At 72.5% G+C, this 55,770-nt stretch carries 53 protein-coding genes (1 of these 53 only partly in view); 25 read left to right on the forward strand and 28 right to left on the reverse strand.

Features of this window, described 5'->3' with window-relative positions; translation table 11 throughout:
* Positions 1 to 347: 347 nt before the first annotated feature.
* The 3 genes from BLT82_RS31065 to BLT82_RS31075 are packed head-to-tail and all read right to left on the reverse strand — an operon-like array spanning position 348 to position 2,726.
* Entirely contained in the window at positions 348 to 1,337 is a 990-nt protein-coding gene (locus BLT82_RS31065) for an ABC transporter substrate-binding protein (protein ID WP_093661013.1), read from the reverse strand.
* 28 nt (positions 1,338 to 1,365) lie between these two features.
* Positions 1,366 to 2,034 (reverse strand): ABC transporter permease, encoded by a 669-nt coding sequence (locus tag BLT82_RS31070; protein ID WP_093660879.1) that lies wholly within the window; start codon positions 2,032 to 2,034, stop codon positions 1,366 to 1,368.
* Positions 2,034 to 2,726, reverse strand: a complete 693-nt coding sequence (locus BLT82_RS31075) for an ABC transporter permease (protein WP_093660881.1) — start codon at positions 2,724 to 2,726, stop codon at positions 2,034 to 2,036. The genes BLT82_RS31070 and BLT82_RS31075 overlap by 1 nt, the downstream gene beginning before the upstream one ends.
* A 153-nt stretch (positions 2,727 to 2,879) precedes the next feature.
* Between BLT82_RS31075 and BLT82_RS31080 the strand changes: the two genes are divergently transcribed.
* The gene (locus tag BLT82_RS31080; protein WP_093660883.1) at positions 2,880 to 4,025 is read left to right on the forward strand and encodes an ABC transporter ATP-binding protein; all 1,146 of its coding nucleotides are present in this window, start codon (positions 2,880 to 2,882) and stop codon (positions 4,023 to 4,025) included.
* A gap of 112 nt (positions 4,026 to 4,137) precedes the next feature.
* Here the strand turns inward: BLT82_RS31080 and BLT82_RS31085 are convergent, their stop codons facing one another.
* The gene (locus BLT82_RS31085; RefSeq protein ID WP_093660885.1) at positions 4,138 to 5,250 is read right to left on the reverse strand and encodes an alpha/beta hydrolase; all 1,113 of its coding nucleotides are present in this window, start codon (positions 5,248 to 5,250) and stop codon (positions 4,138 to 4,140) included.
* 146 nt (positions 5,251 to 5,396) lie between these two features.
* Between BLT82_RS31085 and BLT82_RS31090 the strand changes: the two genes are divergently transcribed.
* From BLT82_RS31090 to BLT82_RS31115, 6 genes are all read left to right on the forward strand, one after another.
* A complete protein-coding gene (locus tag BLT82_RS31090) occupies positions 5,397 to 7,235 on the forward strand; it encodes a phosphatidylglycerol lysyltransferase domain-containing protein (protein WP_208868095.1) in 1,839 nt (612 codons plus the stop codon).
* 60 nt (positions 7,236 to 7,295) lie between these two features.
* Positions 7,296 to 8,156, forward strand: a complete 861-nt coding sequence (gene folP / locus BLT82_RS31095) for a dihydropteroate synthase (RefSeq protein WP_093660889.1) — start codon at positions 7,296 to 7,298, stop codon at positions 8,154 to 8,156.
* Positions 8,153 to 8,614 carry a nuclear transport factor 2 family protein gene (locus BLT82_RS31100; protein WP_093660891.1) on the forward strand — a complete coding sequence of 154 codons (462 nt, stop codon included), beginning with the start codon at positions 8,153 to 8,155 and terminating at the stop codon, positions 8,612 to 8,614. Before folP ends, BLT82_RS31100 begins: the two co-directional genes overlap by 4 nt.
* 192 nt (positions 8,615 to 8,806) lie before the next feature.
* Positions 8,807 to 9,166 carry a dihydroneopterin aldolase gene (gene folB, locus BLT82_RS31105; RefSeq protein WP_093660893.1) on the forward strand — a complete coding sequence of 120 codons (360 nt, stop codon included), beginning with the start codon at positions 8,807 to 8,809 and terminating at the stop codon, positions 9,164 to 9,166.
* Positions 9,163 to 9,750 carry a 2-amino-4-hydroxy-6-hydroxymethyldihydropteridine diphosphokinase gene (gene folK / locus BLT82_RS31110; protein WP_093660895.1) on the forward strand — a complete coding sequence of 196 codons (588 nt, stop codon included), beginning with the start codon at positions 9,163 to 9,165 and terminating at the stop codon, positions 9,748 to 9,750. Before folB ends, folK begins: the two co-directional genes overlap by 4 nt.
* Positions 9,751 to 9,804: 54 nt before the next feature.
* Positions 9,805 to 10,290: a DUF3180 domain-containing protein gene (locus BLT82_RS31115; RefSeq protein ID WP_093660897.1), complete on the forward strand. Its 486-nt coding sequence runs from the start codon at positions 9,805 to 9,807 to the stop codon at positions 10,288 to 10,290.
* Between the two features lie 126 nt (positions 10,291 to 10,416).
* Here the strand turns inward: BLT82_RS31115 and folE are convergent, their stop codons facing one another.
* From folE to dacB, 6 genes are all read right to left on the reverse strand, one after another.
* Positions 10,417 to 11,022, reverse strand: coding sequence for a GTP cyclohydrolase I FolE (gene folE, locus BLT82_RS31120; protein ID WP_093660899.1), 606 nt, complete (start codon positions 11,020 to 11,022; stop codon positions 10,417 to 10,419).
* Between the two features lie 120 nt (positions 11,023 to 11,142).
* Complete coding sequence (gene ftsH, locus BLT82_RS31125; protein WP_093660901.1) at positions 11,143 to 13,167, reverse strand: ATP-dependent zinc metalloprotease FtsH; 2,025 nt, start codon at positions 13,165 to 13,167, stop codon at positions 11,143 to 11,145.
* 181 nt (positions 13,168 to 13,348) lie between these two features.
* The gene (gene hpt / locus BLT82_RS31130) at positions 13,349 to 13,888 is read right to left on the reverse strand and encodes a hypoxanthine phosphoribosyltransferase (protein ID WP_093660903.1); all 540 of its coding nucleotides are present in this window, start codon (positions 13,886 to 13,888) and stop codon (positions 13,349 to 13,351) included.
* A 63-nt stretch (positions 13,889 to 13,951) separates the two neighbouring features.
* On the reverse strand, positions 13,952 to 15,004 hold the full coding sequence (tilS, locus tag BLT82_RS31135; RefSeq protein WP_093660905.1) for a tRNA lysidine(34) synthetase TilS: 1,053 nt from the start codon (positions 15,002 to 15,004) through the stop codon (positions 13,952 to 13,954).
* A gap of 190 nt (positions 15,005 to 15,194) precedes the next feature.
* Positions 15,195 to 16,322, reverse strand: coding sequence for a zinc-dependent metalloprotease (locus BLT82_RS31140; RefSeq protein ID WP_093660907.1), 1,128 nt, complete (start codon positions 16,320 to 16,322; stop codon positions 15,195 to 15,197).
* A 121-nt stretch (positions 16,323 to 16,443) separates the two neighbouring features.
* Positions 16,444 to 17,853, reverse strand: coding sequence for a D-alanyl-D-alanine carboxypeptidase/D-alanyl-D-alanine endopeptidase (gene dacB, locus BLT82_RS31145; RefSeq protein ID WP_093660909.1), 1,410 nt, complete (start codon positions 17,851 to 17,853; stop codon positions 16,444 to 16,446).
* 102 nt (positions 17,854 to 17,955) lie between these two features.
* Here dacB and BLT82_RS31150 point away from each other — a divergent pair, with 102 nt between their 5' ends.
* On the forward strand, positions 17,956 to 18,450 hold the full coding sequence (locus tag BLT82_RS31150) for an inorganic diphosphatase (RefSeq protein ID WP_017949744.1): 495 nt from the start codon (positions 17,956 to 17,958) through the stop codon (positions 18,448 to 18,450).
* Positions 18,451 to 18,557: 107 nt separating this feature from the next.
* Complete coding sequence (locus tag BLT82_RS31155) at positions 18,558 to 20,207, forward strand: threonine/serine exporter family protein (RefSeq protein ID WP_093660911.1); 1,650 nt, start codon at positions 18,558 to 18,560, stop codon at positions 20,205 to 20,207.
* A 123-nt stretch (positions 20,208 to 20,330) separates the two neighbouring features.
* Here BLT82_RS31155 and BLT82_RS31160 read toward each other — a convergent pair whose 3' ends face one another.
* Complete coding sequence (locus BLT82_RS31160) at positions 20,331 to 21,023, reverse strand: DedA family protein (RefSeq protein WP_093660913.1); 693 nt, start codon at positions 21,021 to 21,023, stop codon at positions 20,331 to 20,333.
* Positions 21,024 to 21,150: 127 nt separating this feature from the next.
* On the opposite strand from BLT82_RS31160, the gene BLT82_RS31165 reads away from it, so the two are divergent.
* The 3 genes from BLT82_RS31165 to BLT82_RS31175 all read left to right on the forward strand — a co-directional run bounded on the left by BLT82_RS31165 (position 21,151) and on the right by BLT82_RS31175 (position 24,293).
* Complete coding sequence (locus BLT82_RS31165; protein WP_093660915.1) at positions 21,151 to 21,516, forward strand: YbjQ family protein; 366 nt, start codon at positions 21,151 to 21,153, stop codon at positions 21,514 to 21,516.
* 109 nt (positions 21,517 to 21,625) lie between these two features.
* Positions 21,626 to 22,855, forward strand: coding sequence for an ion channel protein (locus BLT82_RS31170; protein ID WP_093661015.1), 1,230 nt, complete (start codon positions 21,626 to 21,628; stop codon positions 22,853 to 22,855).
* 13 nt (positions 22,856 to 22,868) lie between these two features.
* Positions 22,869 to 24,293, forward strand: coding sequence for a glutamate decarboxylase (locus BLT82_RS31175; protein ID WP_093660917.1), 1,425 nt, complete (start codon positions 22,869 to 22,871; stop codon positions 24,291 to 24,293).
* 125 nt (positions 24,294 to 24,418) lie between these two features.
* On the opposite strand, the gene BLT82_RS31180 is transcribed toward BLT82_RS31175, so the two are convergent.
* From BLT82_RS31180 to BLT82_RS31200, 5 genes are all read right to left on the reverse strand, one after another.
* Positions 24,419 to 25,060: a PadR family transcriptional regulator gene (locus BLT82_RS31180; RefSeq protein ID WP_093660919.1), complete on the reverse strand. Its 642-nt coding sequence runs from the start codon at positions 25,058 to 25,060 to the stop codon at positions 24,419 to 24,421.
* A gap of 70 nt (positions 25,061 to 25,130) precedes the next feature.
* Positions 25,131 to 25,352: a hypothetical protein gene (locus tag BLT82_RS31185; protein ID WP_208868097.1), complete on the reverse strand. Its 222-nt coding sequence runs from the start codon at positions 25,350 to 25,352 to the stop codon at positions 25,131 to 25,133.
* A 72-nt stretch (positions 25,353 to 25,424) separates the two neighbouring features.
* Positions 25,425 to 25,976, reverse strand: a complete 552-nt coding sequence (locus BLT82_RS31190) for a DinB family protein (protein ID WP_093661017.1) — start codon at positions 25,974 to 25,976, stop codon at positions 25,425 to 25,427.
* A 162-nt stretch (positions 25,977 to 26,138) separates the two neighbouring features.
* The gene (locus BLT82_RS31195) at positions 26,139 to 27,599 is read right to left on the reverse strand and encodes an aldehyde dehydrogenase family protein (protein ID WP_093660923.1); all 1,461 of its coding nucleotides are present in this window, start codon (positions 27,597 to 27,599) and stop codon (positions 26,139 to 26,141) included.
* Positions 27,600 to 27,677: 78 nt separating this feature from the next.
* Positions 27,678 to 28,511 (reverse strand): helix-turn-helix domain-containing protein, encoded by an 834-nt coding sequence (locus BLT82_RS31200; protein WP_208868100.1) that lies wholly within the window; start codon positions 28,509 to 28,511, stop codon positions 27,678 to 27,680.
* A 374-nt stretch (positions 28,512 to 28,885) separates the two neighbouring features.
* Between BLT82_RS31200 and BLT82_RS31205 the strand changes: the two genes are divergently transcribed.
* Positions 28,886 to 29,371, forward strand: a complete 486-nt coding sequence (locus BLT82_RS31205) for an ATP-binding protein (RefSeq protein ID WP_208868098.1) — start codon at positions 28,886 to 28,888, stop codon at positions 29,369 to 29,371.
* A gap of 256 nt (positions 29,372 to 29,627) precedes the next feature.
* Here the strand turns inward: BLT82_RS31205 and BLT82_RS31210 are convergent, their stop codons facing one another.
* From BLT82_RS31210 to rpmG, 5 genes are all read right to left on the reverse strand, one after another.
* A complete protein-coding gene (locus tag BLT82_RS31210; RefSeq protein WP_093660929.1) occupies positions 29,628 to 29,867 on the reverse strand; it encodes a DUF397 domain-containing protein in 240 nt (79 codons plus the stop codon).
* A 964-nt stretch (positions 29,868 to 30,831) separates the two neighbouring features.
* The gene (rpsR, locus tag BLT82_RS31215; RefSeq protein WP_093660931.1) at positions 30,832 to 31,074 is read right to left on the reverse strand and encodes a 30S ribosomal protein S18; all 243 of its coding nucleotides are present in this window, start codon (positions 31,072 to 31,074) and stop codon (positions 30,832 to 30,834) included.
* Position 31,075: 1 nt separating this feature from the next.
* Positions 31,076 to 32,215, reverse strand: coding sequence for a CobW family GTP-binding protein (locus BLT82_RS31220; RefSeq protein WP_093660933.1), 1,140 nt, complete (start codon positions 32,213 to 32,215; stop codon positions 31,076 to 31,078).
* Complete coding sequence (locus BLT82_RS31225) at positions 32,215 to 32,469, reverse strand: type B 50S ribosomal protein L31 (protein WP_093660935.1); 255 nt, start codon at positions 32,467 to 32,469, stop codon at positions 32,215 to 32,217. Before BLT82_RS31225 ends, BLT82_RS31220 begins: the two co-directional genes overlap by 1 nt.
* A gap of 24 nt (positions 32,470 to 32,493) precedes the next feature.
* The gene (gene rpmG / locus BLT82_RS31230) at positions 32,494 to 32,658 is read right to left on the reverse strand and encodes a 50S ribosomal protein L33 (RefSeq protein WP_017949758.1); all 165 of its coding nucleotides are present in this window, start codon (positions 32,656 to 32,658) and stop codon (positions 32,494 to 32,496) included.
* A gap of 53 nt (positions 32,659 to 32,711) precedes the next feature.
* Here rpmG and rpmB point away from each other — a divergent pair, with 53 nt between their 5' ends.
* Both rpmB and rpsN read left to right on the forward strand, forming a co-directional pair.
* Positions 32,712 to 32,948, forward strand: coding sequence for a 50S ribosomal protein L28 (gene rpmB / locus BLT82_RS31235; protein ID WP_093661019.1), 237 nt, complete (start codon positions 32,712 to 32,714; stop codon positions 32,946 to 32,948).
* The gene (gene rpsN / locus BLT82_RS31240; protein ID WP_093660937.1) at positions 32,948 to 33,253 is read left to right on the forward strand and encodes a 30S ribosomal protein S14; all 306 of its coding nucleotides are present in this window, start codon (positions 32,948 to 32,950) and stop codon (positions 33,251 to 33,253) included. Before rpmB ends, rpsN begins: the two co-directional genes overlap by 1 nt.
* 240 nt (positions 33,254 to 33,493) lie before the next feature.
* Here rpsN and BLT82_RS31245 read toward each other — a convergent pair whose 3' ends face one another.
* Positions 33,494 to 34,636: a DUF2786 domain-containing protein gene (locus BLT82_RS31245; RefSeq protein ID WP_093661021.1), complete on the reverse strand. Its 1,143-nt coding sequence runs from the start codon at positions 34,634 to 34,636 to the stop codon at positions 33,494 to 33,496.
* 146 nt (positions 34,637 to 34,782) lie between these two features.
* On the opposite strand from BLT82_RS31245, the gene BLT82_RS31250 reads away from it, so the two are divergent.
* The 4 genes from BLT82_RS31250 (at position 34,783) to BLT82_RS31265 (ending at position 40,265) form a co-directional block, all read left to right on the forward strand.
* Positions 34,783 to 35,685, forward strand: a complete 903-nt coding sequence (locus BLT82_RS31250; protein WP_093660939.1) for an ABC transporter ATP-binding protein — start codon at positions 34,783 to 34,785, stop codon at positions 35,683 to 35,685.
* Positions 35,679 to 37,808 (forward strand): ABC transporter permease, encoded by a 2,130-nt coding sequence (locus tag BLT82_RS31255; protein WP_244529784.1) that lies wholly within the window; start codon positions 35,679 to 35,681, stop codon positions 37,806 to 37,808. Before BLT82_RS31250 ends, BLT82_RS31255 begins: the two co-directional genes overlap by 7 nt.
* Positions 37,809 to 37,812: 4 nt before the next feature.
* Complete coding sequence (locus tag BLT82_RS31260) at positions 37,813 to 38,370, forward strand: sugar O-acetyltransferase (protein WP_093660941.1); 558 nt, start codon at positions 37,813 to 37,815, stop codon at positions 38,368 to 38,370.
* A gap of 209 nt (positions 38,371 to 38,579) precedes the next feature.
* On the forward strand, positions 38,580 to 40,265 hold the full coding sequence (locus BLT82_RS31265) for a bifunctional 3'-5' exonuclease/DNA polymerase (protein ID WP_093660943.1): 1,686 nt from the start codon (positions 38,580 to 38,582) through the stop codon (positions 40,263 to 40,265).
* 158 nt (positions 40,266 to 40,423) lie between these two features.
* Here the strand turns inward: BLT82_RS31265 and BLT82_RS31270 are convergent, their stop codons facing one another.
* Together BLT82_RS31270 and BLT82_RS31275 are read right to left on the reverse strand one after the other, a co-directional pair.
* Positions 40,424 to 43,597 carry an AfsR/SARP family transcriptional regulator gene (locus BLT82_RS31270; protein WP_093660945.1) on the reverse strand — a complete coding sequence of 1,058 codons (3,174 nt, stop codon included), beginning with the start codon at positions 43,595 to 43,597 and terminating at the stop codon, positions 40,424 to 40,426.
* A gap of 186 nt (positions 43,598 to 43,783) precedes the next feature.
* Positions 43,784 to 44,536, reverse strand: a complete 753-nt coding sequence (locus BLT82_RS31275) for a sensor histidine kinase (RefSeq protein ID WP_093660947.1) — start codon at positions 44,534 to 44,536, stop codon at positions 43,784 to 43,786.
* A gap of 188 nt (positions 44,537 to 44,724) precedes the next feature.
* Here BLT82_RS31275 and BLT82_RS31280 point away from each other — a divergent pair, with 188 nt between their 5' ends.
* The 6 genes from BLT82_RS31280 to BLT82_RS31305 all read left to right on the forward strand — a co-directional run bounded on the left by BLT82_RS31280 (position 44,725) and on the right by BLT82_RS31305 (position 50,563).
* Positions 44,725 to 45,333, forward strand: a complete 609-nt coding sequence (locus BLT82_RS31280; RefSeq protein WP_093660949.1) for a response regulator transcription factor — start codon at positions 44,725 to 44,727, stop codon at positions 45,331 to 45,333.
* Between the two features lie 85 nt (positions 45,334 to 45,418).
* Complete coding sequence (locus tag BLT82_RS31285; protein WP_093660951.1) at positions 45,419 to 47,056, forward strand: nucleotidyl transferase family protein; 1,638 nt, start codon at positions 45,419 to 45,421, stop codon at positions 47,054 to 47,056.
* Positions 47,046 to 48,038 carry a hypothetical protein gene (locus BLT82_RS31290; RefSeq protein ID WP_093660953.1) on the forward strand — a complete coding sequence of 331 codons (993 nt, stop codon included), beginning with the start codon at positions 47,046 to 47,048 and terminating at the stop codon, positions 48,036 to 48,038. Before BLT82_RS31285 ends, BLT82_RS31290 begins: the two co-directional genes overlap by 11 nt.
* Positions 48,039 to 48,163: 125 nt before the next feature.
* Positions 48,164 to 48,526, forward strand: a complete 363-nt coding sequence (locus tag BLT82_RS31295; protein WP_093660955.1) for a YybH family protein — start codon at positions 48,164 to 48,166, stop codon at positions 48,524 to 48,526.
* Position 48,527: 1 nt separating this feature from the next.
* Positions 48,528 to 49,265, forward strand: a complete 738-nt coding sequence (locus BLT82_RS31300; protein WP_244529785.1) for a hypothetical protein — start codon at positions 48,528 to 48,530, stop codon at positions 49,263 to 49,265.
* A complete protein-coding gene (locus BLT82_RS31305) occupies positions 49,262 to 50,563 on the forward strand; it encodes a phenylacetate--CoA ligase family protein (RefSeq protein WP_244529792.1) in 1,302 nt (433 codons plus the stop codon). The genes BLT82_RS31300 and BLT82_RS31305 overlap by 4 nt, the downstream gene beginning before the upstream one ends.
* Positions 50,564 to 50,650: 87 nt before the next feature.
* Here BLT82_RS31305 and BLT82_RS31310 read toward each other — a convergent pair whose 3' ends face one another.
* The 4 genes in view from BLT82_RS31310 to BLT82_RS31325 are tightly spaced (each overlapping or abutting the next) and all read right to left on the reverse strand, a layout consistent with a single transcriptional unit that may run on beyond the window.
* Positions 50,651 to 51,691, reverse strand: a complete 1,041-nt coding sequence (locus BLT82_RS31310; protein WP_093660957.1) for an NAD-dependent epimerase/dehydratase family protein — start codon at positions 51,689 to 51,691, stop codon at positions 50,651 to 50,653.
* The gene (locus BLT82_RS31315) at positions 51,688 to 53,193 is read right to left on the reverse strand and encodes a cation:proton antiporter (protein WP_093660959.1); all 1,506 of its coding nucleotides are present in this window, start codon (positions 53,191 to 53,193) and stop codon (positions 51,688 to 51,690) included. The genes BLT82_RS31310 and BLT82_RS31315 overlap by 4 nt, the downstream gene beginning before the upstream one ends.
* Positions 53,190 to 54,524 carry a hypothetical protein gene (locus tag BLT82_RS31320; protein WP_093660961.1) on the reverse strand — a complete coding sequence of 445 codons (1,335 nt, stop codon included), beginning with the start codon at positions 54,522 to 54,524 and terminating at the stop codon, positions 53,190 to 53,192. The genes BLT82_RS31315 and BLT82_RS31320 overlap by 4 nt, the downstream gene beginning before the upstream one ends.
* Positions 54,521 to 55,770: the 3' portion of a phenylacetate--CoA ligase family protein gene (locus tag BLT82_RS31325; protein ID WP_093660963.1), read on the reverse strand. The gene runs 58 nt beyond the window's last position; the window shows 1,250 of its 1,308 coding nt (coding positions 59-1,308); its start codon lies off the right edge, out of view; it ends in the stop codon at positions 54,521 to 54,523. The genes BLT82_RS31320 and BLT82_RS31325 overlap by 4 nt, the downstream gene beginning before the upstream one ends.

Here is a 55,770-nt window from a genome sequence, read left to right on the forward strand (position 1 = left end):
CGCTTTCGATGTGCCGGGCCATCCCTCGTAATCCACGTGCCGTTCCGGCTCGTTCCGGGCCTTCGGCCCCTCGCCTGCGGCTGGTGCCGCGTCAGGCGACGTTCACCCCGTCGCGACGCCCGGCACGGCGAATCGCGGCGTTGCCGAATCAACCGAGGGGGCCCACTACGAGGTCGATCCGGCGTCTTGCGATCCTTCCCCTCGGCCCGGAGGAGCCGGGGGAGACGCCACGCACCGGACGCCGCTCCTCGACGGGCGAACCCTGGCTGACGCGGCACTCAGGGCGGTCCCGTCAATCCCCAGCGGAAACCGGTGATGCTGATCCACCGGTGATGACGGGACGGCCCTTAGTTCCCGAGCAGGCCCTTTGCCGCCAGGTACTCCTTCGCCACGTCCTGCGGCTTGGCCCGCTCGGCGTCCACCTTCCGGTTCAGCTCGACCAGGTCCTCGGTCGTCAGCGCACCGGTGAGCTTGCCGAGGGCGTCGGCTATCTCCTGCGATCCGGCGTCCTTCGCGTTGACCACGGGCAGCACGTTGTCGGCGTTCTGGAGCTTCTTGTCGTCCTCCAGCAGCACCAGCCCGAAGCTCTCCAGCGTGGCGTCGGTCGTGGTGGTCAGGACCAACTGGTCCTCGCCGTCCTTGACCGCCTGCTTGGCCTGCGGGGTACCGACGCCCTTGGGGTCCACCCCCGCCACGTCGATGCCGTACGTCTTCTTCAGACCCGGCGCGCAGAACGGCCGCACCTCGCATTCGTCCCCCGCGGCGATCTTGACCTTGATCTTCGACCTGCCAAGATCGGAAAGGGACTTGAGCTTGTTCTTCTCGGCGAATTCCTTGCTGACCGCGAACGCATTCTGGTCGACCGCCTCTCCGGCGGGGAGCACCTTCAGTCCGCGAGGGGTCGCGAGCTTCTCCAGAGCGGCCACCGTGGCGGCGACATCGCTCGACGCGACGGGCTTCTCCTCGGGGGCCTTCGGACCGTTCGCCTTGGCGTTGAGGAATTCCGCGATCGTGGCCGCGTATTCCGGTACGACGTCGATCTCGCCCTTCTCCAGGGACGGTTCGTACAGCTCGCGGTTCTTGACCGTGGTGACGGAGGCGTCGTAGCCGGCGTCCCGGAGCACCTGGGCGTAGAGCTCGGCGAGCACCTTGGACTCGGTGAAGGCGGCCGCCCCCACGACGAGGGTGCCCTTGCCGCCGCCGCTCGCGGCGCCGTCCGAGGCTCCGGAGCCTCCGCTCTTCCCCTGCTCGAGGCTGTCACCGCCGCAGGCGGCGAGCGAGCCAACCAGGGCCATGACGCCCAGTACCGCTCCCGCGAGGCGCGAGGTCTTGCTCATGAGGTTCACCATCCAAGGGAGTGAGTCGTCACACGGTCTTCCGGAGGGGACTGCACAAGCGGTCCACCGCCACCAGCACGGCCTCCACGAGGAGGGCGAGCACGGCCACGAGCAGGGCGCCGGCGACCACTTGCGGAGTGTCGTACGTGTTGAACCCGGCCGTGATGATGCGGCCGAGGCCGCCCTGGCCGACCATCGCCGCGATCGTCGCGGTGGCGACCACCTGGACCGAGGCGGACCGCAGCCCGGTCATGACCATCGGGTACGCGAGGGGCAGTTCGACCCGGACGAAGAGCTGCCGGCCAGACATTCCCATGCCCCGTGCGGCCTCGACGACCGCCCGGTCCACCTCCCGCATGCCCACGTAGGCGTTGGTGAGCAGCGGCGGCACGGCGAACAGCACCAGGGCGATGATCGTGGGGACGTATCCGGCGCTGCGGAGCGGTGTGACCATGAACAGCGCGAGCACCGCGAAGACGGGGACTGCACGCCCCACGTTCGACAGGTTCACGGCCAGGGCGCCACCGCGTCCGGCATGTCCCAGATACAGCGCCGTGGGCAGGGCGATGGCGCAGGCCAGAGCCATGGCGACCCCGCTGACGTACAGGTGCTCCCCCAGCCGGTGCCAGGCGCCGCCCTCCCCGGACCAGTTGGCGCCCGTGGAGAGCCATGTCCAGGTCCTGGCCAGTACGTCCATCAGTGGGCCCCCCTGCTCCCGGCCGCGCGTATTCGGGTCCAGGGCGTGAGCAGCCTCTGCACGCCGAGCAGCAGCAGGTCGGCTGCGACCGCGAGGAGCACGCAGAGCACGGAAGCGGTCAGCACCTGCGCCTTGAAGAAGCTGGGCAGCGCGTCCTCGATGAGATTGCCGAGCCCGCCGCGGCCGACGATCGAACCGACGGTGGTGAGCGCCACCGTCGAGACCGTCGCGATCCTCAGGCCCGCCATCAGCGCGGGCAGGGCGAGCGGCAGCTCGACCTCCCACAGCAGCCGGGCCGGGCCGTAGCCCATTCCGCGGGCGGCCTCACGGGCCTCCGCCGGAACGGCCTCCAGCCCCGCCACCATGTTCCGCACGAGGATCGTCAGCGAGTAGAGCACCAGGCCCGTGACGACCAGGGCGGCCGAGAGGCCGAAGAAGGGCAGCAGCAGCGAGAACATGGCCAGCGACGGGATCGTGTAGAGCACGGTCGTCAGCCCGAGGACCGGGCCGGCGAACCGTGGCCGGCTCCGGGCGAGCAGCGCGAGCGGAAAAGCCACGACGAGTCCGATCGCGACCGCTGCCGCCGTGATCCCGACGTGCTGCACCGTGGCGTCGATCAGCTCCTGGCTGCGGGAGCGCAGGTACTCGCCGCAGATCCAGTCGTTCGTGACCAGGCAGTCCCGGCCCGCCATCGCCCCACCCCCGTCCTCGCGTCCGGCCTGTTCGACCGGTTGCCGAACGGAAACCGACCCTAACCCCCGCCGCCGACAATCGCCGAGGAGCTTCGCGTTCCGGCAACACTGCCTTCACACAAGGCCCGCCGTCACCCGTCACAATGGGGAACCATGATCCGATTCGAGCACGTGACCAAGCGCTACCCGGATGGCACGACCGCGGTGGACGACCTCTCCTTCGAGGTCGCCGCGGGTGAACTGGTCACGCTCGTGGGCCCGTCCGGCTGCGGCAAGACAACCACCATGAAGATGGTCAACCGCCTCATCGAGCCGTCCGAGGGGCGGATATTCCTGGACGGGGAAGACATATCCACCGTCGACCCCGTCCAACTGCGGCGGCGCATCGGCTACGTCATCCAGCAGGTGGGCCTCTTCCCGCACAAGACGGTCCTGGAGAACACCGCGACCGTGCCCCGTCTCCTCGGCTGGAAGCGCGCCAGCGGGCGTGAGCGCGCCGCCGAGCTCCTCGATCTCGTCGGCCTCGATCCCCGCGTGTACGGGGACCGCTACCCCGAGCAGCTCTCGGGCGGCCAGCGCCAGCGCGTGGGCGTGGCCCGGGCGCTGGCGGCCGATCCGCCGGTGCTGCTGATGGACGAGCCGTTCGGGGCCGTCGACCCGGTCGTGCGGGAGCGCCTGCAGAGCGAGTTCCTGAGGCTTCAGGCCGCGGTCCGCAAGACGGTGCTGTTCGTCACCCACGACATCGAGGAAGCCGTCCGGCTCGGCGACCGCATCGCCGTCTACGGGCAGGGCAGGATCGAGCAGTTCGGGCCCCCCGCCGCCGTGCTGGGGGCGCCGGCCACCCCCTACGTGGCGGACTTCGTCGGTGCCGACCGGGGGCTGAAGCGGCTGTCCGTCACCCCCGTCGAGGAGGGCGATCTCGAGCAGCCGCCCGTGGTCCGTCTCGACGACCCGCTCCCGCGCGAGCTGGACTCGCCCTGGGCCGTCGTCCTGGACTCCGGCGGCGATCTGCACGGCTGGATCTCCGCCGAGCACGCGGGCCGCACCGGGACCGTGCGCGAGCACGCCCGCCGTATGGACGCCTGGCTGCCGGTCGGCGCCTCCCTGAAGCAGGCGTTCTCCACGATGCTGCAGCACGACGCGGGGTGGATCGCGGTCGTCGACAAGGAGGAGAAGGGACGTTTCCTCGGGGTGCTGACCCCGGGGCGCCTGCACGAGGCCCTGCGTCGCTCCATCGACGCGGACGCCCAGGACGTACCGCGTACCACGGTGGACATCGACAAGGTGCCGTCGGGCTGAACCCGCCTCGAAGCGCCGGGATCCGCCCGGCGAGCCGGAGGCCCGGGCAGGGCCCGGAAGAACCCGCACCCGGCCGGGCAGGAGGCCCGGGCTCAGGCGCGGGAGCCGGACGTCATGCCGCGCCGAGCCGGCCGCTCATCCACACCAGCGCCGGGGGGATCTCGCGGCGCCAGGTGTTGAAGTTGTGCCCGCCGCTGTCCAGCGTGATCGACGAGACGCGCGCGGGCGCCTTCACCTTCTTGATGAACTCCCGCGTCCCCTTGAGGTTTCCCTCGCCCTCCTCCGACGTGGTCACCAGGAACGAGGAGGCGCCCTGGGGCCGGTGGTCCAGGGTCCACAGCAGGTTCGCGCGCTTGCGCTCCGCCTGGTTCCCGTGGAAGAGATCGCCGGTCGTCGGGTCCTCGGCGGCCTTGTAGTACGCGGACAGGCCCGCTCCGGCCGAGAACCGCTCGGGGTGGTGGAGGGCTATCTTCAGCGCGCAGTAGCCCCCCGTCGAGTTGCCCATGATGCCCCAGTTGCGCGGTGCGTCACCGACCCGGTAGGTCGCCGACACGGCAGCCGGCAGGTCCTTCGCGAAGAACGTCTCCGTCTGCGGTCCGTCCGGGATGTCGACGCACTCGGTGTCCCTCGGCGGCGCCACCGTCGGCCGGAGCATCACCAGGATCATCGGCTGCATGCGTCCCTCCCGGGCCTGCATGAACGCCGTTCGCGGGTACTTGAGGCCCTTGATCAGGTTCTCCGCGGTACCCGGGTAGCCGGTCAGCACGACGGTCACGGGGAAGCGCTTCGACGCGTGGGCGGGCTGGAAGTACTCGGGCGGCAGATACACGTACGCCGGGCTGTCGATCCCCGACTTCTCGCCCACGATCACCACCTTCTGGATCTGGCCGCCCGTCTCCGGCCGCGCGCTTCCCGGGACGTCCGGCTTCTGCTTGCCGACCACCTTGACGGTCCTGCTGCTCGCCGAGTGGTCCACGACCTCTCCCATCTCCTGCTGCCGGCCGAAGAGGTCGGCCCAGGAGCCGTAGAAGAGGAAGGAGTTGTTCGCGGCCAGGCCCACCGCGGCGAACAGCGCGAGCTGCGTCGCCAGCAGCAGCCCCACCCGGCCGAGGACCGCCCGCCAGCCCCGGCGTGAGAGCCGCGGCCACAGCCAGATCGTCGCGGCGAAGAGAGCCACGGCGGCCAGAACGGCCAGCGCCAGAACCTTGTTACTGGTGAGACCCATGAGGCGATCGAGCTTCTTCCGTGAGAATTTCCTGAGAGTCGATGAACCCGCCGCCCGGAAGTGCCGTCCTAGAGAGCGCAAATTGTCCGAGCCGAACGTTCTGCGGCCATGGACTCCACGATCTCTCTCGAGAGCCTCAGGAAGCGATGTCTGTCACCATAGATGGGGATAAGTCGGGCTTGGTTCCGGATCGAGTACGCCGGATCCTCCGCGGCCCTCGCGCCGAATCCGTTCCTGCGCTGGTCGGCACGGCCTGCACCTTCATCGGCCTGGTCGACATCGCCGCAGGGGTGTTCCCGCGCTTCCGGCACAGCCGGATGCACGCCCTCGCCGAGGTGCTCCCCGGCGCCCTCGGCCCGTTCGCCGCCGCGCTGTCGCTCAGCGCCGGCGTCCTGCTGCTGCTCCTCGCACACGGGCTGAAGCGGCACAAGCGGCGCGCCTGGCGGGCCGCGGTGGTCCTGCTCCCGGCCGGCGCCGTCGCACAGTTCGTCTACCGCCACTCGGTCATCGGCGTCCTGCTGTCGCTGGTACTGCTGGCCCTGCTGCTGCGCCACCGCAACGAGTTCGCCGCCCTTCCCGACCCGCGCAGCCGTTGGAAGGCACTCGCCAACTTCGTCCTGATGGGCGCCGGTTCGATCGGCCTCGGCCTGGTCGTCGTGAGCGCACACCCGGGCAAGGTCATCGGCAGTCCCAGCCTCACCGACCGTCTCGAGCACGTCCTGTTCGGGCTCTTCGGCCTCGAAGGACCGGTCGGATACGAGGGCGGCGTCGACTGGACCGTCGGCTACTCGCTCGGCGCGCTCGGCCTGATCACCGCCGTCACCACGATCTACCTGGCGTTCCGCCCAGAGCACCCGGCCGCGACGCTCACGACCGAAGACGAGTCCAGGCTCCGCGAGCTGCTCGAGAGGCACGGCGGCCGCGACTCCCTCGGCCACTTCGCGCTCCGGCGCGACAAGGGCGTCGTCTTCTCCCCCAGCGGCAAGGCAGCCGTCACCTACCGCGTCGTCTCCGGCGTCATGCTCGCCAGCGGCGACCCGATCGGCGACGTCGAGGCGTGGCCGGGCGCCATCGAGCGCTTCATGGACGAGGCCAAGGCCCACTCCTGGACCCCGGCCGTCATGGGGTGTTCCGAGACGGGCGGCCAGGTATGGACCCGCGAGACCGGCCTCGACGCCCTGGAGCTGGGCGACGAGGCGGTGGTGGACGTCCCGGATTTCTCGCTCACCGGGCGCGCCATGCGAAACGTGCGCCAGATGGTGAAGCGCATCGAGCGCAACGGCTACGAGACCCGCGTCCGCCGCGTCCGTGACCTCTCCGACGGCGAGCTGGAGCGGATACGCCGGGCCGCGGACGACTGGCGCGGCACCGACACGGAGCGCGGCTTCTCCATGGCCCTCGGCCGCATCGGCGACCCCTCGGACGGCGACAGCGTGATCGCCACCGCGCACAAGGCCGACGACGGCGAGCCGGGGCCGTACGGCGACCTGAAGGCCGTACTCCACTTCGTGCCCTGGGGCACGGACGGCATGTCGCTGGATCTGATGCGCCGCGACCGCTCCGCCGACCCCGGCATGAACGAACTGCTGATCGTCGCCGCGCTGCAGGCCTCCCCGAAGCTCGGCATAGCCCGGGTCTCGCTGAACTTCGCGATGTTCCGCTCCGCGCTCGCCCGCGGTGAGCAGCTGGGCGCCGGACCGGTCCTGCGGGTCTGGCGCGGGCTGCTGGTCTTCCTCTCCCGCTGGTTCCAGATCGAGTCGCTGTACAAGTTCAACGCCAAGTTCCGGCCGCGCTGGGAGCCCCGCTTCGTGGTCTTCCGCAAGACCCGCGACCTGCCCCGCATCGGATTCGCCGCCATGCAGGCGGAGGGCTTCGTGACGCTGGCCGTGCCGCGTCCGTTCCGCCGCCGCGCGGCCCGCGCCCCCCGCCCCTGCGCCCACATCCGCCCGGCCGCGGCCGGTGAGCACGAGGTGCGCGCGGCGTAGCGGGACCGTGCCGGAGCGGCAGCGGCATGGAGGGGTCTCTTCCGGGCCTAGGCTGGTCGTATGAGTACGTTGCGCGGACGGGGCACGGCCACGGGCCTGCCGGAGTGGGACCGCTGTGCGGTCATGGGGGTCGTCAACGTGACGCCCGACTCCTTCTCCGACGGAGGCCGCTGGTTCGACACCACGGCCGCCGTCAAGCACGGCCTCGACCTCGTCGCCGAGGGCGCCGACCTGGTGGACGTCGGCGGCGAGTCCACCCGGCCCGGCGCCTCCCGCGTCGACGAGGAGGAGGAGCTGCGGCGCGTCCTCCCCGTCGTTCGGGGGCTGGCCGGCGAGGGCGTCACCGTCTCCGTCGACACCATGCGCGCATCCGTCGCCTCCCAGGCGGTGGCGGCCGGCGCCACCCTCGTCAACGACGTCTCCGGCGGCCTCGCCGACCCGGAGATGATCCGCGCCGTCGCCGCCGCGGAGGTGCCGTTCGTCGTCATGCACTGGCGCGGCTTCAGCGAGGACATGAACAGCAGGGCGGTGTACGGGGACGTCGTCGCCGAGGTCGTCGCGGAACTGCGGGAGCGAATGGACGCCGTGGTCGCGGGAGGTGTCGCCGCCGAACGGATCATCGTCGACCCGGGCCTCGGCTTCGCCAAGCAGGCCGGACACGACCTCGCGCTGGTCGCGCACCTCGCCGAGCTGCGCTCCCTGGGCCGGCCGCTCCTCGTCGCCGCCTCCCGCAAGCGGTTCCTCGGCCACGTCCTGGCCGGCGACGCCGCGACCCCGCCGCCCGCTCGCGAGCGGGACGCCGCCACCGCCGCGGTCTCCGCGATCGCCGCCCACGAGGGCGCCTGGGCGGTGCGGGTCCACGAGGTGCGGGCCACGGCGGACGCCGTGCGGGTCGCGCGGGCGGTCGAGGGAGCCCGGTGACCTCGCGTACCGACGTCGAGAACGTGGAAGCGGCCAACACCGCCTTCTACGAGGCCGTGGAACGGGGCGACTTCGAGGAGATCTCCGGCCTCTGGCTGGACGGCGCCGAGGCCGACGACATCTCCTGTGTGCACCCGGGCTGGCCGGTGCTCTCGGGGCGCGGCGAGGTGCTGCGCTCATACGCCCTGATCATGGCGAACACCGAGTACATCCAGTTCTTCCTCACCGACGTGCGGGTGAGCGTGTCCGGCGACACCGCCGTCGTGACCTGCACCGAGAACATCCTCAGCGGCGGCCCCGCGGAGGAGGCCGGCGAGCTGGGGCCCCTCGTCGGGCAGCTGGTCGTGGCCACCAACGTGTTCCGCCGCACACCGGACGGGTGGAGAATCTGGTCACATCACGGTTCGCCCGTTCTGGCGGAATCGGAGGACGAAGAGGACGGCGATTCCACCCCCTGAGCGGGTAAACCGGCTCGTGGGAGGTTCGTTTCCGCGTCCGCGGGGTAGGCGCCGCCACCAGCCGGTGACGGTTCCGTCCACGGCCCCGTGGGCAGGCCGTGTCCGAGCCCGCAGGTAGATTCGAATCCGTGCACTGCTGCCGCCCGCACGCGGCCGCGTGCGCGCCGGACTACGACAGCAGGAGTGATTCGCGTGGATCGTGTCGCGCTGCGCGGCCTCAAGGCCCGCGGGCACCACGGCGTCTTCCCCCGGGAGCGCGAGGAGGGCCAGACCTTCATCGTGGACCTGGTGCTCGGCCTCGACACCCGTCCCGCGGCGGCCGACGACGACCTGGCGAAGACCGTCCACTACGGAGTGGTGGCGGAGGAGGTCGTCGGCGTCGTCCAGGGCGAGCCGGTGGACCTGATCGAGACGCTGGCCGAGCGCATCGCCCAGCAGTGCCTCAAGCACGCCGGCGTCCAGGAGGTCGAGGTCGTCGTGCACAAGCCCGACGCCCCGATCACCGTCCCGTTCGACGACGTCACCATCACCATCACCCGGAGCCGTGCATGAGCGACCCCACCGTGCAGCCCGTGCCGACCGCCGTCGTCGAGCAGGTCGACGCGGCCGACATCACCCTCTCCAACCCCAAACGAGCCGTGATCGCGCTCGGCTCCAACCTCGGCAACCGGCTGGAGACGATCCAGGGCGCCATCGACCTGCTCGAGGACACGCCCGGCGTCCGGGTCAAGGCCGTCTCCCCCGTGTACGAGACGGAGCCGTGGGGCGTGGAGCCGGGCACGCAGCCGTCGTACTTCAACGCGGTGGTGCTCGTGAAGACGACGCTGCCCCCGAGCTCCCTGCTGGAGCGCGGCCAGGCGATCGAGGAGGCGTTCGACCGGGTGCGCGAGGAGCGCTGGGGTCCGCGCACGATCGACGTCGACATCGTGGCGTACGCGGACGTGGTCTCGAGCGACCCGCTCCTCACCCTTCCGCATCCGCGGGCGCACGAGCGGGCCTTCGTCCTCGCCCCGTGGCACGACGTGGAGCCCGAGGCCCAGCTGCCGGGCCTGGGCGGGATCGCCGAGCTGCTGGCCGGCGTGGGCCGGACGGGAGTCGCTCCGCGCGTGGACCTGGAACTCCGCCTGCCCGAGTAGTCGTTACGCTCTTCAGGGTCTCCGGCACCAAGACGAAGGACACAGGGGCGCGCGGTGAAGCAACTACGGCTTGGGGTACTGGCCGGGCTGTTCGTGGTGGCCGGAGTGCTGTCCTGGGGCGGCGCCCGGCTGTGGGACTCGGTGGGCACGCTGCCGAGCGTGCCACTGGCCGCGCCCATCGTCCTGGCGTCGATCGCCGTCGTCCTCCTGGCGACCGCGCTGTCGCTGCGCGCCCGGTTGCGGGCCCAGCGTGAGCGCAGGCCGGGGGCGAAGGGGGTCGAGCCGCTGATGGCCGCCCGCGCGGTCGTCTTCGGCCAGGCGAGCGCTCTGGTGGCGGCCCTCGTCAGCGGCGTGTACGGCGGCGTGGGCGCCTTCCTGCTGGGGTCGCTCGACGTCCCGGCCCGCCGTGACCAGGCGATCTACGCGGGCTTCGCGGTACTGGCGGGCATCGCGGTGATCGCCGCGGGCCTGTTCCTGGAGCGGGTCTGCAGACTCCCGGACGACGAGGACGACGGTACCGGCCAGGTCCCGGCGCGCTGACGCCTGCCTGACGCGAGGAAGCACCCCCGGCGAGGCCGGGGGTGCTTCGGTCGAAGGGGGGCGTGCGTGCGCGCGCCGGCCGGGGAAGGAGGGCGGTCCGCCCGCGGTCCTGCGCCGGTGGACGGCTCAGCGCGCCATGATCAGGCTCATCGCCTCGTTGCGCGTGGCGACGTCGCGCAACTGCCCGCGCACCGCCGAGGTGATGGTCTTGGCGCCCGGCTTGCGGATGCCGCGCATCGACATGCACATGTGCTCGCACTCGATGACCACGATCACCCCGCGCGGCTCCAGGATCTCCATCAGGGAGTCGGCGATCTGCGTGGTCAGGCGCTCCTGCACCTGAGGGCGGCGGGCGAAGACGTCGACGAGGCGGGCGAGCTTGGAAAGGCCGGTGATCTTGCCCGTGGTCGACGGGATGTAGCCGACGTGGGCGACACCCCGGAAGGGGACCAGATGGTGCTCACAGCAGCTCACCAGTTCGATGTCCTTCACCAGGACCATCTCGTCATGGCCGAGGTCGAACGTCGTGGTGAGCACGTCCTCGGGCTGCTGCCAGAGTCCCGCGAATATCTCCTTGTACGCCCGGGCCACCCGCGCCGGGGTCTCCTTCAGGCCCTCACGGTCCGGGTCCTCGCCGACGGCGATGAGGAGTTCGCGCACGGCGTTCTCGGCACGCTTCTCGTCGAACTCGCCGATCGTGCCCTCGCCGTCCAGCGTCACCGGGTCGGTCATCTGTGCTGCCTCGTTCCTGTGCTCTGCCTTGGCGCGAAAACGCCGCACTTCCCAGGCTAAAACCTGGGAAGTGCGGCGTTCATTCCGGTCCGGCGGTCGTCACCGCCGCATCATGCCTGGTCAGGCGTCTGGACGCTCGTCCTTGACGGCTTCCGTGGGCGCCTTGGTGACATCGGTCACCGTGGGGGCCGAGGCCCCGTTGGCGCCGTTGGTGAGCGCGAGTTCCTTCGGCGACAGCACCGGCGGGCGGGTGGACGGCGTACGGCGGGAGGAGCCGGTCCACGCCGGGCGGGCCGGGCGCTTCACGATCGGGGCGAAGATCTCCGCGATCTCCTCCTTGCCGAGGGTCTCCTTCTCCAGCAGCGCGAGGACGAGGTTGTCGAGGACGTCGCGGTTCTCGACCAGGATCTCCCAGGCCTCGTTGTGCGCGGTCTCGATGAGCTTCTTGACCTCTTCGTCGACCAGCGCCGCGACCTCTTCCGAGTAGTCGCGCTGGTGCGCCATCTCACGGCCCAGGAACGGCTCCGTGTTGTCGCCGCCGAACTTGATCGCGCCGAGCCTCTCGGTCATGCCGTACTGCGTGACCATCGCACGGGCCGTGGCCGTGGCCTTCTCGATGTCGTTGGCCGCGCCCGTCGTGGGGTCGTGGAAGACGAGCTCCTCGGCCGCGCGGCCGCCCAGCATGTACGCCAGCTGGTCGAGCATCTCGTTGCGCGTGGTCGAGTACTTGTCCTCGTCCGGGAGCACCATCGTGTAGCCCAGGGCCCGGCCGCGGGACAGGATCGTGATCTTGTGGACGGGGTCGGAGTTCGGGGAGGCCGCCGCGACCAGGGCGTGTCCACCCTCGTGGTACGCGGTGATCTTCTTCTCCTTGTCCGACATGATCCGGGTCCGCTTCTGCGGGCCCGCCACGACGCGGTCGATGGCCTCGTCCAGGAAGTGGTTGTCGATCAGCTTCTTGTCGCTGCGGGCCGTCAGCAGGGCGGCCTCGTTCAGCACGTTCGACAGATCGGCACCGGTGAAGCCGGGGGTGCGGCGGGCGACGGCCGAGAGGTCGACGTCCGGGGCGACCGGCTTGCCCTTCTGGTGGACCTTGAGGATCTCCAGACGACCCTGCATGTCCGGGCGGTCGACGGCGATCTGCCGGTCGAAACGGCCCGGGCGGAGCAGCGCCGGGTCGAGGATGTCCGGCCGGTTCGTGGCGGCGATCAGGATCACGCCGCCCTTCACGTCGAAGCCGTCCATCTCGACGAGGAGCTGGTTCAGGGTCTGCTCGCGCTCGTCGTGACCGCCGCCGAGGCCGGCGCCGCGGTGGCGGCCCACCGCGTCGATCTCGTCGACGAAGACGATCGCCGGGGCGTTGGCCTTGGCCTGCTCGAAGAGGTCACGGACCCGGGAGGCACCGACACCGACGAACATCTCGACGAAGTCGGAGCCCGAGATCGAGTAGAACGGCACGCCCGCCTCGCCCGCGACGGCGCGGGCGAGCAGCGTCTTGCCCGTACCGGGCGGGCCGTACAGCAGCACACCCTTCGGGATCTTGGCACCGACGGCCTGGAACTTCGCCGGCTCCTGCAGGAACTCCTTGATCTCCTGGAGCTCCTCGACGGCTTCGTCCGACCCGGCGACGTCGGAGAAGGTGGTCTTCGGCGTGTCCTTGGTGATGAGCTTGGCCTTGGACTTCCCGAAGTTCATGACCCGGGAGCCGCCGCCCTGCATCTGGTTCATCAGGAACAGGAAGACGACCACGATGAGGACGAACGGCAGCAGCGAGAGGAGCACCGAGAGGAACGGGCTCTGCCGCTCGGGCGAGACCGTGTAGCCCTTCTCGATCTCACCCGCGTCGTACTTCTGCTGCAGGGTCGTGGCCAGCTCGACGCCCTGGTCGCCGATGTAGCTCGCCTGGACCTTGTCGCTGCCGTCGACCTTCTGGCCGTCCTTCAGCTCGATCTTGATGATCTGCTCGTCGCCGGTGGTCAGCTTGGCCTGCTCGACCTGGTTCTTGTTGATCGCCTGGACAACCTCTGCGGTGTCCACCGTCTTGTAGCCGCCCGACGAGCCGACGACCTGCATCAGCACGACCACGGCGAGGACGGCCAGCACGATCCACATGACCGGCCCACGGAAGTATCGCTTCACGTCCATCCATACGGAGCGGTGCCGCCCCGTCCCTCCTGCCCGTAGGTAAATGCTGCTATGAGAGTGCTGCTGTGAGACTCAGTAAAAGACTGTTCTTCGGACGGTACCCCAGCATTGTCACCCGGGACCGCCTTCCCATGCTCCAACGGCGGGAAGGCGGCCGGGGTTCCCGGGGCGCGTCCGCGCCTCAGCCCCCGTACACGTGCGGCGCGAGGGTCCCCACGAACGGGAGGTTGCGGTACTTCTCGGCGTAGTCGAGGCCGTATCCGACGACGAACTCGTTCGGGATGTCGAACCCGATCCACTTCACGTCGATCGCGACCTTCGCGGCGTCCGGCTTGCGGAGCAGCGTGCAGACCTCGAGCGAGGCCGGCTCCCGGGAGCCGAGGTTCGACAGCAGCCAGGACAGGGTCAGCCCGGAGTCGATGATGTCCTCGACGATCAGGACGTGCTTGCCCTTGATGTCGGTGTCCAGGTCCTTGAGGATGCGGACCACTCCGGAGGACTGGGTGCCCGCGCCGTACGAGGACACCGCCATCCAGTCCATGGTGACGGGGGTGGACAGCGCACGCGCCAGGTCCGCCATCACCATCACGGCGCCCTTGAGGACTCCGACGATGAGCAGGTCCTTGCCCGCGTACTCCGCGTCGATCTTCGCGGCCAGCTCGGCCAGCTTCGCGTCGATCTCTTCCTTGGTGATGAGTACCGATTTGAGATCGGCGCCCATGTCCTTCTCGTTCACCCGCGTCGCTTTCTGTCTCGGCGTCCCGGCGCTCGGCCTGCTGCCGGCTCAGCCTTGCCGAATGACCAGTCTGCCACCCTGGCGGCGCGCTTCGACCCGGCCGGGCAGGTTCAGGGGCTTCTGCCCCCGCCATCCGACGATGAGCCGCTCGACCTCCTCGACATGCCGGGCGAACAGCGAACCCGCAGGTGAACCGGCTGCCACGAGGGCCCGGCGGAGCACCCGCCGGCGGACGGCCGGCGGCAGTGCGTAGAGCTTCGCGCATTCGAGCAGTCCGGCGTCGTCACGGACGGTCTCGTCGGCCTGCGCGGCCCAGGCGTCGAGGGCGTCGGCGTCGTCGCGGGAGAGCTGGGCGGTGCGCGCCAGCGCCTCCACCACGCCCTTGCCGAGCGCCTTCTCCAGCGCGGGCAGGCCCTCGTGGCGCAGCCGGGAGCGGGTGTACGCCGGGTCCGCGTTCATCGGGTCGTCCCATACCGGCAGGTGCTGGACGAGGCACGCCTTGCGCGCGGTCTGGCGGTCGAGCCGGAGGAAGGGGCGCCGGTACCGGCGGCCGGCGCCGGAGACGGCCGCCATTCCGGAGAGGGAGCGGATGCCGGAGCCCCGGGCAAGGCCGAGGAGCACGGTTTCCGCCTGGTCGTCGCGGGTGTGCCCGAGGAGCACTGCGGCGGCTCCGTGGCGCTGCGCGGCCTCGTCGAGGGCGGCGTAGCGGGCGTCCCGGGCGGCGGCCTCGGGCCCGCCGGCGCGTCCGACGGTCACGGCGACGGACTCGACGGGGTCGAGGCCCATGGCGGTGAGTCGGCCGGCGACTTCGGCGGCGCGGAGATCGGAGCCGGCCTGCAGGCCGTGGTCGACGGTGACGGCGCCGGCGCGGACGGCCAGCTTCGGTGCCTCGAAGGCGAGGGCGGAGGCGAGCGCCATGGAGTCGGCGCCGCCGGAGCAGGCGACCAGCACGAGGGGGCGGTCGTCCGGGCCCGGTGCGGCCGTGGAGCACCCGCAGGAGGGGGCTGCGCCAGGGATGTCTTCGTTCAGTTCGTTGAGTACGTCGTGGAGTACGCGGCGGACCGCCAGGCGTATCGCCGCGACCGCAGGATGCGGACCCATGTCCGGTGCCCTTCGTGGAGTCGGGGGTGCCTCCGCAGGAGGAGGTGGGAGACGGGGGTACGGTCACTCAGAGTGTCTCGATGGTGACAGAACCGTGCCGTTCCCCGAGCATTGCACGCCTACCCATTGCCTACGGTCCCTCGGACGGGTGATTACGAGGGCGCCCGTCTGCCGTCGGCCGCACGGGCGTTCACGGCTCGGCCCTTCGGTGCACCCGCGCGATCCAGTCTCCCGGCTTGGCGATCTCGGCCTTGGTGGGCAGCGTGTTCGGCGAGGTCCAGACCCGGTTGAAGCCGTCCATGCCTGCCTCCTCGACGACGGCCCGCACGAACCGCTCGCCGTCCCGGTACTGGCGCAGCTTGGCGTCCAGACCGAGGAGCTTACGCAGTGCCAGGTCCAGACGGGAGGCGCCGCGGGCGCGACGCTGCTGGAACTTCTCGCGGATCTCGCCGACGGACGGCACCACCTGCGGGCCGACGCCGTCCATCACGAAGTCCGCGTGCCCCTCGAGCAGGGACATCACCGCGGTGAGCCGGCCGAGGATCTCGCGCTGCTCGGGACTCTGGACGATCTCGACCAGCGAGCGGCCCTCGTCCTCCTCGCCCTCGGGCCGGCCTCCGGCGAGCGTCTGCGCGGCCTCGCGCAGCCGCTCCAGCACGGTCATGGGGTCCACGTCGGTTTCGGCGAGGAAGGCCTGGATCTCGCCCTCGAGGTGGTCGCGCAGCCAGGGCACGGCGGTGAACTGGGTGCGGTGGGTCTCCTCGTGGAGGCTCACCCACAGCCGGAAGTCGTGGGGATCGACGTCGAGTTCGCGCTCGACGTGGACGATGTTGGGTGCTACCAGGAGCAGCCGCCCGCCGCTGCGGGGCGCCCCGGGCAGTTCGCGCGTGGGCGGGGCGAAGGTCTCGTACTGGCCGAGGACCCGGGAGGCCAGGAACGACAGCAGCATGCCCAGCTCGACACCGGTCACCTTGCCGCCCACGGCGCCGAGCACGGCTCCGCCGGCGGTGCCGGCCCGGCGCTCCTGCATCTTGTCGAGCAGGGGCTTCAGCAGTTCGCGGAAGCCCGCGACATTGGCCCTGACCCAGCCCGGACGGTCGACGACGAGGACGGGGGTGTCCTCGGGCTCGTGCCCGTCGGGGATCATCCGGGTGAAGTCGCGGACGTGCTCCTCGGAGGCCTTGGCGTGCCGGCGCAGCTCGGCGACGACGGCACGGGCCTCCTCCCGGGTGACGTCCGGCCCCGGCCGGACGAGGCGGATCGCGGTCGCGACCGCGAGGTTCCAGTCGACCATCTCGGCACCACCGATGCTCGTCATGCGTCAACCGTACGTTGTCACCCCGGCACACGGTGAGGTGTCGGTGTCCCCCGGGCCCCCGCGGCCGCGACCGGGGCGGGCCCCAGGCGCGGCCGCCGCCGGCCCGGAGGCGGCGGTTCCGTCAGGGCAGGAGGGCGGCCGCGAGCCGGTCGAGGGCGGGGCGGGCGACGGCCGCGGACGGCGTGTCACCGGCGAGGAACGCGAAGGCGAGCAGCCGGCCGTCGGCGGAGAGCACCGTGCCGGCGAGGGTGTCCACGCCCCTCAGGGTGCCGGTCTTGGCGCGTACGAGACCGCCGGACCCGGCGGCGGTACGGCCGCTGAGCGTGCCCGTGAAGCCGGCGACCGGAAGGCCGGTGAGGGCGGGGCGGAGCTCCGGGTGGGCCGGGTCGGCGGCCCGGACCAGCAGCGTGGTGAGGAGCGCGGCCGAGACCTTGTCGGCGCGGTTCAGCCCGCTGCCGTCGGCGAAGCGCGCGCCGGCCAGGGGCAGCTTCAGCCGCTTGAGCCGGTCGGTCACCGCGGCCTCCGCGCCGGCGAAGCTCGCCGGGCGGCCCGTGGCCAGCGCGGTCTGCCGGGCCAGTGCCTCGGCGATGTCGTTGTCGCTGTTGGTCAGCATCCGCTCGACGAGGGCCGGGACCGGGGCGGAATGCGTGGCGGCGAGGGCGGGCCCCTTGGCGGGCGCCCTGCCCCGGATGGGCCCCGCTGCGGTGTTCACACCTCGTTCGCTGAGCAGCCCGACGAAGGCCCGGGCGGCGTCGCCGGCCGGGTCGGGGCTGCGGCGTGCGCCGCCCTCCGTCGAGTCGTCGAGGCGTCCTTCGTTGATCATCAGGGCGGTGACGGGGGCGATGTTGTCGTTGCCGGCGCCGATGGGGTGGATCTCCGGACCCTTGTAGAGCGAGGTGTCGTAGGAGAGCCGGACCGTGGTGACGCCCCGGTCGCGCAGGCCCTTCGCGGTCCGGTCTGCGAGGGCCCGCAGCCGGGGCATGTCGAGGGTGGGGTCCCCGCCGCCGACCAGGGTGATCGCCCGGAAGTCGGGGGCGGCTACGACCTTCGTCGGGATGCGGTGCGCGGGACCGGTGGCCGACAGCACGGCCACGGCGGTGGCGATCTTGACGGTGGATGCGGGGGTCATGGCCGTGCCGGCGCCCCGCCCGTACAGCTGTCTGCCGGTGGCGGCGTCCACGACGGAGGCGGTACGCAGCGGACCGAGTCCCGGGTCGTCGAGCAGCGGGCCGAGGACCCCGGCCAGGTCGGCGGGCGCGACGGACGGCGTCTTCGGGGCGCTCGCGGCGGCGAGTACGCCGGGGGCGCTCGGCGCCGGCGCGGGACCGGGCGCGTCCGCCGCGCCGCTGCCCCGCCCCGCGACCTGGTGATCTGCGCCACCTGTGCGGCCGAGAGCGGCGGCGTGCTCGCGCTCGGCCTTACGCTGACCGTTGTCCCAGGGGCCGGCCGCGGTCACCGCCGCGGCCGCCAAGGCCAGGCCGACCACGGCCGCACCCGCCGTGAGCTGCCACGTTCCTCGGTCGGCCACCATTGACCAGCCCCTTTCGCGATCACACACCTGCGTAGGGGACACTTAATCACTGCGGACAGCCGCGTCACCTACATATGTGTTGATCATGGAGGAGTACCACCCGTGGAGTTCGACGTCACCATCGAGATCCCGAAGGGGTCGCGGAACAAGTACGAGGTGGACCACGAGACCGGCCGGATCCGTCTGGACCGTCGCCTCTTCACCTCGACCAGCTACCCGGCCGACTACGGCTTCGTGGAGAACACCCTGGGAGAGGACGGCGACCCGCTCGACGCCCTGGTCATCCTGGACGAGCCGACCTTCCCGGGCTGCCTGATCAAGTGCCGCGCCATCGGCATGTTCCGGATGACGGACGAGGCCGGCGGCGACGACAAGCTGCTGTGCGTCCCGGCGTCCGACCCGCGTGTGGAGCACCTGCGGGACATCCACCACGTGTCCGAGTTCGACCGCCTGGAGATCCAGCACTTCTTCGAGGTCTACAAGGACCTGGAGCCCGGCAAGTCCGTCGAGGGCGCCAACTGGGTCGGCCGCGCCGAGGCCGAGGCCGAGATCGAGGCCTCGTTCAAGCGCCTCGAGGCGCAGGGCGGGGCGCACTGACGCATTCCCCGTGGACCGGGCCGGGCGGTGCACCCCACGAGGGGTGCGCCGCCCGTCGCATACTGGGCGCGCACACGCAGTACGCGAGCGGGAGGAGTCGGTAGAGCGTGGTGGCGGAGCCTGAAGGTCCCCTCGAGGACCGGAAGCCGCAGTCCGACGAGGCACGCAGTGCCTTCACCCCGCCGGAGGGTGTCGACCAGCCGGGACCGCCCGAGGAGGACCATCCCTCCTCCGAGTTCGCCGTCCCCGAGGGGCTGTCGACGGAGGCCCCGGCCGAGCCGGAGGGCTCGGCGTTCGCCCCGCCTGCGACCTACCACGCGAAGGCGTCCCCGCCGGCCTACACCCCCGCACACGGCTTCCCGGTGCTCCAGCTGTCCAAGGACGTGCCCTGGCAGGACCGGATGCGCACGATGCTGCGGATCCCGGTGAGCGAGCGGCCGATGCCGGAGCCGGTGCAGCGGCACGACGAGACGGGCCCGGCGGTGCCGCGCGTGCTCGACCTGACGCTGCGCATCGGCGAGCTGCTGCTCGCGGGGGGCGAGGGCGCCGAGGACGTCGAGGCGGCGATGCTCGCCATCACGAGCGCGTACGGCCTCGACCACGTCGAGCCGACGGTGACGTTCACGCTGCTGTCGATCACCTACCAGCCGTCGCTCGTGGACGACCCCGTGACGGCGAACCGGACCGTCCGCCGCCGGGGCACGGACTACACCCGGCTGACGGCCGTGTACCAGCTGGTCGCGGACATCAGCGGGGACGACCAGGAGATCCGGCTCGACGAGGCCTACCGGCGTCTCGCCGAGATCCGCCGCAACCGGCACCCCTACCCCGGCTGGGTCCTGACGCTCGCCGCCGGCACCCTGGCGGGCGGGGCATCCGTGCTGGTGGGCGGCGGTGCGCTGGTGTTCGTCGCGGCGGCGATCGGCGCGATGCTGGGCGACCGGCTGGCGTGGCTGTGCGCGGGCCGCGGGCTGCCGGAGTTCTACCAGTTCGTGGTCGCGGCGATGCCGCCCGCCGCGATCGGTGTGGCGCTCAGCGCCCTGCACGCCGATCTGCGCCCCTCCGCGGTCATCACCGGTGGCCTGTTCGCCCTGATCCCGGGGAGGGCGCTGGTGGCCGCCGTCCAGGACGGTCTGACGGGCTTCTACATCACGGCGTCGGCCCGGCTGCTGGAGGTCGCCTACTTCTTCGTGGCGATCGTCGTCGGAGTGCTCACGATCCTCTACGTGGGCGTGCAGTTCGAGGCGAACCTGAGCCCGGAGGGGGCGCTGGTCCTCGTCGAGCGGCCCGTGATGCAGATCCTGGCCTCGATGGTGCTGAGCCTGACCTTCGCGGTGCTGCTCCAGCAGGACCGCTCCACCGTGCTCGTCGCGGCGCTCAACGGCGGCGTGGCGTGGGTGATCTACGCGGCGATCGCGGTGACGGCCGGCGGATCGGCCGTGCTGGCGACGGCGGTGGCCGCGGGTCTGGTGGGTCTGTTCGGACAGTTGCTGGCCCGCTTCCAGCACACCTCGTCGCTGCCGTACGTGACGGCCGCGATCGGACCGCTGCTGCCGGGCAGCGCCATGTACTTCGGTGTGCTGCACATCGCGCAGAACAACATCGACGCGGGCTTCGCCTCGCTGGCGAGGGCCGCGGCGCTGGCGCTGGCCATCGCGATCGGCGTGAACCTGGGAGGCGAGATCGCCCGGATGTTCCTGCGCAGCCCCGCGGCCGCCGGCCGGCGGCGCGCGGCCAAGCGGACGCGCGGCTTCTAGCGCCGCATCAGGCACTGGTGCCGGTTCCGCGGGGCACCGCTCTCCGGGCTGCCGGGGACGTGTCCCGCGCACGACGACGCCCCCGGCCCTTCACCGGGCCGGGGGCGTCGCGTCGAACGGGTCTCAGCGCTTGGCGTGACGGCCGCGCGGGGCGGTGCCGTCCGCCGCGGCGTCCTCGGCGGCCGCGGCCTCCTTCTTGCTCCTGGAGCGCGCGCGCATGAACTCGATGACGATCGGCAGCACCGAGATCAGCACGATGGCGATGAGGATCGCCTCGATGTTCTTGTGCACGAACTCGACCTTGCCGAGCGCGGCGCCGAGCAGGGTCACGCCGGCGCCCCAGAGGACACCGCCGATGACGTTGAACGTGACGAACGAGCGGTAGTTCATCCGGCTCACACCGGCGATGATCGGCGTGAAGGTGCGGACGATCGGCACGAAGCGGGCGAGGACGAGGGACTTCGGGCCGTACTTCTCGAAGAACTCGTGCGCCTTCTCCACGTTCTCCTGCTTGAAGAACCTGGAGTCAGGGCGCTTGAAGAGCGCGGGCCCGACCTTGCGGCCGAAGAGATAGCCCACCTGGTCGCCGATGATCGCGGCGAGCACGACGAGCGTGCAGACCACCCACAGCGGTTGCTTGATCACGTCGGTCGTCACCAGGAGGCCCGTGGTGAACAGCAGGGAGTCTCCGGGCAGGAAGAACCCGATCAGCAGGCCGGACTCGGCGAACACGATGACGAGTACGCCGATCAGCCCGAAGGTGGCGATCAGATAGTCCGGGTCCAGCCAGCTCGGTCCGAGCGCAAGGGTGTTCACGAGGTCCGGGCTCCTGAGGTGTGAGTCGTGGGGCGTGGCGCCAAAACTATCAACGCATTCTTTCGGGGGCCGGTTCCAGTACCCCGCTCCGGATGCGAAGGGGACGGACGGCCGTGAAGCTGTGCCCATGGGAATCGAGGATTTCGGCGGAGGCCAGGGCCCGCACGCCGATGTGCTGGTCGTCACGACGAACGACGTCCCGGGCTTCCGGGTGGAGCAGGTGATCGGTGAGGTCTTCGGCCTGACCGTGCGTTCACGGCATCTCGGCAGCCAGATCGGCGCCGGTCTGAAGTCGATGATCGGCGGCGAGCTGAAGGGCCTGACCAAGACCCTGGTCCAGACCCGCAACCAGGCCATGGAGCGACTGGTCGAGCAGGCGCGGGCACGGGGCGCGAACGCGGTGCTGATGTTCCGGTTCGACGTCTCGGAGGCGGCGGACGTCGGCACTGAGGTCTGCGCGTACGGCACTGCCGCGGTGATCGCGCGCATCTGACGGCGCATCGCGGCGCGGCCCCGAATGACGCACTGTATGGGCGTTTTCTGCCGTTATCGTGAGGCCCGTGACGACGACCGACCACGCCCCGGTGGCGACCCCGGCCCGGGTGCTGCTGCCGCTGATCGTCCCCGCGGTCGTCGTCGGCGTCGCCTCCAGCCTGCTGCTCCTCGGCCTGACCGAGCTCTCGCAGCAGCTCAAGGGGGTCCTCTGGGAGATCCTGCCCGACGCGATCGGCATCGGCCGCTACTCGGTGCCGTGGATGATCGCCGTGCTCACCGCCACGGGCCTCGCCGTCGGGCTCGTGGTGTGGAAGGTACCGGGGCACGCCGGCCCGGACCCCGCCACGACCGGGCTCGTCGACCCCCCGATGCCGGCATCGGTCGTCCCCAGCCTGCTGCTGACGGCCGTGCTCGGACTCGCCGGCGGGGTCAGCCTCGGCCCGGAGAACCCGATCACGGCGGCGAACATCGCGCTCGCCGCGTGGCTGGGCGGCAAGGCCATGCGGGGGTCGGACGCGGAGCTCTGGGCCGCGCTGGCGGCGGCCGGCACGGTCGGGGCGCTGTTCGGCACACCCGTGGCGGCGGCGCTCATCCTCACCGAGTCCATGGCCTCCCGCCCGGCGCCCGGCGCGCTCTGGGACAAGCTGTTCGCCCCACTGATCGCGGGCGGTGCCGGCTCCCTGACCACCGTGCTGATCGCCCATCCCACCTTCGACCTCGACCTCCCCGCGCTGAGCGGATCGAACTGGGGCGACGTGCCCGCCGCCCTCGCGGTCGCCTCGCTCGGCGCGCTGGTGGGAATGGCGGCCGTCTACTCGTTCCCGTACGCGCACGCCGTCTTCCGCAAGCTGGGGCACCCGGTACTGGCGATCACCGCGGGCGGGCTGGTGCTGGGGCTCCTCGGGGCGCTGGGCGGGCAGCTGACCCTCTTCAAGGGACTGGAGGAGGTGAAGGTGCTGGCGGCGGACCCTTCGGGCTGGTCCTCGGGACAGTTCGCGCTCATGACGGTCGTCAAGCTCGCCGCCCTCACCATCGCCGCCACCTGCGGCTTCCGGGGCGGACGGATCTTCCCCAGCATCTTCGTGGGCGTCGCCCTGGGGCTCGGCGTGAGCGCGCTCGTACCCGAGGTGCATCCCACGGTCGCGGTGGTGTGCGCGGTCCTCGGCGTGCTGCTGGCTATCACGCGGCAGGGCTGGCTCAGCCTGTTCACCGCAGCGGTCCTGGCCGCCGACCCCCATGTGCTCCCGCTGCTGTGCATCGCCCTGCTCCCGGCCTGGCTGCTGGTGACCGGGCGGCCCCAGATGCAACTCCACGACGACGGCACCCCACTGCGCTGAAAGGCGATCGGACATGGCACTGCACAAGGTCGGTAGGCATCCGGAGCAGAGCGAGGAACGGCGGAGGCTGTCGCTCAATCCGTTCTACGGGGCGGCCGATCCGCTGGGGTCGATGACCCTCGCCCCGCCGCAGCACCGGCTGCCGGAGGGTCCGATGGCGCCCGCGGCCGCCTACCAGTTCGTTCACGACGAGCTGATGCTCGACGGGAACTCACGGCTCAACCTGGCCACGTTCGTGACGACGTGGATGGAGCCGGAGGCCGGAAGGCTGATGGCCGAGTGCCGCGACAAGAACATGATCGACAAGGACGAGTACCCGCGCACCGCCGAACTGGAGCGCCGGTGCGTGTCGATGCTCGCCGACCTCTGGCACGCGCCCGACCCGGCGACCACCGTGGGCTGCTCCACGACCGGTTCGAGCGAGGCCTGCATGCTCTCGGGCATGGCCCTGAAGCGGCGGTGGGCCCACCGCAACAGGGACCGCTACCCCGGCCCCGGCGCCCGTCCCAACCTCGTCATGGGCGTCAACGTGCAGGTCTGCTGGGACAAGTTCTGCAACTTCTGGGAGGTGGAGCCCCGGCTGGTCCCGATGGAGGGCGACCGCTTCCACCTCGACCCGCAGGCGGCGGCCGACCTCTGCGACGAGAACACGATCGGCGTGGTCGCCATCCTCGGCTCCACCTTCGACGGTTCGTACGAACCCGTCCAGGAGGTCTGCGCGACGCTGGACGCCCTCCAGGAGCGCACGGGCCTGGACATCCCCGTCCATGTGGACGGGGCATCGGGAGCGATGATCGCGCCGTTCCTCGACGAGGTCCTGGTCTGGGACTTCAGGCTGCCGAGGGTGGCCTCGATCAACACGTCCGGGCACAAGTACGGGCTCGTGTACCCGGGCGTGGGCTGGGCGCTGTGGCGTTCGCCGGAGAACCTGCCCGAGGAACTGGTCTTCCGGGTCAACTACCTCGGCGGCGACATGCCGACGTTCGCGCTCAACTTCTCCCGGCCCGGGGCCCAGGTGGTCGCGCAGTACTACACCTTCATCAGGCTCGGCCGCGACGGCTACCGGGCCGTGCAGCAGACGACCCGGGACGTGGCGCGGAGCCTGGCCGAGAAGATCGACTGCCTGGGCGACTTCCACCTGCTCACCAGGGGCGACGAGTTGCCGGTCTTCGCCGTCACGACGAACCCCGACGTGAAGAACTACGACGTCTTCGACGTCTCGCGGCGGTTGCGGGAGGCCGGCTGGCTGGTTCCGGCGTACACCTTCCCGCCCAACCGCGAGGACCTCTCGGTGCTGCGCTTCGTCTGCCGCAACGGCTTCTCGGCGGACCTCGCCGAGCTGCTGCTGGAGGACCTGAAGCGGGCCATGCCGGAACTGCGGGCCCAGAGCGCGCCGCAGAGCAAGGACAAGGCCGCCGCCACGAGCTTCCACCACTGAACGGCGCCCCGGGGCGCTGCGGTCGCCGGCGCCCCGGGGCTCTCAGCGGCTCGGCCGCGGGAAGCGCCGCACCACCCGGGGGACGAGGACGAGCACCGGCACCTGCACCTGCACCTGCGGCTCGATCACGAGAGATCCCCCTCATGCGGCACACCCGTCGCATACGGGTTCTCCTGCCCCTCCGCGAGGACTCCCACGAAGGGTTCGCCCTCACCGGCGAACGTGTACGCCCCGTCCTCGATCCGCTCGATCAGGCCGCGCGTCCACTGCGCGCCGGCGTCCGCCGAGTGGACCCAGAAGTTCATGATCTCGCCGATGTGGCCCAGGGACTCGGGCCCCTCCTCGGGTGTGTAGTACTCGGTGACCGACGAGCGCCACTCCTCCAGGCCTCGCACCCGCTCCCGCAGCAGCTCCACCGCCTCGCGGCGGTCGAGGTCCACGATGAAGCCGATACCGGCCGAGAGGACGTCCATCTTCTGGTCGTACGAGGTCAACGCCTCGCGCAGCAGGGAGAAGTACTCCACGTTGCCGCTGTCGGTGAGCTCGTACTCGGTCCGCGGCGGGCCGCCGGCCGTGGAGGGCGCGATCTCGTGGGCGTGGAGCAGCCCCTGCTTCGCCATCTGCTTCAGCGCGTGGTAGATCGACCCCGGCTTGGCGTTGGACCACTCGTGCGCGCCCCAGAACTCCAGGTCGTTGCGGACCTGGTAGCCGTGCGCACGCCCGTGCTGACGCACCGCCCCGAGGACCAGAAGCCGGATCGCCGACATGCGCGTACCTCCTAATCAACTTTGACTAGGGTACGCGTCCGGAAGGGCGCACACGAGGTCCCGACGCGCCTCAGAGCCGCCACCGGTACTTGCCGCCGCCGACCCAGCGCACCAGCGCCGGGTCGTCCAGATCAACGTCGTGCCGGCCGGACTCGTGCGCCATGCTGATCACGTCGACCATGTCGTGCGCGATCCCGACCGTCCGCCCCTCGATCTCCACCACCCGGAACGGCGGATCACCCGGCTGGATGGGCAGGACGACGATCGGGGCCACTCCTGGTGCGTCACTCATGGTTCAAGGGTGTGGCACGGGCCGCCCTCCCGCACGAGGGGCGGCACCGCCCCGTTGCCCGCCCCTACTCGCCTACTCGCCCGGAGTCCGCCCGCTCTCCAGCGCGACGAGATCGAACGCGCCCTTGCCGTCCAGAGACTCGCGGACGATGTCCGCGTGGCCCGCGTGCCGGCCGATCTCCTCCACCAGATGCAGCATCAGCCAGCGCATCGACACCCTGCCCTCCTTGGGGAACCACGGCGCGTCCGGCAGCGGGAAGGTGTCGTCCAGACTGGGCACCGAGCGGATGAAATCCTCGGTCTCCTTCGCCACGCCGTCCCAGAAGGCCAGCGTGGCGGCGACGGTCTCGCCGTCGAGGAGGCGGAAGCCGTCGCTCCACGAGTTCTCGTCGCGCTGCCTCTCGTTCGGCCTCCGCTGTGCCATGCGCAGCCAGGTGAGCTCGCACTCGGCGACGTGCTTGAGCAGTCCGGAGAGCGTCAGCTCGCTCGCGCTGGGGCGGCTCGCCGCCTGCTCCTCGGTCAGCCCGAGAACGGACCTGCGGATCGCGCCGCGCTGGGCCTCTACGAAGCTCAGCAGAGCTCCGCGCTCGTCGCCGGGAGCCTCCGCGGGAACGTGAGTGACCATGGTGTCCGCCTTCGGGTCGGGACGGATGCGGCCGCCGTTCGCGGCCCCTGACACCCACACGCTACGGAGCCTTTAGGTCAGGTTCTGTCCTTGAGCCCGCGGGGCGAGCGGGAAGTTCGCCGGCTCGCCCCGGCCTCCGGAGAGACCACGCGAAACGGGCCCTCAGAAGGGGAAGACCGAGCGGCCCCGCTGCACCGAGATCCACTTCTGGGTGGTGAAGACCTCGACCATCGCCTCGCCGTTCAGCCGTCCGAGCCCGGACGACTTCTCGCCGCCGAACGGCACGATCGGCTCGTCGTGCACGGTCGAGTCGTTGATGTGGATCATCCCGGTGTGGATCCGCTGGGCCAGTGCCACGCCGCGCTCGATGTCACCGGTGTGCACGGCGCCGCTGAGTCCGTACGGGGTGTCGTTGGCGATCCGGACCGCCTCCTCGTCGCCCTCGAACGGGATGAGGAGCACCACCGGGCCGAAGATCTCCTGGGACAGCACGGGCGAGTCGGCCGGGAGGCCGGTCAGGACGGACGGGGAGACCACGTTGCCCTCGGTCCGGCCGCGCAGCAGGGCGGTCGCGCCCGCCTCGACGGACTGCTCGACCAGGCTCGACACGGCCTCCGCCTGGAGGGAGTTGATCAGCGGGCCGATGTGCGTCTCGGGGTCGGCCGGGTCGCCCACCTTCAGCGTCTGCACCTTGGCGACCAGCTTCTCGGTGAACTCCTTCTCCACCCTGCTGTCCACCAGGATGCGGTTGGCCGCCATGCAGACCTGGCCCTGGTGCACGTAGCGGCTGAAGACCGCGGCGTCGACGGCGTAGTCGATGTCGGCGTCGTCGAGCACGATGAAGGCGCTGTTGCCCCCCAGTTCGAGGACGGCGTGCTTGAAGTTGGCCGCGCAGACGGTGGCCACGTGCCGGCCCACGCGGTCGGAGCCGGTGAAGGAGATGACCTTCGGCACGGGGTGCTCGATCAGCGCGTCGCCGATCTCCGCGATGTCGGTGATCACCACGTTCAGCAGCCCGGCGGGCAGGCCCGCGTCCTCGAAGACCTTGGCGACCAGGGAACCGCCGCAGATCGGCGTGTTCTGGTGCGGCTTGAGGACGACCGCGTTCCCGAGTGCCAGCGCCGGCGCGACCGACTTGATCGACAGCAGGAAGGGGAAGTTGAACGGGCTGATGACGCCCACGACACCGACCGGGAGCCGGTAGACCCGGTTCTCCTTGCCGTCCACCGGGGACGGCAGGATGCGGCCCTCCGGGCGCAGCGACAGCTGGATGGCCTCGCGCAGGAACTCCTTGGCGAGGTGCAGTTCGAAGGCCGCCTTCAGCCGGGTGCCGCCCAGTTCGGCGACGATGGCCTCGGCTATCTCCTCCTCGCGGTCCTCGATGATCCTCAGGGCCCGCTCGAAGACCGACCGGCGCGCGTACGGATTGGTGGCCGCCCACTCATTCTGCGCGCGCTCCGCGGCGCGGTACGCCTGGTCCACCTCGCCGGCCGTGGCGACGGTGATCGAGGCCAGCTTCTCCTCGTTGTACGGGTTGAAGTCGATGATGTCCCAGGAACCGCTGCCCGGGCGCCATTCGCCATCTATGTACTGGAGTGCCAGGTCGCTGAAGAAGGAGGACATGGGATCCCTTACCGGCCGCGGGAGCAGAGGCGTGTGCAGTTACCAGTCGGACTGATGTCGCGTCATCCTACTTGCCGGTCAGGTGAGTTGGAGCAGACCTCGGAGAAGGTCCCGGCTCTCGTCCGGACCGGGGCTGTCCTCCTGCAGGCGCTTCATCACCCGCTCGTACTGCGCCACTTCCTCGCGCTTGTCGAGGTACAGCGCGCTCGTCAGCTGCTCCAGGTAGACGATGTCCGAGAGGTCGGACTCGGGGAAGCGCAGCATCGTGAAGGACCCGGACTCGCCCGCGTGGCCGCCGAAGCTGAACGGCATGATCTGGAGCGTGATGTTCGGCTGCTCGGAAACCTCGATCAGATGCCGCAACTGGCCCTGCATCACCGACCGGTCGCCGTAGGGGCGGCGCAGCGCGGCCTCGTCCAGGACGGCGTGGAAGCGGGGTGCGCGCTCGGAGACGAGCGCCTTCTGGCGCTCCAGGCGCAGAGCGACCCGGCGGTCGATCTCGGCGGCCGGCGCGTCGGGCATGCCCCGCTCGACGACGGCATGGGCGTACGCCTCGGTCTGCAGCAGGCCGTGGACGAACTGGACCTCGTAGATCCGGATGAGCGAGGCGGCGCCCTCCAGGCCGATGTACGTCTGGAACCAGCCCGGCAGCACATCGCCGAAGCTGTGCCACCAGCCGGCCACGTTGGCCTCCTTGGCGAGACCGAGCAGCGATCCGCGCTCCGCCTCGTCGGTGACGCCGTAGAGCGTGAGGAGGTCCTCGACGTCCCTGGCCTTGAAGCTCACCCGTCCCAACTCCATGCGGCTGATCTTGGATTCGGATGCACGGATCGAGTAGCCCGCCGCCTCACGGGTGATGCCGCGCGATTCCCGAAGGCGCCTCAGCTGCGAGCCCAGCAGGATGCGGCGCACCACTGACCCTCCGCCGGGTCCATCGGCCCGGGGGTAGCCCCACGACTCCACTGCGGTCACGTCTCCAACCCTCCCCATCGCCATCGGTTCTCGGAGTGCCCCCGAACCCCGAGCCCCGGATTCTGCCACCAAAACGCTTCGCCCCGTACTCATTCGATTACGGAAACAAGAAGCCACGCGGGGAAGGGCGCACGGAAGCACCCAGAAGATATGAGAGTGAACCGGCACGGTTAGGGACAGGTCCGGCGCGTGCACGTGCATCTGCCCTTGCATCTGTTGTACGCATTCGGAACCATGGACCCCGCGCACCTGCGTACTCGTACGTACTCGTTCGTGTTGTAGCGCCACAGCTGCGATTCCCGGGAGTGCCTCGCATGGGAACGAATGGATCGACCATGCTCGAGCCGTTACGGCAGGGCCTTCCGCCGATCGATCCCGCGGCCGTGTCCAGCTCCGCCTCGTGCGCACTGCCCGCCCGCTACGAAGCGGTGCGCGGTGCCCGGAAGTTCACCAGCAGGACGCTGGCCCAGTGGGAACTGGACGAACGCTTCGACGACGTCGCACTCGTCGTGTCCGAGCTCGTCACCAACGCGTTGCGGCACGCCCTGCCCGCGGACACTCCGCGCGACCAGGAGCCCCCGGTACGGCTGCACTTGATGCGCTGGACGAGCCGGCTGGTCTGCGCCGTGCGCGACCCCAGCGAGGACAGTCCGGTCGCCGGCGAGGCGGAGGACTCCGCCGAATGCGGCAGGGGACTGTTCCTCGTCGACTCCTTCAGCGACAGCTGGGGCTGGCACCCGCTGGCGGGGACGCTCACCGGAAAGGTCGTCTGGGCGCTGTTCCGCCTGCCCCCGGAGTGAGCCCTCCGCGCCACGGTCCGGCCGCCGCGGCCGTCTTCGCGCGAGCGCGCACCGCGGCCTCCGCCGCATGACCGCCGCGGGAATCGCGGCGGGCAGCCGCCCACGGGGCCGCACCGCACCGGCGCCCACCCCGGGTCCTCACTCCCATGACCGTCCATCGGCAGGCCGGGCCTGCCGGTCTTCGGCGCGCCCGGGCCCGGCCCTGGCGCATGAACGTTCCTGCGGGCAGGAACACCGGTTCCGGTTCCGGGACGCGCTAACCACCGGCCAGGTGGTCGAACTCTCCGTCCTTCACCCCCAGCAGCATGGCCTCTATCTCGGCCGGCGTGTAGACGAGGGCCGGACCCTCCGGGAAGCGCGAGTTGCGCACCGCGACGCTGCCGCCGGGCAGTTTCGCGAACTCCACGCACGACCCCTGAGAGTTGCTGTGCCTGCTCTTCTGCCAGACGACCCCGTGAAGCTCTGTGGCCGCCATGCCGTTGTACACGTCGTGCACAGGACGCTCCCCGAGTTACAAGGTGCAGGTGTCAACTGTCTCGGATCATAGCTGTGTTCATATGCAGATGCATGAGCAGATGCACGTGCACGCGTGGTGGTCCCGCGGTTACAGCCCGAGCCGCACTCCGTTCGGGACCTCCCCCTGCGCCCGCCGCCGCGCGGCCGTGCGGCCGCCGCTCATGATCTTCCCTGGCCCCGTCCGTGCCGGGCCGCCGGGATCGAATCCTTCGTGCACGAGAAAGAGACGCATGCCGCGCCCTTCCGGCTCCACGGTCCCGGCCATTGCCCGGTTCGCGGCGTTCTGCACTGGTCTCCTCCCGGGCGCGCCGCGGACCTGCGGTGCTCCGCCCCGCTGTCTGCGGCCCGTCCGGGCGTTCTGTCCGCCCGCGCGCCCGTTCTCACGTGTGCTCTCGGGACGGGCCCCGCGGATGCGGAGCGTCCGCTCCCCTCCCGGACGACGGGTCGTCGGCCCGCGGGAGGGCGGGGAAAGCGGACGGGTCCGGAACCGGCCGCGCCGCGGGCCCGATGACGTCCATCGGGCCGGAGGTCTCCGGGCGGGCGCCGCGGGGCGCTGACCTCGGGTTTCGCCGGCGCCCTCCCGACCCGCTCGGGCGGACGGGGCCGGGACCGCTCGACCGGCGCGGCGCTCGGGCGTCGCCGGGGCCCGACCCTCGGCGCGCCGCCGGATCGCCGGCCGGGAGGCCCGCCGGGTCCCTCCGCCCCGGACGCGCCGGAACCGCTCGTACGGATGGAGCCGGTCCCGTACGTCGGGGGGCGGGGCGGCTCGGGCCGGTGGATACGCCGTCTGCCGGAGCGCTTCCCGGACACGGGTCCGGCCTCCCGGCGCACCTTGGGGTGCTCCGGGAGGCTCGGGAGGCGCATGCGTACGCGGGCAGTGCGCGGGCAGAGGGGTCTCCGGACGAGGGCGCGCGGCCGCTCACCGGATCCTGCCCGCGCGGCGCTCAGCGGGGCGAGGACGCGTACGGCAGCAGGGCCATCTCGCGCGCGTTCTTGATCGCCCGCGCCAACTGCCGCTGCTGCCGGGCCGTCACCCGGGTCACCCGCCGGCCGCGGATCTTCCCGCGGTCGGAGAGGAACCTGCGGAGCAGGTCCGTGTCCTTGTAGTCGACGTACGTGATGCCCGCCGCGTCCAGCGGGTTCGGGCGGGGCTTCACCGGTGTGCGGTGAAATGGGCGCTTGGCCATGTCACACCTCCAGGAGGGAGTCGAAGGCCGGCGGCAGGCGCTTCCACGCCTCGGGCCCGGCGACGTACTCGGCGTCGGTCAGCAGGCAGGAGTCGAGGAGTTCCGACAGGCCCTCGCGGTCGAGCCCCGGCGAGGTGAAGACCAGGTGCTGGCAGCAGTCGCCGTGCTCGGGATGCCAGTCCAGCGCCGCAGCGGCCCGGCGGACCGGCGGGACCATCTCCCAGGCGGCGTCGGGGAGAGAGGCCAGCCACGGCCCCGCGCTCTCCACGCAGAGCGCTCCCCCGGCCGCGTCCCACGACAGCAGCGTGTCGGGCCGGTCCGCCAGCCAGAACCGGCCCCGGCTGCGGGCCGCGGCGCAGGTCAGATCCTCCAGCGCCGCGTACAGCCGCTCCGGGTGGAAGGGCCTGCGGCGGTGCCAGACGTACGTCCCCACTCCGCACTCGTCCGCCTCCTGCGGCAGCAGCGCGCAGGCCGGATGCTGCGCGGCGGCCGCGGCCTCCACGTCGAAGCCGGCCAGTGCGACCGCGGCCAGCTCGTCGCCGTCCACCGCCACCTGACGGGCCGTCGGGTGCAACTGGGCGAGCAGGGCCCGGTCCTCCTCGTCGGCGTCGTCCCCGCCGGCGAGGGCGAGCACCGGCGCGTACTCGAGCTGGCGCGCCCAGGTGTCGGCGACCGTGCGCCGATCGGTCGGTGCGGCGGCGAGCCCTGCGTCCATCAGGTCGTCGCCGTTGGCGAGATACGGCAGCAGGAGTGAGGGGTCCACGGCCGTGATCACGCTCGTGACCCGCAGCCGGTCGCCGTGGGCGGCGACGACCTCGGCCATCGCCTTGGGCTCGACCGAGTCCCAGAGCTCGACGATCGCCAGCCGGGTGAGTCCGCCGTCGGCGAGCCGTTCCAGCTCCGGCACGAGGTCCTCGCGCAGTGCGCAGCAGGCGCAGTCGTTGACGAGCGGCGCCTCCCCCTGGGAGAGGACACCGGTGGCGTCGCGCACGCTGCGCCGGACCGTGCCCTGGACGGCGGTCGACAGGTCGTGCCGGAGCGCGACGCTGCCGTCCACGGCGGTCAGCAGCTTCGCGACGGCGGCGGCACGGGCGTCGGAGTGCAGCCCGCCGACGATCGCGACGGGAAGCGTCCCCGCCATCACCGGGCCTCGCGCCGTCCGTAGCGCCGCTCGAAGCGATCGACGCGGCCGGCGGTGTCGAGGACGCGGGCCGTGCCGGTGTAGAAGGGGTGGCTCGCGGAGGAGATCTCCACGTCCACGACGGGGTAGGTGCCGCCGTCCTCCCACTCCACGGTCCGGTCGCTCGTGATCGTCGAGCGGGTGAGAAAGGCGAATCCGGCCGCCCTGTCGCGGAAGACGACGGGGCGGTAGGCCGGATGGATTCCGGGCTTCATGACGGGTCTCCCTCCTGCTCCCGCTCAGCGCTCTTCACGGAAGTCGACGTGCCGGCCGGCGACCGGGTCGTACTTGCGCAGCGTCAGGCGGTCGGGGTCGTTACGGCGGTTCTTGCGGGTGACGTAGGTGTAGCCGGTCCCCGCGGTGGAGCGGAGCTTGATGATCGGGCGTAGTTCGTTGCGGGCCATGCGGGTACAGTAAATGGAAATGGTTTCCATTTCCAAAGGAAGGACGTGTGACGTTGTCCGCACGCTGCCAACTGACCGGGGCCGAGCCCCGCTTCGGCAATCGCATCTCCCACTCCCACCGGCGCACCTCGCGCCGCTTCGACCCGAACATCCAGCGCAAGCGGTACTGGCTGCCGAGCGAGGGCCGGTACGTACGGCTCTCCCTGAGCGCGAGGGCGATCAGGACGGTGGACGGCATCGGCATCGAGGCGGCGGTGGCCCGCATCCGTGCGCGGGGGGAGAAGGTCTGATGGCGAAGAAGAGCAAGGTCGCGCGCAATGACCGGCGCCGGGAGGTCGTCGCGCGGTACGCCGCGCGGCGCGCGGAGCTGAAGCAGATCATCAGGCGCCCCGGAACGAGCGAGGAGGACCGCCTGGCCGCGCAGCGCGAGCTGCGCCGTCAGCCGCGGGACGCGAGCGCGACCCGCGTCCGCAACCGCGACGCGGTCGACGGCCGCCCGCGGGGCCACCTCCGCAAGTTCGGCCTCTCCCGCGTACGCCTGAGGAACCACGCGCACGCGGGGTTCCTGCCGGGGGTGACGAAGTCGTCCTGGTAGGGGGCCGCCCGCGGCGAGGGACGTGAGCGTCCGCCGGGGGTGGGGTCGCGGCGGGGGCGTCCGGCGGGAGCCCGTCGGCGGACGAGCGCATGCGCCGGGAGCCGGCCCGCGCGGGTGGCGACGGGCGGTTCGGGGTGGTGGCCGGCAGCGCGCCGCGCACCCGCCGCCGGTGCCGCTCGAAATCGCGGCGGCGGCCCGTGCAGGCCCGCCCTCCGGGGCCGGCTCTCGAAGCATCCCGCTTCAGTGCGGGAGTTCACCCCGGCGGTCGCGGGGGCGCACGCGGGCGTCGTCGGCCGCCGCGGTGCCGTCGTGCCAGCCCGCCGCGTCCGTCGCGCCGCGGACGCGGGTACGGACCGTGTCCGGGAAGAGGCGTTCCGCGTGGTCCGTCACGGCGACGTCGCGGGCGGCGAGAGCCGGGAGGAGGTCGCCACCGGCCGTGTCGTGCGCCACGTGGGACGTCGCGCGCTCCAGCCGGTCGCCGATGCGATGCGCGTACGCAAGAAGGAACGACTGCCGGAACGTCTTCGTCCGCTTGCGCCCCCCGGCCCGCTGGGACGCCTCGGCGCGCGTCATCGCCGTCGTCCCCTGCACCAGCAGCGAGGTGTACAGCAACTCCACCGCCTCCAGGTCCGCCTCGAAGCCGACCACGGTCGAGAAGCCGAGGCCGCTGTTCCAGACCGCGCGGCAGCGGTTCGCCGAGGCCACCGCGTCCAGCAGGATCGCCTTGGCCGTCTCGTACGGCGCGTCGACACCGATCCGGCAGGCGACCGGCACGTCCGCGCGGTGGGTACGGGCCGCGAGCACCGCGTCGTCGATGCTGTGGCGCGCCATCAGCTCCTGCGCCTTCGCGGTCAGCGCCTCCGCCTCCTCCGGGTAGCCGGTGGCCTCCGCCTTGGCGAGGAGAGCGCGGATCCGGGTGAGCATCCGCGGCTCGCCGTGCGGGGCGGCCCACGCCCGGTGGACGGGCGTTCCGGGCACCGGCCCCACCGGCTCGATCGCCGGCAGCCGCACGAGGAGCCGGTAGAGCCGGAGCACGGCGGTGGCGCGGGAGAACCGGTCCGCGGGCCGCCGCCCGCTCCCGCCGCAGGGCAGTTCGCCGAGCTGCGCGCGCCAGCGCGGCGGCAGGTCGTCCCCGTACCGCCGGGACTCCGCCGCGATCAGCTCCGCGGCGAGCTCCGCATGGCTCTCTTCGAGGTCACGGCGGACGATCCGCACGACATCCGCCGGCTGCCAGCCGCGCTCCCACGCCCGTCGCACGAACTCCTCGCCGCGCCGGGCCAGTTCCGCGTCGGCATCGGGCGGCGCGGCGGCCAGCAGCGAGGCGCCGGTGTCGAGTGCCTCGTCGTCGTCGGCGTACAGCGCCCCGCCCAGCGCACGCTCCACCACATCCACGCCGATCGAGCCTACGCGAGTCCTCCCCCGGTGCCCGGCGCAGGCCGGGCGGCGAGGCCCGGGGTAGGGCCTGCCCTACCCCGAGGACGCCCCCCAGTGGTCGTGATCGAAGGCCCCGCCGAAAGGAGCCTTGAGCCATGACCACGACATCGTCCACGGCCCCGACCGCCACCTCCGCCCCCGCCGTCGTACGGCTCCGTGCTCTGCGCCGCACCTACGGGGGAGTCGCCGCACTCGACGGCGTCGACCTCGACGTCCTCCCGGGTACGTTCACCGCCGTCATGGGCCCCTCGGGATCGGGGAAGTCCACACTGCTGCAGTGCGCGGCGGGCCTGGACCGGCCGACGTCCGGCACGGTCGAGGTGGGCGGGACGGAGCTGACCGGACTGAGCGAACGCCGGCTCACCCTGTTGCGGAGGGACCGGATCGGCTTCGTCTTCCAGTCGTTCAACCTCGTGCCCTCGCTGACCGCCGCCCAGAACGTCGCCCTGCCTCTCCGCCTCGCGGGCCGTCCCCCGTCCCGTGCGCGGGTACGGGAGGCCCTCGAGGCGGTCGGGCTCGACGCCCGCGCGCGGCATCTGCCCTCCCGGCTCTCCGGCGGTCAGCAGCAGCGGGTCGCGCTGGCACGGGCGCTGATCACGCGTCCCGCGGTGCTCTTCGGCGACGAACCGACGGGGGCGCTGGACACCACGACGGGGCGGGCGGTGCTGGTGATGCTGCGGGAACTGGTGGACCGGGAGGGACTGACGCTGATCATGGTCACTCATGATCCGGCGGCCGCGTCGTACGCCGACCGCGTGCTGTTCCTGGTCGACGGGCGGCTGGTGGGCGAGCTGGCGTCCCCGTCCGCGGGGCAGGTCGCCGCGGCGATGACGGACCTGGAGACGGCCGCGCCCACCCACGAACCCGCGCCCACACCGGCACCGCTACCCGCAACCACACCCGCGCCCGCGCCCGCGGACGGCCGCGCGATTCGGGCGGCCGCTTCCCGCACCCCCGGCCCCTCGCGTCACCACACCACCGGAGGCTCCACGTGCTGATCGTCGTCCTCGCCTCGCTCCGGGCCCGCTGGACCGGCCTTCTCGGGAGCTTCACGGCGCTCGCGCTGGGCGTGGGGCTGCTCGCCGCCATGTGCGTCGGTCTCGCGGCGACGGCCGACGCGCCCGTGCGGGCGGCCGAGCGGTTCGCCGGCGCACCCGTCGTCGTCATGGGGACGGACACGCTCACGGTGGAGGTCGAGCGCGGCCCCACGACGGCCCGGATCTCCCAGCGGCTCGCGCATCCACAGCCTGTGGACATCGAACTCCTGCGCGGCCTCAGGGCTCTCGGCCCCCTGGCGACGGACGGCGGACCGGACGCGGTCGGCGTCACCGCCGACCCCGAAGCGGTGCGGGCCGTCGTCGGCGACCGCGCGCAGGTCCTCACCGGCGACGAGCGCCGGCGCGCCGACCCCCGGCCCGAGCGGGACGCCGAAGCGCTCATGACCGTGATCTCCCTGCTGGGGACCGCCTGCGGGGTCACCGCGTTCGTGGCGGTGTTCGTCGTCGCCTCGACGTTCGCCTTCGCCGTGGCGCTGCGCCGCCGCGAGTTCGGCCTGCTGCGGACGGCCGGCGCGACCCCGCGGCAGCTGCGCGTGCTGGTGCTCACGGAGGCGGCCGCCGTCGGCGTCATCGCCTCCGCCGCCGGGTGCGCGCTCGGCGCGTGGGGCGCGCCCCTGCTCGCCCGGCTGCTGGTCGACGGAGGAATCGCTCCGGCGTGGTTCACCGTCGGCGACCACGCCTGGCCCTTCCACGCCGCGTTCTGGACCGGGCTCGTGGTGGCGTGCGCCGGGGCCTGGACGGCGTCGCGCCGAGCCGGCCGCACCGGTCCCGCGGAGGCGCTGCGCGAGGCCGACGCCGAGAGCGGCGGGTCGCCGCTCGGCCGGCGGCTGCTGGGCGGGGCGCTGCTGCTGGCGGGTGCCGGGCTGCTGGTCTGGACGCTCGCTACCGACCCGGCCGATCTGCTGAAGCGCAAGACGTACACGACCGTGCCGATGGTGCTGATCACGGCGGTGGCGGTGCTGTCGCCGGTGCTCGTGGGGCCGACGGCGCGGCTGATGCGGCTGCCCGGGGCCGCCGGGCTGCTGATCCGTGCCAACGTCAGGGCCGCCCGGCGCCGGACCGCCGCCGTCGCCGCCCCCGTCCTGGTGACGGTGGCGATGGCCGGGTCCCTGATGGGCTCGGCGGCCACGGTGACGGCCGCGAAGGGCGCGGAGGCCCGCGGGCAGACGTCGGCCGATCTCGTCGTCACCGGCGCGGAACTGACGGCCCCGGGGCCGATTCCGGGCGCCCTGGTGTCGGCCTCCGCCACCACCGCCGTCTTCGTACGGGAGGACCGCACCGCGCTCGTACGGTCCGAGGCGCGCGCCGTCACCGACCCCGCGGCTCTGGCAACGATCGCCCGCCTGCCGGTCGTGGCCGGCGATCTCCGGGACCTCGACAACCGCTCCATCGTCGTGAACGAGGAGTGGGCCGAGCACCGGGTGGGGGCGGCGGTGGACGTGTGGCTGGGCGACGGCCGGCCGGTCACGCTGCGGATCGCCGCGGTCCTCGCGGCGGGGACCGGCGGCAACGGCGCCTACGTCACGGCCGCCAACGTGCCCGCGGCACAGCTCGACCGCCTCGACGTGCGTCTGGCCGGCGGAGCGGACCGCTCCGCCGTCACGGCCGCCCTGCGGGCCACCGGGGGCGAGGTCCGCACGGCGGACGCCTGGGCCGCGGCCACGCACCCCCGCACCGGTCCCCAGATCCGGCTCGGTCTGCTGGTGGTGCTCGGCATCGCGCTCGTGTACACGGCGATCGCGCTGGCCGGCACGCTCGTCATGGCGGGCTCGGCACGGGCGGGGGAACTCCGGGCGCTGCGGCTCACCGGAGCGACGAGGGCGCAGATCGTGGCGGTCGCGGCGGGCGAGTCGCTGCTGGCGGTGGGGATCGGAGTGCTGCTGGGCGCCGCCGTCACGGCGGTGAACCTGGCCTGCCTCCTCGCGGCGCTGGCCGCGCTGTCGGCGCCGGTGACAGCGGACCTGCCGTGGACGGTGCTTGGCGCCTCGGTCGCCGGGTGCGCGCTGATCGCCGTGGCTGCGGGAATCGCACCGGTCCTCACCGGCCGCCGGGCCGTACGGTGACGCCATGGGTGAGAACAAGCAGCGCATGCTGGCAGGAGACTGGTACCTCCCCGACGATCCCGAACTCGCCGCCGACAGCGAGCGGCGCTTCGCACTCTGCGCGGCCTACAACGCCGACGGCGGAGCCCCGCCCGCCGAACGGACCGCGATCCTCGCCGAACTCCTCGGCTCCGTCGGCCCCGGTGTCCGGATCCGGCCGCCGTTCCAGTGCGACTTCGGCTACCACATCGCGATCGGTGAGGGCACGTTCGTCAACTTCGGGGCGGTGTTCCTCGACGTCGCGCCCGTCACGATCGGTGCTCACTGCCAGTTCGGGCCGAACGTCCAGTTGCTCACCGCCTCCCACGAGCTGAACGCGGAGCGCCGCCGGGAGGGCTGGGAGAAGGGCGACCCGATCACGGTCGGCGACAACGTGTGGCTCGGCGGGGGCGTCATCGTCTGCCCCGGCGTGGCGATCGGCGACGACACGGTGGTCGGGGCCGGAGCCGTCGTCACCCGGGACCTGCCCCCCGGTGTGCTGGCGGTGGGCAACCCGGCGAGGGTGATCCGCACACTGACGTGACGACGGGGCCCGTCCCCTTGCCCGCGGCCGTACGGCATTGCCCGGAGGAGCGGCCCCGGGGGCTCCGCCCTGCCGTCGGCCGCGCGGCGGGCGGAAGCCGGACGGGCCGCGGGCCCGCCGGCAGCCACGCCGGCGAGGTCCCCTCCGGGGCCGCCCCCGCCCGGGGCGGCCCCGCGGCTATGTCAGTCGTGAGTGCCAGACTCGCCACCATGAACGAACGGTGGGCCGTGGCCCCGGCCGAGGACGGCGGAGCGGTGCTCGTACCGCTCGGCCCGGACGGGCTGCCCGCCGGGGAGACACGCAGGGAGGCGGATCTCGTCGCGGCGGTGCGGTCGCGGCCTGAGGTCGGACGGTGGGTGTGGCGCTCCACCGCCGAGATCTATCCCCGGCTGCTCGCGGCGGGCGTGAGCGTCGAGCGGTGCTACGACATCGAGGACGCCGAACTGCTCCTGCTCGGGCACGAGGGGCGGCTGGGCGAGCCCCGTTCCGCCGCCGCCGCGTGGGCCCGCCTGCGGCACGCCCCCGTTCCGGACGATCCGCCGCCGCGCGCCGCCGTGCCGGGCTCGCAGTCGTCGCTGTTCGAACCGGAGCCCGTGGCCGTGCCGTTCGAGGGCCTGCTGGAGGTGTACGCGGAGCAGCAGCGAAGACACGAGGCCACCGAGCATCCCGGCCGGATGCGGCTGCTGACCGCGGCCGAGTCGGCGGGGATGCTGGTGGCCGCGGAGATGAACAGGTCGGGTCTGCCGTGGCGGGCGGACGTCCACCGGGAGGTCCTGCACGAACTGCTCGGCGAGCGGTACGCGGGCGGGGGCGAACCGCGCCGCCTCGCCGAGCTGGCCGACGAGGTCTCGGCCGCGTTCGGGCACCGGGTACGGCCCGATCTGCCCGCGGACGTCGTCAAGGCGTTCGCCCGGTCCGGGATCAAGGTGCGCTCGACCCGGCGCTGGGAGCTGGAGGAGATCGACCATCCGGCCGTGCGGCCGCTGATCGCGTACAAGAAGCTGTACCGGATCTGGACGGCCCACGGCTGGAGCTGGCTGCAGGACTGGGTGCGGGACGGGCGCTTCCGGCCGGAGTACCTGCCCGGCGGCACCGTGTCCGGCCGCTGGACCACCAACGGCGGCGGTGCGCTCCAGATCCCCAAGGTGATCCGGCGTGCCGTGGTCGCGGACGAGGGCTGGCGGCTCGTCGTCGCCGACGCCGACCAGATGGAGCCCCGGGTGCTCGCCGCCATCTCCCGCGACCCGGGGCTGATGGAGGTCGCCGGACACGACGGCGACCTGTACACCCGGCTGTCGGACCGGGCGTTCTCCGGAGACCGCGACCACGCCAAGATCGCGCTGCTCGGCGCCGTCTACGGACAGACCAGCGGCGACGGGCTGAAGAACCTGGCGGCACTGCGCCGTCGCTTCCCCCGGGCCGTGGCCTACGTGGACGACGCGGCACGCGCCGGCGAGGAGGGACGCCTCGTGCGCACCTGGCTGGGCCGCACCAGCCCGCCGGCTGCAGGTGCCCGCGACGACGACGAGGCCGGAATCCCCCAGGAGGGCGGTGACGAGACCGCGTCACAGAGCGAGTTCGCGCCGGGCTACGCCTCGACGGACGCCAGGGCCCGCGGCCGGTTCACCCGCAACTTCGTCGTCCAGGGCAGTGCCGCGGACTGGGCACTGCTGCTCCTCGCGGCGCTGCGCAGGGCGACCGCGGGCATGCGCGCCGAACTGGTCTTCTTCCAGCACGACGAGGTGATCGTGCACTGCCCGGCCGAGGAGGCCGAGGAGGTGGTGCGGGCGATCCGTGCCGCCGGCGAGCTGGCCGGGCGGGTCGCCTTCGGCGAGACACCGGTGCGGTTCCCCTTCACCACGGCGGTGGTGGAGCGGTATTCGGACGCCAAGTGACGCCCTGCGGCCACCGGCCGTGCGCCGGACCGCCCGCGGCGGAGAACCGGTCACGGGCGGGCGGACCTCACGTCACAGATCTCCTGTCCCGGCCGCGCATCCCAGGCCGCGCCTCCCAGGGGCCCACATCCCCGGCCCCACATCACCGGCGACACGTCTCAGGAGGGTTCGCCGAGGAGCGCGCGGAGTTCGGGGAGCACCTTCGCGTCCGTGCCGTCGAGGCAGGCGTACGCGCGCCGCCACTCGTCCAGGGCCTCGTCGCTGCGGCCCTCCGCGCGAAGCAGCAGTCCGTGCTCGTGGCGGGCCAGCCCCTCGGTGAAGCCGTCGGCGCGGGACACCGCCCGTTCCAGGACGAGGGCGCACTCCCGGGTGGCGGCGGATCCGCGGCCGAGAGCGCGCAGGGCCCGCACGAGTCCTATGCGCGACTGCGACTGGCTCTGCCAGTCGCCCTCGTCACCGTCGCCGATGATCGCCAGGCACTCCTCGAAGTGGCGCAGGGCGAGGCCGGGTTGACCGAGGGTGAGGCGGGCGTAGCCGATGTTGCAGTGGGCCGTGTGCCGCAACAGCGGGCTGCCGAGCCGTACGCCGACGGCGAGGCTGCGCTCGTGGCAGGCGATGGCGTGCGCGGCGTCGGTGTGCTCGTGGAGGTTGCCGAGGTGGCTCAGGATGATCCCCTCGCCGTAGTCGTCGCCGAGGCGCCGGGCGCAGGCGAGCGACTCCTCCAGAGCTTCGGCGGCCTGCTCGTACCGTTCGAGGCGCTCCAGCAGCATGCCGCGGTTGGCGAGCCCGCGCTGGACCCAGCTGTCCTCGCCGAGTCCCCGCCACAGGCCGATGGCCTCGTCGTTGAGCGCCAGCGAACGCTCGCTCCGCCCGAGCATGAAGTGGACCGCGGCGAGATCGGTGAGCGCGTGCGCCTCGGCCTCCCCGTCGCCGGCGGCACGGGCGGCGTCCAGCGCGGCCTCGTTGAGCAGGCCGAGTTCCTGGAGGCGGCCGCGGCGCTGCAGATAGGGGAAGGCGGCCCGGATGACGCGCAGGGCGGTGTGCGACTTCGGCGCGTACGTCTGGGCGAGGGCCACCAGTCCGGGCAGCTCGCGGTCCCCCCAGGCCAGGGCCTCCGCCTCGCCGGGGAAGGGCGGTACCTCGCCGATCGGGGGCGGGACGCGGTTTCCCGCGAGATGCGCCGGGACGAGCGCCAGCCCCGCCTGCCGCGCCGATTCACCGAACCACCGCAGGGCCCGCTCGACGGTCGCCGCGCGCCCCTCCTCGCCGTCCAGCCGTACGGCGAGTTCGTGCGCGAAGTCCCTGACCAGGTCGTGGGGCACGAAGCGCCCGTAGGCGACCTCGTCCAGCAGCGCCACGTCGACGAGCCGCTCCAGCGCGGCGACCGCGCGCCGCTCGTCGAAGGGCGGGCCGGTTCCGTCGCCCGACATCAGATGCGCGACCAGCGCCGCGTCGTACTCGGGGATGTCGACCGCGCCCAGCCGGCGCAGGGCGAGCGCGGCATCCGGGTCCAGGGCCTCGTGCGCGACGGAGAGGGAGCGGCGGACGCTCAGGTCGTCGTACTCCAGGTGGTCCAGCCGGCCGGCCTGGGCGGTGAGGAGCCCGGCGAGGGCCGCGGGGGTGAGGGCCCGGCGGGCCGCGAGCCGGGCCGCGGCGATCCGCAGGGCGAGCGGCAGCCGGCCGCACAACTCGGCGAGCCGGTCGAAGTCGTGGGTGCCGTCCGCCCCGGCGCCGTCGCGGCCCGACACGGCACGCAGCAGCGCGGCGCTCTCCGGCGGGCTCAGCGGGGTGAGCGCGAAGCGCGCCGCACCGTCGAGGGCGGTCAGCGGGGAGCGGCTGGTGACGACGACGGCGCAGCCCGCTCCGGCGGGCAGCAGCGGCCGCACCTGCGCTGCCGACGCCGCGTCGTCGAGGACCAGCAGGGTGCGGGTCGGGGCGAGGGTGGAGCGCAGCAGGGCGGCGGCCGCGTCGGGGCGTTCCGGGATGGCACGCGGCGGCACGCCGAGGTCACGCAGGAGCGCGGTGAGCGACTGACACGGTGTCAGGGGCGTCATGCCGGGGGTGGCGCCGTGGAGGTGGAGATGGAGCTGCCCGTCGGGGAACTCCTCCCGGAGACCGTGGGCGACGTGGAGGGCGAGGGCGCTCTTCCCCACCCCGGCCATGCCGCTGAGGACGGCGACGGCGGGGCGGTCGGGGCCTGGCCGGGTGAGTACGGCCCGCAGGTCCTCGGCGAGTGCCCGGCGGCCGGTGAAGTGCGCGGGGGCGGGCGGGAGCTGGGCGGGCCGGGGGGAGGAGCCGGTGGACGGCACCGGCTCCCCGGACGGGGAGGACCCGGCGGCGGACGGTGGATCCGCCACCGGGGGCGCCCCGGCGGACGGTGCGGCCGCGGCGGGCGGTACGGGCGGGCCGCCGCCGGGAGTCCACGGGTCCTGGAGGATCTCCCGGTGCGCCTGCTGGACCGCGGGACCGGGCTCGATGCCGAGCTCCTCGACGAGCCTGCGGCGCAGCGACCGGTACGCGGCCAGTGCCTCGGCCTGCCGTCCGGTGCGGTGGAGCACCAGCATCAGCTGCCGGTGGAAGGCTTCGCGCAGGGGGTACTGCCCGGTCAGCGCCGCGAGTTCGGGGCCGAGACCGTCGGGGCGCCCCAGCTGGAGGAACGCGTCGTACCGCCATTCCAGGAGCAGCAGCCATGATTCGCGCAGCCGCCGCACCGTCGCGGGGGTGCCGTCCTCGGGGGCGTACAGCCCGCTCAGCGGGTCCCCGCGCCAGAGGTCGAGTGCCGCACGGGAGCTGTCGACGACGGTCTCCCAGTCCTCGTGTCCGCCGTCCGGGCCGCCCCTGCCACCGCCGTCCGACTCGGACCGGGGCCTGCCCGGTGTGCCGTCTCCGGCCGGGGCCGTCCGGTCCCGGAGCTGGCCGCCGGGGCCCCGGCCCTCTTTCGGGGCGACAGCGCCGCCGGGGCCGGCGGCGGAGGTCGTACGGGTGACGGCGCGGATGTAGGCGGCGCGTGCCGTCCCGATGTGGCGCTCGAAGGTGTCGACGTCCAGTTCACCGGGTTCCACGCGGAGCACATAGCCGGGCGCCACGGCCCTCAGCCGGTCCTCCTCGGCGAGCAGCCGACGCAGCCTGGCCACGTGGTTGTGCAGCGAGGCCCGGGCCGAGGCGGGAGGATCGTCACCCCACAGGGCATCAATCAGCGCATCCGTGGGTACGACGCGATTGGCGCGCAGCAGCAGAGTGCCGAGCAGGACGCGGAGTTTCGCGCTGCCCGTCGTGCGGATCTCACCCGCGGCGTCGTGCACGGTCAGCGGACCGAGCAGGCCGAACCGCATTGCCTTCCTCCTGCGCTGACCGTTGGCCTCATGTTAGCGATGTGTTGGTGGAGGCTGGTTGTATCTCCTCGTCGGATCCGGTGAGACGGTGCTCGGCGTGGATGGCCACACTCGGGGGAGTGTCACCGCCACGCCGGATCCGAAGACAGAGAGAGCCTCGGTCACCTGCGATGACCGGGGCTTTCGTCATACGGCCCGCGGACCGTCCGGCGACGGAGCGGGCAGCGTGAAGCGGGCCTCCAGCGTGTAGTGCCCGGAAGGATACGGGCCGTGGGTCAGCGTGCCGCCTGCGGCCGCGATCCGTTCGGTGAGACTGCGCAGCCCCAGGCCCGGCTCCGCGGCGAAGGGCGCGCCGGCCTCCTCGGCCACGGCGGGAGTGCCCGGCCGTCCGGGGTGGTGGACCCCGTCGTTGGACACGGTCAGCACGACCTCGCCCGGTGGCGTGTCCACCGACACCCGGCAGTTGCGGGCGCGGCTGTGCCGCAGCACGTTGGCGGCCGCCTCCCGCACCGTCGTGGCCAGGACCGTCTGGAGGAGTGCGGGAAGCGGCGCTCCCGCCGGTTCCGCCTCGGTGCGGATGCCGGCCGACTCCAGCAGGTTCCGCACGCCCTCGATCTCCGTGTCGAGGGACAGGCAGTGGTAGCCGTGCGCCACCCGCCGGGCCTCCTCGTGGATCTCGCGCATCCCGGACAGCGCCTCGGCCAGACGGCTCCGCGCCGAGTCGGGTGTCCGGTCCATCAGACGCAGCGCCAGCTCGCACTGCAGCGTGATCGCCAGGAGCCGGGGCCCGAGCAGGTCGTGCAGATCGCGGGCGAAGCGCAGCCGCTCCCGGACGACGACCCGGCGCCGGTCGGTGTCGGCCACGACGGCGGGCACGGCCACGGCGGTGCAGGCGCCGGCCGTCGCCCGTGCGGACGGTGCGGGCAGTGCCTGCGACATGTGGCCCCCAATTCTGCGTCTGATACCGGAGCAGCTTCGGCCGCACCGCTATCACTCCGCTATACGAGCCCCTCGGATGACGGCCCGCCCGGTGGTACACAGGGCGCGGGAGTCGCGACGGGCCCTTCGTACCGGAGAGCCGGTCCGGCGGGACACAGGGCGGGCCCAGACGGACGACGGGGGGACCCATGCAGAGGATCGTGCTGGCCGAGGACATGCACATGATCCGGGTGGCGCTGGCCGCGCTCCTGGACCTGGAGCCGGACATGGAGGTGGTCGCGCAGGTCGGGAGCGGCAGCGAGGTGCTGCCGGCGGTGATCCGGACGGAGGCGGACACCGCGGTGCTCGACATCGACATGCCCGGGATGGACGGCATCACCGCGGCCGGTCTGCTGCGGGACCAGGTCCCCGGATGCCGGACGCTGATCCTCACGGGCGTGGCGCTGCCCGGCCAGCTGTGGCGGGCGCTGGACGCCCAGGTGTGCGGATTCCTGCCGAAGCACGCGTCGCCGGACGAACTCGTCGAGGGGGTGCGCAGGGTGGGCGCGGGCCGCCGGGTCATCGACCCCGAACTGGCCATGTCCGCCTGGGAGATCGGTGACAATCCGCTCACCAGGCGGGAGGTCGAGGTACTGGGCCTCGTCGCGGCAGGGGCGGAGACCGCGCAGATCGCCACCGCCACGAACCTCTCCGTGGGAACGGTCCGCAACTACCTCACGGCGATCGTGAACAAACTGGGCGCACGCAACCGCATCGACGCCCTGCGCACCGCGAAGGAGAACGGCTGGCTGCCCTGAGGAGCGGAGCCATACCGGGGCGGCCGTTCGGGGAGCGCGCGGTGACGTATAGGGCGTTTATCGGAGCGGGCGCTGTACTCCTGCCATGCCAAGGAGACGACGTGCGCGGAAGCAGGGCCCGGCGACGCGGGGGGAGGCCCGCGGCGGCGGGCTGCACGCACAGGACCGCACCGTGTCGCACTGGGCCCTGGACTACGCGCGCCGGCTCGCCGACCGCCATCCGCAGCACCACCGCATCCTGATCCAGACCAGCATGTCGCCGACCGGCTACTTCCACGTCGGGAACTTCCGGGACACCGTCTGCGCCCACCTGGTGCACCGCGCCCTCGGCCGTATGGGCCGACGCTCCGCGGTCCTGCTCAGCTTCGACGACTACGACCCCGTGCGGGAGAGCCAGGCCGCCAGGGAGACGGAGCTCGCGGGCTGCGGAGGGCGGCCGCTCGCCGAACGCCGGGAGCGCGCCGAGCGCATCTGCCGCACCTATCTCGCCGAACTCCGGGAGATGGGCATCCTGCCCGCGGAGGCCGACGCCGACGGACGGACCCCGCCCGGCAGCGACTGGGAGACGCACTACCAGTACGAGCGCTACCGGGCCGGTGAGTACCGGGAGATCCAGCGCCGCTACCAGCGCGACGCGGCCCGGCTCGCGACGCTGCTCCGCAAGGACGACGGGCGGGACCTCTTCGCCGTCTACTGCCTGCAGTGCGGCCGCAACACCACCGAGATCCACCGCCTGGACGAGCACGCGGCACGCTACCGGTGCCTGTCCTGCGGCGCCGAACTGACCGCCCGCGACCCGGCGGACGTCAAACCGTCCTGGGCGCTGGACTGGACGCTGCGCGTCGCCCACGAAGGCATCGACTGCGAGCCGGCGGGCCAGGACCACTGCAGCGCGGGCAGCACCATGGACCGGACCCGGGCGGTGTACGTCGGCTATCTCGGCTCCCCGCAGCCGGTCATCGTTCCTTACGGGCTGGTCCGCGGCGAGCGGGGCGGCGGCAAGATCTCCGGCTCGCTCGGCGGCGGTCCGTACGTGCGCGACCTGCTGGCCGTCCATCCCGTCCCGCTGGTGCTGTGGCTGTACGCCCGCCGCAACTGCCTGTCCGATCTGCGGCTGGGCTTCGGCCCTGGCGCGTTCCTGGGCGCGTACGACGAGTTCGACCGGTTCGTCCGGGCGGTACCGGGCGACGGGCGAGCCCGGACCCTCTGGGACCTGCTGACCGACGAGAGGCCCGACGGGTACGGCACGCTGCCCCGGATGCGCTCGGTGGTCGGGGCGCTGTACGCGCACGGCTGCGCGGCCGAAGCGGCGCGGCGGCGCCTCGTCGCCCTGCACCCCGGCGCCGACCGGATCCTGCTCGACGAACGGATCGGCCACGCGCTGGCCTGGCTCACGGGGTACGGCCGGGGCCGCTACTGGCCCGCTGCCGGCGACGGACCCCCCGGACCCGCGGTGGGCCTGCTCATCGAGCAGCTGAGGGTTCACACCGGGACCGGCGCGCCACGGGCGGACCGCACCCGGGAGGACTTCCGGGAGATCTACGGGGCGCTGTTCGGCACGGAGCACGGCCCCCGCCTCGACACCCTCGCCGACGTCTTCGGCCCCGCCGTGCTCGCCGACGCGCTGGAGGCCTATCGCGACCGCGGTGAACGCCCCCTGCGCGAGCGGGTGCCCGCCCGATCCGACCGTGCCCGTCAGGAGGCGCCGAGCCGTGCGAGCTGAGATCTTCACCCCCGGCGGCGGGCAGGTGCCCGGCGCCTGGGACGCCTTCGTCCGGGACCGCCGCGCCTGCGTGCTGTGGGAGGCGGACCTGCTGGAGGCGGCCGGCTGGGGCATCCGGCGGCCGCTCTTCGCCGGCCTGGTCCGGGACGCGGGCGAACCGGTCGCCGCCTTCTGCGGCCGGCTCGGGGTCCGGCCGGTCGCCCAGCGGTTCCGCCCGCCCGGCCGGGCTGCCGCACCGGGCTGGTTCCAGGTCCATCTGCCGAACAGCTTCAGCCCGGGACGGCTGTACGCCCCCGGCCTGGACGCCGCCGGGCGCCGGGCCGCCACGCGCGCCTTCGAGCGGGCGGTGCGCCGCCGGCTGGGCGCGCGCTGTCTGGGGATCGTGCACCTCGACGTCGAAGCACCCGAATTCGCGCATATCGACGGGCCGTTGAGGCCGAAGCGGGCCACCGCCCCCAATGCCGTGCTGAGCAACGGCTGGGAGAGCACGGACGCCTACTTCGCCGGGCTGCCGCGAGGCCGCCGGCGCCGGCTGTCGGCACTCCACGAACGGATCGGTGCCGACCCGGACCTGGTCGTGGAGACGGCGGTCCCGGCGATCGACCCGGTGCACGCCAGCCGGCTGGACCAGCTGACCCGGATGAAGCACACGAGCCGCCCCGGCGGTGTCGTACCGCTGCTGCCCGCCTACTTCGACCGGCTCAACCTGGCTGCCGGGGCCTCCTACTTCGTCCACCGCGAGAAGAGTTCGGGCCGTCCCGTGTCCTTCGACCTCGTACTCGACGCGCCGGGCGGCTGGGTGACCACGGTCACCGGTTCCGACGGCGGCCGGGACCTCTATCTCGACCTGTACCTGAGGGAGATCGACCGGATGATCGCCACCGGGGTGCCCGCCGTCGAACTCGGCCCCGGCATGCTGCAACTGAAGGAGTCCTTCGGCGCCCGGGCGGTGCCGCGCCACGCGGTGGCCGTGCCCTTCTGACCTTCCACCGGACGCCCCGACCCGGACGACCCGCCCTGCCGTTCCTGCCGACACGACCCGGACGACCCGGCCCCTGCCGTTCCTGCCGACCCGACCTGCCCCACCGACTACCGAAAGCAGATCCCATGGACTTCACCACCGCACTCGACCGGCACCTCGAGGCCGTCCGGTCCCGAGACCTGGACGCCTACATGGACACCGTCCACGACGAGGCGACCGTCATCCTGCCCAACGGAAGGACGGTGGAGGGCTCCGACGCCATCCGTGCCTTCCACAAGGGCTGGTTCGAGGACCCCGACTGGACGATGGAGACCGAGACGACGCGCACCGTGGTGCACCAGGACACGGCGGTCGCGGTGCTCGCAGTCGACTACCGGGACCTGGACCAGGACGGCAAGCCGTACCAACTGCGCTATCTGCTCAGCCTGGTCTTCGCCCGCACCGACGGGAACTGGCTGCTCGTCCACGACCAGAACACCCACTGCTGAGATGCGCGGACGACAGCGCTACGAGCGGACCGTGCGCCGTGCCGTCGCCACGGTCCCGCACTACCGGGAGCGGCACGCGGCGAGCGGGTCCCTGCCGCCGCTCACCCGCGACGAGGCCGAGCTGCGGCGGCATCTGCTGATGCCTCTCGGCTCGGCGCTGCTCGCGCGGCGCGACCCCGGCCGGCCGGCCGCCGAGCACATCGCCGAACTGCACGAGGCACTGCGGCTCGCCGGGCACCGGACCGCGGGCAGGGCCGTGTACGAGATCTCCACCGCGCTGCGCGATCCCGTGCGGGCGCACGGCAGCGACTGGCGGGTGCTGCTCTGCGGCACCGCCGACGCCGGACGGTACGCCGCCGAACGGTCCGGCACCGGGCCCTCGGTGCCGGACGGGAACGCGCTCGTGGTCGGCGACGCCGGGCAGCTCGCGAGCGTCGCGGCGGGTCAGCCGGCCGTGGAACGCGTCACCCTGGCGTCGGCCGCCCGGACCCGCCCGGCGGCCGGCTCGGTCTGGTACGAGCCGTGGCTCGGACATCTCGGGGGGGTTCCCCACGGCTGTGGGGAACTGCACCTCAACCCGTCCCGGGTCCATGCGCGGCTGCTCGACGGGGAGACGGTGCTGACGCTGCTGCGCCGGCGCCGCCCCACGCTCGTCCACGTCCGGCCCGAGGGCGCGGAGTCCTTCGCTCCGGGGCGGTGCCCCCGGCACGGCGAACCCGTCCTGGGGAGAACATCGTGAAGCCGGCCGTCTCACCCGTCATGCGGCTCGTGCCCGTGCTGCGCAACCTCGTGCGGACCCACCGGCTGGAGCGGGCCGACCCGGCCCGGCTCGACGCCGAACGGCGGCGCCTGCTCGTGGGGCTGGTGCGCCACGCGCAGGCGAACGTGCCGCGCTACCGGGAGCTGATCGCCCCGGAGACAGCGGCCGCCTTCCGCGGCCCGGAGGACCTTCCGTCCCTGCCCACGCTGGACCGCGCCGAGTTCCACGACCGGGCGCCCGGGGACATGCTCGCGGCCGGGTTCACCACGGCGAACACCAAGGCGGGCACCACCAGCGGCTCCTCCGGAATCCCGATCACCATCCGCAACTCCGAGCGCGATCTGGGCCGCCTGCGGGCGTCGTACCTGTACGACATGCTGGCCGCAGGGCTGCGCCCGTGGGACCGGATGGCGTACTTCCGGGTCAATCCCTTCCTGCGGCACCCGCTGGAGCGGTTCGGTCTGCTCCGCACCTTCCACATCGACACCAGCGGGACGCTGGACGAGCAGGTCGAGGCCTTCCTGGCGGCCCGGCCCACCTTCCTTGTCGGCTTCCCCCATGTGATCGCCTCCGTGGTGGAGGAACTGGAGCGGCGGGGCGTGCGCTACCGGGGCGCCCGGCGGGTGCTCTTCGGCGGGGAGCGGCTGACGCCGACCGCGCGAGCCCTGGTCCTCGGCCATCTGGGGGCGCGCTGCCACGAGGTGTACGCGTCCGTCGAGGTGTTCACCATCGCCCGCACCTGCCACCGCGGTTCGCTGCACCTGCGGTCCGCTGACGTCGTGGTCGAACTGGAGCAGGAGGACGGCTCCGTCGTCCCGGCCGACGGGACCCGCGAGGCGGAGGGCGAGATCCTCGTGACCCGGCTGCACAGCGAGGCGATGCCGCTGATCCGCTACCGGCTCGGCGACCGGGTGACGGTCGGGCCCGCCGGCTGCGGCTGCGGGCGGCACACCCCGGTGGTCCTCCGGGTGCAGGGGCGCAGCCAGGACCGCTTCCGCGGCCACGACGGCCGGGAGTTCTACGCCGACTTCCTCACGTACCGGGTGCAGGACTTCCCCGAGGTCTCCCGGATGCAGCTCGTGCAGGAGCGGCCGGCGCAGGTGACCGTCCGCGTGGTCCTCACCCCGGGTGCCGCAGCCTCGGTGACGGAGCGGATCGGGGCGGCGGTACGGGAGGCGGTTCCTGGCTTCGACGTGTCGGTCGAACGGGTCCGGTCCATCGCGCCGGAGGCCAACGGCAAGATCCGGATCGTGAAGGTCGAGCCCGCCGCGGGCTGAACGGGGGGGGAGGGACCGCCGCACCGGCCGTCCCTCCCCCGTCCGTCGTGCTCCCCGCCGGCCGGCCGGTGCCGGGAACGGCGCTCCTCAGATCGCGCGGCGCTCCTCCAGTGCCGCCCGCCACGACGGCGGCAGGTTCCGTACCACCTCGATGCCGGAGAACACCGAGGGCTCCTGCGGGCCCACCTCCCTGACCCACGCCGCCATGCGGCCGATGCCCTCCTCCAGCCCGACGGGCTGCTCGCCGGTGCCCAGGACCTTGCGGGCCTTCTCGTGGGTGGCGTAGGCGTCGCGCACCTCGTTGCGCTCCGGCAGGTGGTTGACGCGCAGTTCCACGCCCATGGCGTCGCAGACGGCGGCCGCGATGCGGTTGACGCTGTAGACGTGGTCGCCGCCGACGTTGAAGACCTCGTTGTACGCCTCGGGTATCTCCACGGAGCGGGCGATGGAGGGCGCCACGTCCTTGATGTAGCTGAAGGCGCGGGTCTGCTCCCCGTCGCCGAAGACCGTGAACGGCTCGCCGCGCAGCGCCTGGTTCATGAAGATGCCGATGACGTTGCGGTAGCGGTCGCCGATGTTCTGGTACTCGCCGTACACGTTGTGCGGCCGGAAGACGATGTACGGCATGCCGAACATCTCGTGGGTGACCCGCAGTTCCTGTTCGACGGAGAACTTCGCGATGCCGTACGGGTCCTCGGGCGCGGGCACCAGGTCCTCGCTCATCGGCAGCTGGTTGGCGCCGTAGACCGCGATGGACGAGGTGAACACGAAGCACTTGACCGTGCCCGCGTTGACCGCCGCGTTGATGAGGTTGACGCTGCCGACCACGTTGTTCATGTAGTTGAAGCGCTTGATGAAGTGGCTCAGTCCCTCGGCGGCGTACGCGGCGAGGTGGAAGACGTAGTCGACGCGGTGCGCGGCGAAGACGGCGTCGACCACCTCGGGGTCGCAGACGCTGCCGTGCCGGAACTCGGCGCCCTCGGGGACGTTGCCGCGCACACCGCCGCTGAGGTCGTCGAGGACGATCACGCGGTGGCCTGCGGCGAGCAGTTCGCGGGCCACATGGGATCCGATGAAGCCGGCGCCTCCGGTGACGAGGGAGACGGGGGCGGGAGAGGCGAGGTTCATGCCGGTTCCATTTCCTTGGCGGGGGTGGCCGCGGCGGATTCGGCCGCGGGCGGGGACGAGGGGGCCGTCCCCTCGTGGACGGTGCCGGCGTCCGGCCGGCGGGTGAGCTTCAGCAGTTGCAGCGCGGGTCCCGTCATCACCGTGGTCAGTACCGCCATCACGACCAGCACGGTGAACGCGTTCTGATTGATGAGCCCGGCGTCCAGACCGGCGCGGAGCACGACGATCTCGGTGACGCCGCGGGCGTTGAGCAGCACGCCGAGACCGAGCGACGTCCGCCAGGGCAGCCCCGCGGTGCGTGCGGTGACCGCGGTCCCGGCGAGCTTCCCTACGACGGCCGTGACGACCGCGACGACCCCGGCGAGCAGCAGCCCGGCGTGGCCGGTCACCTGGGTGAGGTCCACGGTCATGCCGACGGACACGAAGAACATCGGCAGCAGCAGTCTGCGGTTCACGGAGTCGAGCCGGGTCTGGACGGTGGTCAGGGCGGTTCCCGGGCGGTGCGGGACCAGCATTCCGGCGAGGAACGCGCCGAAGATGGAGTGGACGCCGATCAGGTCGGTGACCCAGGCCAGCGAGAAGGCGAGCAGCAGCAGGGCGAGCAGCCGGGCCGCGGACGACACCCGGGCCCGGTCCGCCCACCGGTCGGCGGCGCGCACCAGGGGGCGGCCCGCGATCAGCACGAACGCGGCGAACGCCGCGGCGAGCAGTACGGTGCCGCCCGCTCCCCAGACGCTGCCCGCGGTCGCCACGGCCATGGCGGTGGCCAGGGCGCCCCAGGCGATCACATCGCAGGCGGCGGCGCAGGTCATGGCCATGGTGCCGAGCGGGTGGCGGGCGAGGCCCGACTCCTGCACGATCCGGGCGAGCACGGGGAAGGCTGTGATGCTCATCGCCGTGCCGAGGAAGATCGCGAAGGGGACGAACCCTATGCCGCCCGCGGCGAACTCCCGGTACACCAGGGCCGCGGACAGCACTCCCAGGACAAAGGGGATGATCATGCTGCCCTGGCTGACCGCGACCACGACCCGTCCGCTGCGGCGCAGTTGGGAGGCGTCGAACTCGGAGCCGACGGCGAACATGAAGAGGATCAGTCCGACCTGCGCGAGCAGCCCGAGCAACGGCTTCGCCGCGGCCGGATGGAACAGTTCGGTCGAGCCGGGGAACACCCCGGCCAGGAAGGACGGTCCGAGCAGCAGGCCCGTGGCGATCTCCCCGATGACCGGGGGCTGCCCGAGCTTGCGGGCCAGCCAACCGCCCGCCGTGGCGACGGCGGCCACCGCGGCGAGTGCGGCGACGACCCGGAGCACGGTCCCGCCGGCGTGACTGCCGGGGGCGGGCGGCCCGCCGCCGGCACCGCCCGTCCCGCCCGGGTCCGGCACCCCGAGGCCCAACCCGAGGGCGGCGACGAGCACGCCGACGGCCGCGGCGGAGATCAGCAGAGGGTAGACGATGCCGCGCCAGGCGGGCGTTCCCGCCGGTGACGACGGAAGTTCCTTCATCGGGGGGCTCCAAGGTCGGTCGGCACCGCGGCGGGTGCGGCGGGCTTCGTGGACGGGGTGGTGCGTGCCTTCGAAGCCCCTTCGGAAGGCGCGCGGCCGTGGCGGGGGCTCCTGAGCAGAAGGCGTGCGAGCACGGCGTGGGCCACCTCGCCCGAGGCGAGCGCGGCCACCGCGCCGAGCGCGCCGAGCGCCGGTACGAGGACCAGGCCGAGCAGGACGGCGCAGACCAGTCCGGCCAGCGCACTCACCGCGGTGGCCCGCAGGGTGCGCGGGGTCGCGTTCTCCAGCAGGTAGTTGAGACTGCCGACGGCGAAGAACAGCGGTACGCACAGCACGTACAGCAGCAGGACGGCGACCGGCGGCGCGACGAGCGCGGCCTGTTCGGCCGACCGCGCCAGCCACAGGGCCCCCGCGGTCCACACCGCTCCCACGGCCGCCACGGGCAGCAGACGCCGCACCACCCGGCGGTCCAGCGAGGCGGGGTCGACCGACCGGAGGGTCAGGGACACATGCGGCTGGAAGAGCCGCAGCAGATAGCCGAAGCCGTTCAGCAGCACGGACGAGGCGAGGACCATCAGGTACAGATGGCCGGTCTGCTCGTGGTGCCGTGAGGCGCCGAGCATCGCGAAGAGCAGACTGACCGTGCCGGCGGCGGCGATGTCACCGCAGGCCATCAAAACGGAGGTGGACACCACGGGCCGGGTGATCCCGCCGCGTACCGGCCGGCCTGCGGCCCGGTACAGGGCCGGCAGCTGGGCCAGGTTGAGCAGGGCGGTGCCGCCGAGGATCCAGCCGGTGAAGGCCGTCGGCCCCCAGCCGAGGAGGCTCGCTCCCCCGGCCCCCGTGGCGATGACCAGCGAGAGCGCCGCGAAGTTCAGGACGTCCGCGCGGTTCCTGTCCAGGGCCCGGCAGAGCCCGACCAGGACGGTGTTCAGTCCGAGGAGCGCGGCGTAGAGACCTGCGAGCAGTCTCAGCATGCCCGTGTCCCCGGCCGGTACGAACAGCGCCGCGCAGCCGAGCCAGAGGACGGCCGCCCCGGCGAGCAGCAGCGCGGACACCAGCAGGACGGTGACGAGCTGCGGCCCGGTGCGCCGCGCCCTGGGCACGAGCTTCAGCGCGGACTTCTCGATCCCGAGCGTCGTGAGGGTGGTGAGCACCTGTGCCGTGCCCATGGCCGCGGCGTAGGGCTCGTACGCCTGCTCCCCCCAGCTCGCGAGCAGCGCCGCGTTGGCTCCGAGCAGCGCCAGCCGGAAGGCGGTGCGTCCGGCGAGCAGGGAGGTGAGCGACCGGGCGGTGGGGCGCCGGCCCGGCCCGCCGGACGGCGCCGTCATGCCGGTGCGGTGCGGGCCGGCCGGGGCACCACCGCCTCGGAGGTGACGAAGCGGCCCTTGCCGCCCGCCGTGATCTCGACGCTGTCCGTGCGGACGACCTCCAGGGGGAAGTCGCAGCCGGCCACGGTGCGCAGCCGGTCCCGTACCCCGGCGGCCAGTTCGTCCCATGCGGATGCGGACAGCGGCCCGGACGGGACCACGTTCAGCCGGACCGAGCCCTCGCGGTCCTGGACGACGCTGCACTCGGCGATGCCCGGGAAGGTCGCGGCCAGGTGCAGGAAGGTGTCCGGGTACAGCTGGCGGCCGGTGGGCAGCAGCACCGCGTCGTTGACGCGGCCCGCGGTCAGCCGCAGGGTCCTGAAGCGGCGGCCGCACGGGCAGGGGTCGGTGTCGATCCGTCCGACGTCGCCCAGTTCGTAGCGGACCAGCGGCATCGCGCGTTCCATGAACGCGGTCACCACCACCCGCCCCTCGGTGCCGTCGGGCAGGGGCTGCCCGTCAGGTCCGAGGATCTCCACGAGGAGCCTGTCCTCGGCGAGATGGGCCCGCTGGTGCGCGCACTCGTAAGAGATGTTGAGCACCTCGAACGCCGAGTACTCGTCGTGCACGGGCGCCCCGAACTCCCGCTCCAGCAGCGCGCGGTGCTCCGGCACGAGCAGTTCGGACTCCGTCATCACCAGCTTCAGCGCGGCCCGCAGCGCGGTGAGTTCGGCCGCGTCCAGCGCCCGCAGCAGGGCGCGCAGATGCACCGGATACCCGATGATCACCTGCGGCCGGGCTTCGAGCAGTTCGGCCTTGATCTCGTCCATCGGCCGGTCGGTGAGCAGCACATGGCGGCGGAACAGACCGGCCTTCTGGAAGCCGCGCGAGGGCGGCGCGAACGGTCTGATGTGCGAGAGCCGGTCGGTCGGCAGGTAGCGCCCGGTGGCCAGGAACCGGCGCACGCACGCGGCCATGTGGTAATCGTGGCTGCGCGTGTCGTGGACGACGGTGACCCGGCGTCCGGTGGAGCCGCTGGTGCGGAAGGTGGGCACGGTGCCCGGCTCCACCCCGTCCGCGAGGAGTTCCTCCAGAGACCGCCCCCGCAGGACCTCCTTGTCGATGACCGGCAGCTTCGCCACCTCCTCGAGGGAGCGCAGCGGTCCGGTGCGGTAGTCGGGGCTGTCCCGGTAGTACGGGACCCGCGCCCGGGCGTGCGCGAGCATCCGGTTCAGCTGCGAGAGCTGCCGCCGGCGCAGCGAGCGCC

Source organism: Streptomyces wuyuanensis (assembly GCF_900103455.1).
GTDB lineage: Bacteria > Actinomycetota > Actinomycetes > Streptomycetales > Streptomycetaceae > Streptomyces > Streptomyces wuyuanensis.

Coding starts and splice junctions, on each gene's coding strand:
- BLT82_RS31065 (WP_093661013.1), bottom strand. CDS start 1,337: ATGAGCAAGACCTCGCGCCTCGCGGGAGCGGTACTGGGCGTCATGGCC.
- BLT82_RS31070 (WP_093660879.1), bottom strand. CDS start 2,034: ATGGACGTACTGGCCAGGACCTGGACATGGCTCTCCACGGGCGCCAAC.
- BLT82_RS31075 (WP_093660881.1), bottom strand. CDS start 2,726: ATGGCGGGCCGGGACTGCCTGGTCACGAACGACTGGATCTGCGGCGAG.
- BLT82_RS31080 (WP_093660883.1), top strand. CDS start 2,880: ATGATCCGATTCGAGCACGTGACCAAGCGCTACCCGGATGGCACGACC.
- BLT82_RS31085 (WP_093660885.1), bottom strand. CDS start 5,250: ATGGGTCTCACCAGTAACAAGGTTCTGGCGCTGGCCGTTCTGGCCGCC.
- BLT82_RS31090 (WP_208868095.1), top strand. CDS start 5,397: ATGTCTGTCACCATAGATGGGGATAAGTCGGGCTTGGTTCCGGATCGA.
- folP (WP_093660889.1), top strand. CDS start 7,296: ATGAGTACGTTGCGCGGACGGGGCACGGCCACGGGCCTGCCGGAGTGG.
- folK (WP_093660895.1), top strand. CDS start 9,163: ATGAGCGACCCCACCGTGCAGCCCGTGCCGACCGCCGTCGTCGAGCAG.
- folE (WP_093660899.1), bottom strand. CDS start 11,022: ATGACCGACCCGGTGACGCTGGACGGCGAGGGCACGATCGGCGAGTTC.
- ftsH (WP_093660901.1), bottom strand. CDS start 13,167: ATGGACGTGAAGCGATACTTCCGTGGGCCGGTCATGTGGATCGTGCTG.
- hpt (WP_093660903.1), bottom strand. CDS start 13,888: ATGGGCGCCGATCTCAAATCGGTACTCATCACCAAGGAAGAGATCGAC.
- tilS (WP_093660905.1), bottom strand. CDS start 15,004: ATGGGTCCGCATCCTGCGGTCGCGGCGATACGCCTGGCGGTCCGCCGC.
- BLT82_RS31140 (WP_093660907.1), bottom strand. CDS start 16,322: ATGACGAGCATCGGTGGTGCCGAGATGGTCGACTGGAACCTCGCGGTC.
- dacB (WP_093660909.1), bottom strand. CDS start 17,853: ATGGTGGCCGACCGAGGAACGTGGCAGCTCACGGCGGGTGCGGCCGTG.
- BLT82_RS31165 (WP_093660915.1), top strand. CDS start 21,151: ATGGGAATCGAGGATTTCGGCGGAGGCCAGGGCCCGCACGCCGATGTG.
- BLT82_RS31175 (WP_093660917.1), top strand. CDS start 22,869: ATGGCACTGCACAAGGTCGGTAGGCATCCGGAGCAGAGCGAGGAACGG.
- BLT82_RS31180 (WP_093660919.1), bottom strand. CDS start 25,060: ATGTCGGCGATCCGGCTTCTGGTCCTCGGGGCGGTGCGTCAGCACGGG.
- BLT82_RS31185 (WP_208868097.1), bottom strand. CDS start 25,352: ATGAGTGACGCACCAGGAGTGGCCCCGATCGTCGTCCTGCCCATCCAG.
- BLT82_RS31190 (WP_093661017.1), bottom strand. CDS start 25,976: ATGGTCACTCACGTTCCCGCGGAGGCTCCCGGCGACGAGCGCGGAGCT.
- BLT82_RS31195 (WP_093660923.1), bottom strand. CDS start 27,599: ATGTCCTCCTTCTTCAGCGACCTGGCACTCCAGTACATAGATGGCGAA.
- BLT82_RS31205 (WP_208868098.1), top strand. CDS start 28,886: ATGGGAACGAATGGATCGACCATGCTCGAGCCGTTACGGCAGGGCCTT.
- rpsR (WP_093660931.1), bottom strand. CDS start 31,074: ATGGCCAAGCGCCCATTTCACCGCACACCGGTGAAGCCCCGCCCGAAC.
- BLT82_RS31220 (WP_093660933.1), bottom strand. CDS start 32,215: ATGGCGGGGACGCTTCCCGTCGCGATCGTCGGCGGGCTGCACTCCGAC.
- BLT82_RS31225 (WP_093660935.1), bottom strand. CDS start 32,469: ATGAAGCCCGGAATCCATCCGGCCTACCGCCCCGTCGTCTTCCGCGAC.
- rpmG (WP_017949758.1), bottom strand. CDS start 32,658: ATGGCCCGCAACGAACTACGCCCGATCATCAAGCTCCGCTCCACCGCG.
- rpsN (WP_093660937.1), top strand. CDS start 32,948: ATGGCGAAGAAGAGCAAGGTCGCGCGCAATGACCGGCGCCGGGAGGTC.
- BLT82_RS31250 (WP_093660939.1), top strand. CDS start 34,783: ATGACCACGACATCGTCCACGGCCCCGACCGCCACCTCCGCCCCCGCC.
- BLT82_RS31260 (WP_093660941.1), top strand. CDS start 37,813: ATGGGTGAGAACAAGCAGCGCATGCTGGCAGGAGACTGGTACCTCCCC.
- BLT82_RS31265 (WP_093660943.1), top strand. CDS start 38,580: ATGAACGAACGGTGGGCCGTGGCCCCGGCCGAGGACGGCGGAGCGGTG.
- BLT82_RS31270 (WP_093660945.1), bottom strand. CDS start 43,597: ATGCGGTTCGGCCTGCTCGGTCCGCTGACCGTGCACGACGCCGCGGGT.
- BLT82_RS31275 (WP_093660947.1), bottom strand. CDS start 44,536: ATGTCGCAGGCACTGCCCGCACCGTCCGCACGGGCGACGGCCGGCGCC.
- BLT82_RS31280 (WP_093660949.1), top strand. CDS start 44,725: ATGCAGAGGATCGTGCTGGCCGAGGACATGCACATGATCCGGGTGGCG.
- BLT82_RS31285 (WP_093660951.1), top strand. CDS start 45,419: ATGCCAAGGAGACGACGTGCGCGGAAGCAGGGCCCGGCGACGCGGGGG.
- BLT82_RS31295 (WP_093660955.1), top strand. CDS start 48,164: ATGGACTTCACCACCGCACTCGACCGGCACCTCGAGGCCGTCCGGTCC.
- BLT82_RS31300 (WP_244529785.1), top strand. CDS start 48,528: ATGCGCGGACGACAGCGCTACGAGCGGACCGTGCGCCGTGCCGTCGCC.
- BLT82_RS31310 (WP_093660957.1), bottom strand. CDS start 51,691: ATGAACCTCGCCTCTCCCGCCCCCGTCTCCCTCGTCACCGGAGGCGCC.
- BLT82_RS31315 (WP_093660959.1), bottom strand. CDS start 53,193: ATGAAGGAACTTCCGTCGTCACCGGCGGGAACGCCCGCCTGGCGCGGC.
- BLT82_RS31320 (WP_093660961.1), bottom strand. CDS start 54,524: ATGACGGCGCCGTCCGGCGGGCCGGGCCGGCGCCCCACCGCCCGGTCG.